Annotated in this window: 52 protein-coding genes (2 of these 52 running past the window's edge); 9 read left to right on the forward strand and 43 right to left on the reverse strand. The window is 60.1% G+C overall.

All coding sequences use genetic code 11. The features are described from left to right. Window positions 1-1192: the 5' portion of a class I adenylate-forming enzyme family protein gene (locus AC1DUY_RS16390; protein WP_441231904.1), read on the reverse strand. The gene continues 362 nt to the left of window position 1, outside the view; the window shows 1192 of its 1554 coding nt (coding positions 1-1192); it begins with the start codon at window positions 1190-1192; the stop codon falls past the left edge of the window. Between the two features lie 61 nt (window positions 1193-1253). Continuing rightward, complete coding sequence (locus AC1DUY_RS16395) at window positions 1254-1928, reverse strand: 2-hydroxychromene-2-carboxylate isomerase (protein WP_439079878.1); 675 nt, start codon at window positions 1926-1928, stop codon at window positions 1254-1256. Window positions 1929-2072: 144 nt separating this feature from the next. Between AC1DUY_RS16395 and AC1DUY_RS16400 the strand changes: the two genes are divergently transcribed. Further along, window positions 2073-2612, forward strand: coding sequence for a winged helix-turn-helix transcriptional regulator (locus AC1DUY_RS16400; RefSeq protein WP_478115600.1), 540 nt, complete (start codon window positions 2073-2075; stop codon window positions 2610-2612). A gap of 45 nt (window positions 2613-2657) precedes the next feature. Here the strand turns inward: AC1DUY_RS16400 and AC1DUY_RS16405 are convergent, their stop codons facing one another. The 6 genes from AC1DUY_RS16405 to AC1DUY_RS16430 form a co-directional block, all read right to left on the reverse strand. Beyond that, window positions 2658-3857, reverse strand: coding sequence for an ABC transporter substrate-binding protein (locus tag AC1DUY_RS16405; protein WP_374725680.1), 1200 nt, complete (start codon window positions 3855-3857; stop codon window positions 2658-2660). A gap of 539 nt (window positions 3858-4396) precedes the next feature. Then, window positions 4397-5380, reverse strand: a complete 984-nt coding sequence (locus AC1DUY_RS16410) for a Bug family tripartite tricarboxylate transporter substrate binding protein (RefSeq protein WP_439057594.1) — start codon at window positions 5378-5380, stop codon at window positions 4397-4399. Between the two features lie 159 nt (window positions 5381-5539). Then, window positions 5540-6184, reverse strand: coding sequence for a glutathione S-transferase family protein (locus AC1DUY_RS16415; RefSeq protein WP_176454722.1), 645 nt, complete (start codon window positions 6182-6184; stop codon window positions 5540-5542). Beyond that, complete coding sequence (locus tag AC1DUY_RS16420) at window positions 6184-6924, reverse strand: SDR family NAD(P)-dependent oxidoreductase (RefSeq protein ID WP_309946835.1); 741 nt, start codon at window positions 6922-6924, stop codon at window positions 6184-6186. The genes AC1DUY_RS16415 and AC1DUY_RS16420 overlap by 1 nt, the downstream gene beginning before the upstream one ends. A gap of 1 nt (window position 6925) precedes the next feature. After that, on the reverse strand, window positions 6926-8134 hold the full coding sequence (locus AC1DUY_RS16425) for a CaiB/BaiF CoA transferase family protein (protein WP_309946837.1): 1209 nt from the start codon (window positions 8132-8134) through the stop codon (window positions 6926-6928). 126 nt (window positions 8135-8260) lie between these two features. Beyond that, the gene (locus tag AC1DUY_RS16430) at window positions 8261-9127 is read right to left on the reverse strand and encodes a helix-turn-helix domain-containing protein (protein ID WP_175368236.1); all 867 of its coding nucleotides are present in this window, start codon (window positions 9125-9127) and stop codon (window positions 8261-8263) included. Between the two features lie 295 nt (window positions 9128-9422). On the opposite strand from AC1DUY_RS16430, the gene AC1DUY_RS16435 reads away from it, so the two are divergent. Next, window positions 9423-10241: an enoyl-CoA hydratase-related protein gene (locus AC1DUY_RS16435; protein ID WP_441232337.1), complete on the forward strand. Its 819-nt coding sequence runs from the start codon at window positions 9423-9425 to the stop codon at window positions 10239-10241. 619 nt (window positions 10242-10860) lie between these two features. Here the strand turns inward: AC1DUY_RS16435 and AC1DUY_RS16440 are convergent. Next, entirely contained in the window at window positions 10861-12072 is a 1212-nt protein-coding gene (locus AC1DUY_RS16440; protein ID WP_120288896.1) for an MFS transporter, read from the reverse strand. Window positions 12073-12173: 101 nt separating this feature from the next. Here AC1DUY_RS16440 and AC1DUY_RS16445 point away from each other — a divergent pair, with 101 nt between their 5' ends. Next, a complete protein-coding gene (locus AC1DUY_RS16445; RefSeq protein WP_478115605.1) occupies window positions 12174-13064 on the forward strand; it encodes a LysR family transcriptional regulator in 891 nt (296 codons plus the stop codon). A gap of 309 nt (window positions 13065-13373) precedes the next feature. On the opposite strand, the gene AC1DUY_RS16450 is transcribed toward AC1DUY_RS16445, so the two are convergent. The 12 genes from AC1DUY_RS16450 to AC1DUY_RS16505 all read right to left on the reverse strand — a co-directional run bounded on the left by AC1DUY_RS16450 (window position 13374) and on the right by AC1DUY_RS16505 (window position 25816). After that, entirely contained in the window at window positions 13374-14747 is a 1374-nt protein-coding gene (locus AC1DUY_RS16450; RefSeq protein ID WP_120289253.1) for an amidase, read from the reverse strand. Then, entirely contained in the window at window positions 14744-15844 is a 1101-nt protein-coding gene (atzD, locus tag AC1DUY_RS16455; RefSeq protein WP_120288894.1) for a cyanuric acid amidohydrolase, read from the reverse strand. The genes AC1DUY_RS16450 and atzD overlap by 4 nt, the downstream gene beginning before the upstream one ends. Window positions 15845-15871: 27 nt before the next feature. Further along, on the reverse strand, window positions 15872-16795 hold the full coding sequence (locus tag AC1DUY_RS16460; RefSeq protein WP_120288893.1) for an ABC transporter permease: 924 nt from the start codon (window positions 16793-16795) through the stop codon (window positions 15872-15874). Between the two features lie 2 nt (window positions 16796-16797). Next, entirely contained in the window at window positions 16798-17904 is a 1107-nt protein-coding gene (locus AC1DUY_RS16465; RefSeq protein WP_478115608.1) for an ABC transporter permease, read from the reverse strand. After that, a complete protein-coding gene (locus AC1DUY_RS16470; protein WP_439057591.1) occupies window positions 17901-19415 on the reverse strand; it encodes an ABC transporter ATP-binding protein in 1515 nt (504 codons plus the stop codon). The genes AC1DUY_RS16465 and AC1DUY_RS16470 overlap by 4 nt, the downstream gene beginning before the upstream one ends. Window positions 19416-19438: 23 nt before the next feature. Beyond that, window positions 19439-20476: a BMP family protein gene (locus AC1DUY_RS16475; protein ID WP_231077706.1), complete on the reverse strand. Its 1038-nt coding sequence runs from the start codon at window positions 20474-20476 to the stop codon at window positions 19439-19441. Between the two features lie 151 nt (window positions 20477-20627). Further along, window positions 20628-21422 (reverse strand): IclR family transcriptional regulator, encoded by a 795-nt coding sequence (locus AC1DUY_RS16480; RefSeq protein ID WP_120288889.1) that lies wholly within the window; start codon window positions 21420-21422, stop codon window positions 20628-20630. Between the two features lie 75 nt (window positions 21423-21497). Beyond that, complete coding sequence (locus AC1DUY_RS16485) at window positions 21498-23024, reverse strand: NAD(P)-binding domain-containing protein (protein ID WP_158596779.1); 1527 nt, start codon at window positions 23022-23024, stop codon at window positions 21498-21500. Window positions 23025-23073: 49 nt separating this feature from the next. Beyond that, window positions 23074-23835: an ABC transporter permease gene (locus AC1DUY_RS16490; RefSeq protein ID WP_120288887.1), complete on the reverse strand. Its 762-nt coding sequence runs from the start codon at window positions 23833-23835 to the stop codon at window positions 23074-23076. Continuing rightward, on the reverse strand, window positions 23832-24677 hold the full coding sequence (locus AC1DUY_RS16495; protein ID WP_210269251.1) for an ABC transporter ATP-binding protein: 846 nt from the start codon (window positions 24675-24677) through the stop codon (window positions 23832-23834). The genes AC1DUY_RS16490 and AC1DUY_RS16495 overlap by 4 nt, the downstream gene beginning before the upstream one ends. Continuing rightward, on the reverse strand, window positions 24677-25639 hold the full coding sequence (locus tag AC1DUY_RS16500; protein WP_309946849.1) for an ABC transporter substrate-binding protein: 963 nt from the start codon (window positions 25637-25639) through the stop codon (window positions 24677-24679). The genes AC1DUY_RS16495 and AC1DUY_RS16500 overlap by 1 nt, the downstream gene beginning before the upstream one ends. Before the next feature lie 9 nt (window positions 25640-25648). Further along, window positions 25649-25816 carry a hypothetical protein gene (locus AC1DUY_RS16505; RefSeq protein WP_478115613.1) on the reverse strand — a complete coding sequence of 56 codons (168 nt, stop codon included), beginning with the start codon at window positions 25814-25816 and terminating at the stop codon, window positions 25649-25651. Window positions 25817-26176: 360 nt separating this feature from the next. Between AC1DUY_RS16505 and AC1DUY_RS16510 the strand changes: the two genes are divergently transcribed. Continuing rightward, a complete protein-coding gene (locus AC1DUY_RS16510) occupies window positions 26177-27136 on the forward strand; it encodes a polysaccharide deacetylase family protein (protein WP_231077708.1) in 960 nt (319 codons plus the stop codon). Beyond that, window positions 27133-28026, forward strand: coding sequence for a polysaccharide deacetylase family protein (locus AC1DUY_RS16515; protein WP_478115615.1), 894 nt, complete (start codon window positions 27133-27135; stop codon window positions 28024-28026). The genes AC1DUY_RS16510 and AC1DUY_RS16515 overlap by 4 nt, the downstream gene beginning before the upstream one ends. A gap of 192 nt (window positions 28027-28218) precedes the next feature. Here AC1DUY_RS16515 and ggt read toward each other — a convergent pair whose 3' ends face one another. Further along, a complete protein-coding gene (gene ggt / locus AC1DUY_RS16520; RefSeq protein ID WP_478115617.1) occupies window positions 28219-29796 on the reverse strand; it encodes a gamma-glutamyltransferase in 1578 nt (525 codons plus the stop codon). A gap of 54 nt (window positions 29797-29850) precedes the next feature. Between ggt and AC1DUY_RS16525 the strand changes: the two genes are divergently transcribed. Then, window positions 29851-29973 (forward strand): hypothetical protein, encoded by a 123-nt coding sequence (locus AC1DUY_RS16525; RefSeq protein WP_276509745.1) that lies wholly within the window; start codon window positions 29851-29853, stop codon window positions 29971-29973. A 138-nt stretch (window positions 29974-30111) separates the two neighbouring features. Here AC1DUY_RS16525 and AC1DUY_RS16530 read toward each other — a convergent pair whose 3' ends face one another. Genes AC1DUY_RS16530 through AC1DUY_RS16555 form a run of 6 tightly spaced genes read right to left on the reverse strand, consistent with a single transcriptional unit; the run spans window position 30112 to window position 38445 of the window. Continuing rightward, window positions 30112-32121, reverse strand: coding sequence for a primary-amine oxidase (locus tag AC1DUY_RS16530; protein WP_175368224.1), 2010 nt, complete (start codon window positions 32119-32121; stop codon window positions 30112-30114). A 42-nt stretch (window positions 32122-32163) separates the two neighbouring features. Beyond that, window positions 32164-33774, reverse strand: a complete 1611-nt coding sequence (locus tag AC1DUY_RS16535; RefSeq protein WP_120288881.1) for an ABC transporter ATP-binding protein — start codon at window positions 33772-33774, stop codon at window positions 32164-32166. Then, on the reverse strand, window positions 33771-34658 hold the full coding sequence (locus AC1DUY_RS16540) for an ABC transporter permease (protein WP_175368223.1): 888 nt from the start codon (window positions 34656-34658) through the stop codon (window positions 33771-33773). The genes AC1DUY_RS16535 and AC1DUY_RS16540 overlap by 4 nt, the downstream gene beginning before the upstream one ends. Beyond that, window positions 34655-35605 carry an ABC transporter permease gene (locus tag AC1DUY_RS16545; RefSeq protein WP_175368222.1) on the reverse strand — a complete coding sequence of 317 codons (951 nt, stop codon included), beginning with the start codon at window positions 35603-35605 and terminating at the stop codon, window positions 34655-34657. The genes AC1DUY_RS16540 and AC1DUY_RS16545 overlap by 4 nt, the downstream gene beginning before the upstream one ends. 2 nt (window positions 35606-35607) lie before the next feature. Next, window positions 35608-37200 (reverse strand): ABC transporter substrate-binding protein, encoded by a 1593-nt coding sequence (locus AC1DUY_RS16550; protein WP_175368221.1) that lies wholly within the window; start codon window positions 37198-37200, stop codon window positions 35608-35610. 51 nt (window positions 37201-37251) lie between these two features. Beyond that, entirely contained in the window at window positions 37252-38445 is a 1194-nt protein-coding gene (locus AC1DUY_RS16555; RefSeq protein ID WP_120289247.1) for a serine hydrolase domain-containing protein, read from the reverse strand. Between the two features lie 209 nt (window positions 38446-38654). Between AC1DUY_RS16555 and AC1DUY_RS16560 the strand changes: the two genes are divergently transcribed. After that, window positions 38655-39647, forward strand: coding sequence for a helix-turn-helix domain-containing protein (locus AC1DUY_RS16560; RefSeq protein WP_120288878.1), 993 nt, complete (start codon window positions 38655-38657; stop codon window positions 39645-39647). A 943-nt stretch (window positions 39648-40590) separates the two neighbouring features. On the opposite strand, the gene AC1DUY_RS16565 is transcribed toward AC1DUY_RS16560, so the two are convergent. From AC1DUY_RS16565 to AC1DUY_RS16600, 8 genes are read right to left on the reverse strand one after another with little or no spacing between them, the layout of a single operon-like run. After that, on the reverse strand, window positions 40591-41508 hold the full coding sequence (locus AC1DUY_RS16565) for a dihydrodipicolinate synthase family protein (RefSeq protein ID WP_231077711.1): 918 nt from the start codon (window positions 41506-41508) through the stop codon (window positions 40591-40593). A gap of 11 nt (window positions 41509-41519) precedes the next feature. After that, window positions 41520-42305 carry an SDR family oxidoreductase gene (locus AC1DUY_RS16570; protein ID WP_478115623.1) on the reverse strand — a complete coding sequence of 262 codons (786 nt, stop codon included), beginning with the start codon at window positions 42303-42305 and terminating at the stop codon, window positions 41520-41522. Between the two features lie 46 nt (window positions 42306-42351). Then, entirely contained in the window at window positions 42352-43035 is a 684-nt protein-coding gene (locus AC1DUY_RS16575; RefSeq protein ID WP_093760894.1) for a GntR family transcriptional regulator, read from the reverse strand. Next, a complete protein-coding gene (locus tag AC1DUY_RS16580; protein ID WP_120288875.1) occupies window positions 43032-44051 on the reverse strand; it encodes a Gfo/Idh/MocA family protein in 1020 nt (339 codons plus the stop codon). The genes AC1DUY_RS16575 and AC1DUY_RS16580 overlap by 4 nt, the downstream gene beginning before the upstream one ends. Beyond that, window positions 44048-45184, reverse strand: a complete 1137-nt coding sequence (locus AC1DUY_RS16585) for an ABC transporter ATP-binding protein (protein ID WP_175368218.1) — start codon at window positions 45182-45184, stop codon at window positions 44048-44050. The genes AC1DUY_RS16580 and AC1DUY_RS16585 overlap by 4 nt, the downstream gene beginning before the upstream one ends. Before the next feature lie 9 nt (window positions 45185-45193). Continuing rightward, window positions 45194-46036: a carbohydrate ABC transporter permease gene (locus tag AC1DUY_RS16590; RefSeq protein WP_439060444.1), complete on the reverse strand. Its 843-nt coding sequence runs from the start codon at window positions 46034-46036 to the stop codon at window positions 45194-45196. 11 nt (window positions 46037-46047) lie between these two features. Further along, complete coding sequence (locus AC1DUY_RS16595; protein ID WP_093760900.1) at window positions 46048-46998, reverse strand: carbohydrate ABC transporter permease; 951 nt, start codon at window positions 46996-46998, stop codon at window positions 46048-46050. 9 nt (window positions 46999-47007) lie between these two features. After that, complete coding sequence (locus tag AC1DUY_RS16600; RefSeq protein WP_093760902.1) at window positions 47008-48291, reverse strand: ABC transporter substrate-binding protein; 1284 nt, start codon at window positions 48289-48291, stop codon at window positions 47008-47010. A gap of 194 nt (window positions 48292-48485) precedes the next feature. On the opposite strand from AC1DUY_RS16600, the gene AC1DUY_RS16605 reads away from it, so the two are divergent. Beyond that, window positions 48486-50186, forward strand: a complete 1701-nt coding sequence (locus AC1DUY_RS16605) for an IlvD/Edd family dehydratase (RefSeq protein ID WP_231077712.1) — start codon at window positions 48486-48488, stop codon at window positions 50184-50186. Between the two features lie 310 nt (window positions 50187-50496). Here the strand turns inward: AC1DUY_RS16605 and AC1DUY_RS16610 are convergent, their stop codons facing one another. The 7 genes from AC1DUY_RS16610 to AC1DUY_RS16640 form a co-directional block, all read right to left on the reverse strand. Next, the gene (locus AC1DUY_RS16610; protein ID WP_231077713.1) at window positions 50497-51939 is read right to left on the reverse strand and encodes an NAD-dependent succinate-semialdehyde dehydrogenase; all 1443 of its coding nucleotides are present in this window, start codon (window positions 51937-51939) and stop codon (window positions 50497-50499) included. A 54-nt stretch (window positions 51940-51993) separates the two neighbouring features. Continuing rightward, window positions 51994-52578 (reverse strand): ATP-binding cassette domain-containing protein, encoded by a 585-nt coding sequence (locus tag AC1DUY_RS16615; RefSeq protein WP_441252456.1) that lies wholly within the window; start codon window positions 52576-52578, stop codon window positions 51994-51996. 29 nt (window positions 52579-52607) lie between these two features. Beyond that, on the reverse strand, window positions 52608-53396 hold the full coding sequence (locus AC1DUY_RS16620; RefSeq protein ID WP_439075627.1) for an ABC transporter ATP-binding protein: 789 nt from the start codon (window positions 53394-53396) through the stop codon (window positions 52608-52610). Next, window positions 53309-54052, reverse strand: a complete 744-nt coding sequence (locus tag AC1DUY_RS16625) for an ABC transporter ATP-binding protein (RefSeq protein ID WP_175368214.1) — start codon at window positions 54050-54052, stop codon at window positions 53309-53311. Before AC1DUY_RS16625 ends, AC1DUY_RS16620 begins: the two co-directional genes overlap by 88 nt. 3 nt (window positions 54053-54055) lie before the next feature. Next, window positions 54056-55069 (reverse strand): branched-chain amino acid ABC transporter permease, encoded by a 1014-nt coding sequence (locus AC1DUY_RS16630; protein ID WP_089263801.1) that lies wholly within the window; start codon window positions 55067-55069, stop codon window positions 54056-54058. A gap of 1 nt (window position 55070) precedes the next feature. Next, window positions 55071-55997 (reverse strand): branched-chain amino acid ABC transporter permease, encoded by a 927-nt coding sequence (locus tag AC1DUY_RS16635; RefSeq protein WP_175368212.1) that lies wholly within the window; start codon window positions 55995-55997, stop codon window positions 55071-55073. A 69-nt stretch (window positions 55998-56066) separates the two neighbouring features. Continuing rightward, window positions 56067-57362 carry an ABC transporter substrate-binding protein gene (locus AC1DUY_RS16640; protein WP_120288867.1) on the reverse strand — a complete coding sequence of 432 codons (1296 nt, stop codon included), beginning with the start codon at window positions 57360-57362 and terminating at the stop codon, window positions 56067-56069. Between the two features lie 135 nt (window positions 57363-57497). Here AC1DUY_RS16640 and AC1DUY_RS16645 point away from each other — a divergent pair, with 135 nt between their 5' ends. Continuing rightward, window positions 57498-57671 carry the beginning of a MurR/RpiR family transcriptional regulator gene (locus tag AC1DUY_RS16645; protein ID WP_439057579.1) on the forward strand. Its footprint extends 669 nt past the window's final position, so 174 of the gene's 843 nt are visible here — the first part of the coding sequence; it begins with the start codon at window positions 57498-57500; the stop codon falls past the right edge of the window.

Raw genomic sequence — 57671 nt, forward strand, 5'->3', positions numbered from 1 at the left:
TGAACCAGCCATCCGGATCGATCGCCTTCGCGGTCAGATCCGGCGCCCGATAATAGCCGCGCATCACATTCCGCCCGCGGACATGGAGCTCGCCGACCTCGCCGGCAGTCTTGTGCGATCCGTCGAGACCCACAATCCTGGCCTCGACACCAGGCAGCAGCGGGCCAACCGCCTGATCGTCGCGCGGCGCATCAATGCGCACGCCGGATAATCCGGGTGAGCACTCGGTGATGCCATAGCCGTTCAACAGTGAGAGCCCGAGTTCGCGCTCGACGCGCGACTTCAGGTCCAGGTCGAGCGGCGCACCTGCGACCGCAATAAGACGCAACGAGCCTCGATCGAGCTTGCTCAAACCGGTAACCGATTTGTATTCCAGCAATCGCTGATAGGTCGCCGGCACGCCATTCAGGATCGTGATGCCTTCGTCCGAGATCGCCTTTGCCAGTGCGGCCGGATCATACTTGCTTGCCAACCGGACGGGCGCACCCGTCATCAAGGTCATCACCAGCAACGAAATGCCGACGATGTGCGAGATCGGGAGAACGATGTACTGCTTGTCGTCTGGCGTCATGCGACGGATGTCGGCCGTGGTCTTGGCGCTGAACAGCAGATTCTCGTGCGTCAGCATCACGCCTTTGGGCGTGCCGGTCGTACCCGACGTATAAATGAGAACGGCCACCTGATCTTTCGGGCTGTCCTCCACTCGCTCGGGTGACGTGCCCTCGTTGAGAGCGGTAACGGCCACCTCCGATAGCGGGCCGATCCGATGCGTTTGGGCTTCATACCGCGCGGCATGGCTCGCAGCTTCCTTGGACACGCCGACCGTCAGAAGCACACGGCGTGCGCCGCTGTGATCCCTGATCTGATCCAGCTCACGAGCGGACAGCCGTGGATTGACGACGATCGCCCAGACATTGAGGCGACTTGCCGCGAGCAGCAGACCTGCGAGCGGAATGCTGTTTTCGCTGACGATCATCAGGCGGTCGCCGGGCCTGATGCCGAGCTTGGTGAGGTCAAAGGCAATATCCGCGACGGCCTTATGCAACTGACCATAGGTCATGCTGTCCCCGTCGTCGATCAACGCTATCCGATCGGGTGTTTCGACAGCATGGCAATCAATGACCTGGTCGATGCGGCGCGGCAACGCGGAAAGTATGCGCGCTGCCTCATCGGTTTCCACCGTCTTCAACATCTTCGTCCTCCCGGGAAAAGAGCCGCTTGGTCGCAGCTTCTGGATTGTATGGTCAGGTAACCTAGGCCGTCCTCGTTTTCAGGAAAGAAGCCTGCTCAACGATCGCCTCTTCCACATCCCTGAGACTGTCCTTGCCGAAGAATATCTCGTTGCCGACGAAGAACGTCGGCGACCCGAACGACCCGCGAGCAACCGCGTCATTCGTGTCCTTGATGAGTTTCTGCTTGACGTCGTCCTGCTGCGCCCGCGCGATCAACCTGTCGATGTCGATGCCGGAGGACTTGAAGGCCGCGGCGAAGACTTCGGGGTCGTCCATCTTCTTCGGCTCTTCCCACATATGGTGGTAGGCCGCCCTAAAATACGGATCGAACACACCTTCGAACTTAGCCGCGACAGCGCCGCGCATGAGCATAAGCGTGTTGACCGGGAAGAACGGATTGCTGTTGAACTTGGTGATACCGTGGCGCCGGATGAAGCGCTCGGACTCCAGCCTCTGATATTCAGGCTTGTTCTTGATGCCGCGCAACGACTCCGCAGGCGACATATTACCGGTAGCTTTGTAAATCCCGCCCAGCAGGACCGGAATATATTGAAATTTGACCTTGGTGCGTTGCTCGATACCCGGGAGTGCGGCTTCGGCGAGATAGGCGTTCGGGCTGCCGAAATCGAAATGGAATTCCGGCTGTGATCGATCGGTCAACGGCGCCTCCCCTTTTATCTTGATGGGCACGATCAAATGTCCGCCCCGACCGAACGCTAGAGTTCTATTTTAGAACTGTCAACGGCGAAACCTGCTTTGAAACCGGAACGACGACAACGGTATTGTTTTGAGGTCCATGCCAAAATAGAATGCGCGGAATGGGAATGCCGGAGACGTGGGATGAAATGGGATTCGCTTGAGGAAGAGCCGTGTTCGCTGGCCCGCACCGTCTCGGTGATTGGCGACCGCTGGACGCTTATGATTTTGCGTGAATGCTTCCTGCGCAAGCGTCGCTTCGACGCCTTCCAGACATCGCTGGGAATTACACGGCACCTGCTCGCCGACCGCCTCAAGAAGCTGGTTCGATTCGGTGTGCTCCGGCGCATTCCCTATATGGATGCACCCAAGCGATACGAGTATATTTTGACCCAGAAGGGACTGGACCTTTACCCGATCATCATGTCGGTCGTTCATTGGGGTAACATCCACATGGTCGACTCGCGGGGGCGACCGATGCTTCACGAGCACAAGTCATGCGGCAAGCACTTCGATCCGCTCATGATCTGCTCGGAATGCGGCGAGCCGGTGCTTGCGAAGGAAGTCCACGTCCATCCGGGGCCTGGCGCTCGCGAAACGGCAATGCCGAGGACGCAGATTGCCAAGACACAGGTTAAGGTGCAGGCGCCGAAAGCCACCGCTTCCAGGGCAAAACGCGCCTGAGGCCAAGTCCGGACGAAGAACAAGCCGGACTTGGCGACGACTGCGTTACTCCGAGCTCGCGTCCAGAAGACCGCCGAACTGGTCCCAGGAATTCCCGTTCCAGCGCTGCAGCTGAAGCTGGGTATAGGCCATGCTATTCTGCGGTCCGGTATTGATAGTAATTCCCGGCATCAACGTCGGCAGGGACAGGCCCCGAATATTGCGTGCCTGCTTCACGATATTCTCGCGGGAATAATCGCCAGCGCATTGTTTCAGAACCTGCTCCAGGATCTGGCCCTGCTCCGTGCCATACACATAGTTCGCATCGCCAATGTCGGCACCGGGCAGATATTTCGCGAAGTGGGCTTTGTACCACTGGACCCCGGGATCATCCGCCCATTTGCTGTCGCTCGGATCCTTTGCGATGGTCGCCGCGACGATACCGATCGCCTTGTCGGGTCCTGCAGGCACGATTGTCGACGAGACCGAGCTTGAGACGTAGTTGATCAGGAACAGCGGCTTCCAGCCTATTTCGGACGCTTTCTTGATCGCCTGCGCGGCGAATTTCGGCGTGCCGGCAACCAGGAACGCTGCCGCGCCCGAGGCTTTCAGATTCACCACATGGGAGTCGATGGTGGGCTCACTCAGTTCATATGCGGATGCCACGACCTTCTTGTCGAAAGCGTCCTTGAAATACGCCTTAAACGCCGCGAGGAAGTCCTTGCCGAGATCGTCGTTCTGATACAATAGCGCGATCTTCGCATCCGGCAGCACCTTCGAGATATATTTGGCGTAGATCTTTCCCTCGGTGTCGTAGCTGGGCAGGCCCGTCGTCGTCATCGGGAATTCTTTGAAGTTCGTGAACTTGTTGACGCCGCTCACCACGAACAGGTGCGGGACCTTCTTCGCGTTGACGTATTTGATCGTCGCTCCAATTCCAGGCGTGCCCTGCGGGCCGAACAGGAACGCAACTTCGTCGCTCTCAACCAGCTTGCGCGTTTGTTCGACCGTTTTCGGCGGGCTATAGGCGTCGTCATAGGTAACGAGATTGATCTTCTTGCCGCCGATGCCGCCGCGATCGTTGATCGAGTTGACATAGGCAATGAGCCCCTTGCCGGTATTGCTCAAGGGCGACGCAGGTCCGCTGAACGGAAAGGTCGCACCGATTTTGATTTCGGTATCCGTGACGCCGACTGTCTCGGCTCGCGCCTGCAGTCCGAACAGCGTCGCTGCCATTGCAACGCCAACAAACATTCTTCTCATCATTGTCCGCTCCCTCCAGTGCCGCAAGCTTGACTGCCTGCCATTTAAAATTCTCGAATGAAGAGCTCTCGCCAACGTCGCCGAGCGAAACAGCCCTGCACATGACCCATCGGTGACAGCGACATGCGCCCGGATCGGCCATCCCCGGGGTGCCGTAGCTCGTCAGGGCAGAGGCCGGCCAAGCCCGGCGCTGCTGCGTCGTTCAAACCCGGCAGCCCTCGAAATGAGTTTGGCTATCGATCGATGGGCCGATGACGCGCGATCCCACCGCACCGATCACCGTGCCACGTGGCGCCGCGCGCGGCATGCACCGCCATTGGGATCGCAAACCATCAACGCTGTCGTGATCCGGCGCATCATATCCTCCCCTGGCTCGCCGCAATGATCACGGCGGCGTGCAATCATTCGATCGCAATTATTAGTCCATAATCTTGGTGATCAAGGTCAGTTCTTTTAAAGAACTTGTCAATCGCCAAATTGTCGCCGCGCAAGTGGAAGCTGACGCGACGCCGCCCGTCGATGAGACGGGGCTGGATCGGACGCTAGGTTTTCCGATCTGCGATTGCCTGCTTTGCAAGGTCGACCCAGATCGGCGCTTCCCGCTCATAGAGTTCGCGTGTCGCCTGCATCGACATCGGTCCTTCATCGATCCCGAAGGTCGCGAACATGGTCCTGACCTTTTCGGTCTGCGCCGCCTGCATGATGAGATCCGACAGGCGTTCGGCAATGGCCGTTGGCGTACCGGTGGGCACCGCACAGCATTGATAGGTCAGCAGTCCGAAGAGCGGCGAATCCGCCCCCTGCTCGGCAAACGTCCTGACTTCCGGGAAGGTCGTGAGCCGCTTCCGTGGCACGGCGACGACTGCACCCGCCCCGCTCTGTAGGACGGGCTGCGCGCCAACGATCGTACCGATACCGCCGTCGACCGTCTGTGCCAGCATGTCGGTGAACATCGGCGCCTCGCCGCGATAGTGGATCGGCTCGATGTTCAGGCCATATTGCTTGTTGAGCGCGAGGATCGTGAGGTGCGGAGGTGAGCCGACCCCGAACGTTCCGAGCGTCATGCGCCCCGTCGCGCGCGCATGGCGAACGACGCCGTCGAGGTCGGTGATGCCCAGCTGCTTGCGCGTGATGAGCGGCAGTCCACCCGTCGGCATCGCCGAAACCAGCTGAAAATCCTTATCCGTGTCGTAGGCAAGATCCTTTACCAGCACGCGGTTCACGGTCATCGCGCCAGACGTATTGAACAGGATGGTATAGCCGTCCGGCGCTGCCCGCTTGACCTCGGCCCCGGCAATCGAACCGAGCGCGCCGGTCTTGTTCTCGACGATCACCGGCACGCCGGTCTGGCTTCCGATGAACTCGGCATACATCCGCGCATAGACGTCGGTCTGTCCGCCCGGGGCGAAGCCGACGACGATCCTGATCGGTCGCTGCGGCCAGGTGTCCGCCGCCGATCGTGCGATCGACGGGAATGCAACGGTGGACGCCGTTGCGGCCAAGAAAGACCGGCGCGTTATTTTCATTCTTCATCCTCCCTCTGATAGGCGTCGTCATTTTTCCGTCCGCGTCATTGAGGCCTGTTCGGCTGCGGATCGTCGTCTTGAGGCCGGGCGCAATTTCGCTTACGCGCGGCCAGCGTCGCCGGTGTTACGCTGCAACGCCGCCCGGTCTTGTCGGAGCGATCAGCCCGGCTTGTTGGCCGCCGAGGCATCCCGATAGGCGGGGCGATTCAGCACACGGTCGAGATAAGGCGTCGCGCTGTCGCAGATCGCCACCTGATAATCGATGGCCCAGGTCAGACACGTGGTCAGCAGGATGTCTGCGGTGGTGAACTGTTCGCCCAGGAGATATTCCCGCCCGTCGGACAGCGCGGCATCGACGTGCTTCAACTGCTTCCGGAAATACTCCGCAGCCTGGGCGACAACGCCCGGTGCATCACCATAGATGTGAGACAGTCCCTTGATCTGCCCATGCCGCCTCATAACGTACAGGCTCGTGGAATCCAGTTCGGTGACGATGAAGAAACACCATTCGAGCCACTTCGCGTAAGTCTCGGAGTCTTTCGGAATGAGGGAGGCGGCCTGGTCGGGATAGGTCTTGGCTAGATAGGCGATGATCGCAGCGCTCTCGCCGATGACGAGCGTGTGGTCCTGCAACAGCGGCACCTTTTGCCGGGGATTGAGGGCCGTATATTCGGGCGTTTCGGTCTCCCCCGTCCGCGGCAGGATCGGCTTTCGGGTATAGGGGAGCTTCAATTCATGAAGCGCCCAGTGAGGTCGGATGGTCCGGCTGGTGCCAACGCCCCACAACACGAGTTCCGGGTTCATCACCATTTCTCCGCAGCCGGCCGAAGATCGAGTTCATGCGTCCATCCGTCTCGCTTCTGCGCATGGGCGAACCAATAGGCTTCCGCAATCGACGCCGTCGTGGTGAGGCTGTCGGGCTGGCGGGCTGCAGGATCCAGGCCCCGGCTCCTCATCCGTTCATGGATCGCCTCGCTGTCGACGCCGGCATCGATCAGCAGGTGCACGACGTGGATGTTCTTCGGTCCGAGCTCTCGCGCCATGGCCTGCGCGACGGCCCGCAGACCGAATTTCGCTGCCGAGAAAGCGGCAAAGCCGCTGCCGCCGCGCATGCTGGCCGTCGCGCCGGTGAACAGCATCGTGCCGGCGCCGCGCGGCACCATATGCTTCGCTGCCTCACGTCCCACCAAGAAGCCGGCATAGCAGGCTAGTTCCCAGGCCTTGAAGAACAGCTTCCCGGTCGTTTCGAGCAGTGGCTTCTGCACATTGGATCCGGCATTGAACAGACACACCGCGATGGCGCCCATCTCATCTTCGACCGTCTGGAACAGCCGCTGCACTTCTTCCTCGTTGCGCGCGTCGATCGATCTGGCGTGGACGTCGTGGCCCTGTGCGCGCAGCTCCTCGACCAGGCCCGCAGACTTTTCAGCATCGCGCCGCGCGATACAGATCGCGTATCCCCCCTGTGCGAATCGCCGCGCGACGGCCGCGCCAATTGCATCCCCCGCTCCCACCAGGAGCGCCACCTGCTTCTTGTCAGTCATGTCAACGTCCCTCGCCTTCAATTCGGACGACCTTCGACAGGGTCATTTCCGTGATTGCCGCATCGTCGAATCCAAGATCACGCAGGATCTCCCGACTATGCTCGCCAATGCGTGGTGCCGGCCCGCCTATGGCCGCCGGGCGCTCTTCGAACCGGGCCGCAGGTTTCGGCTGACGGACGCGGCCGACGGACGGCTGCTCGAACTCTTCGATGATGCCGCGCGCCACCACCTGCTCGTTGGCGACGATCTCGCTACGGCGCAGCACCGGTGCACATGGCACGTCCGCGGTGTCCAGCCTGGTAAGCCATTCGGCCGTGGTCCGGGTGGCGATGTATTCCTGCATCTTGTTGATGCGCGCGGTGGCATTGACCGAGCGCCCCGCAGGCGTCGCGAACCTCTCGTCCTTGACGAGCTCGGGGTCGTCGGTGGCGCCGCAGAAGCCCTGCCACTCGGAATCCGAGATCGTGCCCGCGGTGATATAGCCGTCCACAGTCTTGAAGATCAGATCGGGGCGATCATTAGGATCCGGCGACGAGGCCTCCGCGCCGACGACGGTGTGTTGCATCATGCCTTCAGGCCACAGGAACGACAGCATGGCGTCCAGCATCGCGACCCGAATGTGATCGCCGCGTCCAGTCTTCTCGCGCGCATAGAGCGCCGAGGACACGGCCTGTGCCGTCAGCACTGCCGTCGTCTTGTCCGCGACGATGGTCCGTATCATCTGAGGTCGGTTGGTGCCGGCCTGCGACTGGATGTCGGCGAAACCCGATAGCCCCTGGACGATCGGATCGTAGACGCGTTTCTTGGCGTACGGCCCGGTTTCACCGACCCCGCTGATCGAAACGTAGATGAGGCGCGGATATTGCGCCCGGAGTTCGTCGGCTCCCAACCCGAGACGCTCCATCGTACCCGGGCGAAAGTTCTGCACGAGGACATCGGACTGAGCGATGAGCTTCTTGACAATCCGCGCACCGGCTTCGCTTTTGATATCGAGCGAGATCGAGCGCTTGCCTCGGTTCGACGAGATGAACAGCGCCGAGAACTGCCCGGCCTTGTCGATGGCTGCCCGGCTGCGGCGCGTGATGTCACCGCCCAGCGGCTCGATCTTGATGACCTCAGCGCCTTGGTCCGCCAAGAACATGGTTGCAAATGGACCCGACACGACGCTGGTCAGATCAAGTACGCGAACTCCCAAAAGAGGCCCTGGCATGCGTTCCATTCCCACTGCATTCGGCGCACGACGCACCGTTGAGTGGATCTGTTAGAAGAACGCGGGCGACCAGGCTTGCCAGATAGTGCCGGATCTACGTGAAAGCGACATTGCTTTCCGACTTTGCTAATGCCGCACCGCGGCGCGAAAGCCCGACGGACAAAGACCAGTGTGCTGTTTGAATTTCGTCGTGAAATGTTGCGAATGGCTGAAGCCAACTGCAAGGCCAATTTCCGTCAGCGAACACTTCTCACTAGTAATAAGGTATTTGGCGCGCTCAATGCGCCGACCGATGACATACTGATGCGGGGTATCACCGGTACTTTCGGAAAATGCCCTAATGAAATGTCGAGTGCTCAATCCGACCAGCGAAGCCATCTCCATCAATCCGATCGACCGACCGAGGTTTTCCTCGACGAACTCGGAGATCCTTTTAAGATTGCACTGGGTGAGACCGCCTCGGTTGCCAAGCGGCGTCTTGGTGCCGCTCATCCGCTTTAGAACAGCGAGTGTCTGGATTGCCCAGCCCTCTGCCATCATCGCATAGACATCGTCGTCATGATGCGGCTCGCTGCACAGTTCTTCCAGTCCGAAGGCGATTGCGGGGTTATCGAACCCCAGTCTCGGCGCTGCCGCAAAGCTTGGAAGTCGTTCCGATATGAACGTCTGGTCGAAGAACACGACTGTATAATCCGACTTTGCCGATGTGACGGTGAATTCGCCATCGATCTCCAAGCCAGCCGGATAGACGGCCAAGTTGCCGGCAAGTTGCTGGTCGAACGACTGACCATCCATCTTGCCGCGCAGCTTCCGCGCACCCCTCCTATAGAAGAAGAGCGCTAGTTCTGGCTGCTTGAAATGCCATTGAACCTGCTTCGACACGTCCCTGCGGAAGCTTTCAATCCGGATTACGGGCGTGCGGACGACGGTGTTAGACAGCACGCGACCGCCGACGATCCTGATGAATTCTCCATTCTCGGATACATTGCTCATGCGACTGTCTCCCCTGCGCGTCGATGCACAACTCGCTCGGCAACCGCAACGCCTGGATGGCTCGAGATGAGGATGCTGTTTCCACGCGACCGGGCACAACATCGCTCCGTCGGAAGTCCATCGGACTTCGCGGACAGACCGCGCATCTATTTCCTCCCGACGGTCATTCAGCCGTCTTTGACAATCGGCTCAAGCGGAGACGATCCTGCCTTGCAGCCTCTTGCCCGAAGATTATAGTTCTATTTTAGAACTGTCAATTTTCGAACAGTGCACGACGGGGGGACTCTTCATGACGATCTTGACGCCAGTTTCGGTCGAAACGGGAACGGACGAATTGCTTTGTCATATCGACCGTCGGGTCGCCGTGATCACGCTCAATCGCCCGGCGGCCCGCAATGCGCTGTCGGACAAACTCACACCCGCCCTGCGCCGGATGATCGCATACTGCTCGACCGACAATGGCATACGCGCGGTGCTGATCACCGGCGCCGGCGAGGCTTTCTGCGCGGGTGGCGATGTGAAAGGCATGGGCGACCGCAGCAGCACAGACGAACTAACCTTTGGTCAGAAAGTAACGCGCCTGATCGAACGTCAACGCACTTTGACCGGCGCGCTGTTCGAGATGCGGAAGCCGACGGTCGCGGCCCTTCCCGGTGCGGCTGCAGGCGCAGGCCTCTCGCTCGCATTGGCCTGCGATATCCGCATCGCAGCGGAGCAAGCATTCGTCAGTACGGCCTATGCCAGAATCGGGCTGAGCGGCGACTACGGCATCGCCTGGCTACTCACGCGAGCGGTGGGAGCCGCCCGCGCAAGAGAACTGATGTTGTTGTCCGACAGAGTCGATGCACAACGCTGCGAAACTATGGGATTATTCAATCGGATCGTGGCCGCCGACAGGCTTGCCGAAGAGGCGTTCATGATCGCGTTGAGATTGGCGAATGGACCCGCTGAGGCCTACGGTGCCATGAAAGACAACCTGGACGAGGTGCAACACCTCGGCTTCGCCGCATCTTTAGACAAGGAGGCCGAGCGGCTGGTCCGCTCCGCGCAGACCGAGGAGCATCGCGAAGCCGTCAGAGCGTTCGTCGAGAAGCGTCCAGCGGTGTTTCGGTGAGCGCAGATGGCAGACAATACGCGTTGCCTGAGATGCCGTTTCCAGATGTCTTTAGATCGACACTGCAAGTACGACGACGGGGTCGAGGTGAGAGTCTACCTATGCAAGATCTGCACGTATATTCACGTCGAGACCGTAAAACTCGACGACGCTCATAACTGGCACGGCGTGCACTACGTCATTTGACGCCGACCACTTTTCGTTCACCTGTTCACCGCTCTTCCACATCTAACTGTACACCACCGCGAGTTCGACACTGATACCGAGGATCTGCGACGATGTAGACCTACACCAGAGCCGCGACCGACGTCGCGAGCAATGAAGTATGGGTCCAGCTTACAATCGCCAAGAATTAATCGCACGGCAGGCTATCGCTAGTTGAAACCAACGTGTTGATGCTGTGCGGCCATCCGAGCGGCAACGATGCTACGAGGGAGATTTCGTGGGTCAACGATGTCCGCTTTGCGCCATGAACTGCCCTCGCTCGGTTTTCAAGGATCTTGGCACCCTGGCGGGAGTCACTGCGGTATCTCAGCGATGGCATAACAATGCGCAGGTCAGACATGTTAAATCCCGACCTGATGCGACAGGTCGGGAGCCGTTTTCAAGGCTGCGCCATTCATCCCGTTTGCCGCGGTCGCATTTGTCGCGTGCGGACATAGACGTGGACACCGGCCGCAAATAGCGCGAGCGCAGCACCGAACATGCTCACGGCAATCCAGCCTCCCTCGTTCCAGGCGATCGTCGCACCGGCCGATCCCAGCGATCCGCCGAGAAACATGCCAGTCATGAAAATCGTGTTGATTCTTCCGCGCGCCTGAGGATGAAGCCCGAAGACCACGTGCTGATTGGAGATCAATGCACTCGTCACGCCGAAATCGAGAACGACGACGCCGACGATCAGCCCAAACAGGCTGCTCCAGAAGCCGAAGATGAACCACGAGGCGACCGTGATCGCGATTCCGACACCGGCGACCACGTGCGGACCGCGACGATCTGCAAGCCGACCGGCCATCGGGGCCGCAAAGACGCCGACGGCACCGACAATCCCGAAGAGACCCGCGACATCCGCGCCGAGCGCGAGATGTGGCTCGCGCAGGTGCAGGGCGAGGATGGTCCAGAAGACCGTGAACGACGCGAACAGAGCGGCTTGCACAATGGTCGCCGAACGAAGCGTTGGCTCGGAACTCCACAGCTTGACCATGGACTTCATGGCGTCGCCATACGGCATCGCCACGTAGGGATTGTTACGAGGAAGAGCGGTCGCCATCGTAGTTCCGGCAACGATGGCCAGAGGAGCCCCCAACCAGAACATGTCGCGCCATCCTGCATGGCTTGCGACGAAGCCTGCCAATGTGCGGCTGAACAACAACCCGCACAACAATCCTGACATGATCGTGCCGACGGTCTGGCCGCGCCGCTCAGGCGACGCCAGAGAGGCCGCAAACGGAATTATCTGCTGCGCGACGGTCGACGTCATTCCGACCACCAGGGACGCCGCGACCAGGGCCCAGGCGGTCGGCGCCAGGGCGGCGAGTGCGAGCGCAACGGCCAGCAAGCCAAATTGCACGATGATGAGTCGTCGCCGATCCATCATGTCGCCCAGCGGCACGAGGAGAAACAGCCCGGCGGCATAGCCGATCTGGGTGGCCGTCGGGATTAGCTCCGCAGCGCTCTGGCCGGGGAATGCGGCCTGAATCACCCCGAGCATCGGCTGATTGTAGTAGATGTTGGCCACCGCGATGCCGGTCGCGGTGGCCATGACGAAGGCCAGAGGGCGCCCGAACGGTCGAGCGACGGTCTCGACGGAGGGCGTTGCAAGTTCGGACATCGGAAACCCTTTTGAATGCGTTGCTGAGCCACAACTAGCGTTGCATCGATTTCCGCGGTAGTGTCCCCAATCGATAAGCCGTCATATCGGATTAAGATACAATGGACACCGACGCCGTCGCCGTACTGGTCGATGCAGCCTTGGCGGGAAGTCTTGCGGGGGCCGCTCGCCGACTGCAAATCTCTCCCATGGTGGCGACACGCCGGCTGGCCGCTCTCGAAAAGGATCTCGGCGTCCGGCTGTTTCACCGGACGACGCGTTCGATGTCGCTAACACCGGAGGGCGAAGCGTTCCTGCCCTACGCGCAGGCGCTCGTCGAAGGCGAACTCGCTGCACGCGCCAATCTTCGGGCCGCCAGGGAAGGCGTCTCCGGAACGCTGCGGGTAAACACCTCGACGGCCTTCGGACGAAAGCTCATCGCCCCCATCGTTCCGCGCTTGCTAAAGACCCACCCTTCACTTCGGATCGATCTGGAGCTGACCGACGACGTCGTGGACATCACGGGGACAGGAATGGACCTGGCGATCCGATTTACGGAGCCCAGAGAGAATAGCCTGGTGGCCCGCCCAATCGGAATCAGCCCCCGCGTGTTTGTGGCGGCGCCCAGCTACATCGAAGCATTCGGACGGCCTCGCACCGCCGCGGATTTGAAGCACCACGCATGCCTGTCGCTGTCCGCGATGAACCGCTGGCCGCTCCGGATCGATGGCCGCGAGCGGCAGGTGGCCCTCAACGTGCGCCTGACCGCCACCGCCGACGCCCTGCACGATGCCTGTGTGCACGGCGCAGGGATCACGCTTCTTTCTCATTGGAACGTCCGCGAGAACTTGCGGGACGGCACGCTCGTTCGCCTCGAACTCGACGACGCCAGCGCGGGCGATCACACCATCTGGGTCGTCTACCCGAGCGCAAAACTCGTGCTGCCGAAGGTCCGCATGTTCATCGCAGAACTCGAAAGTATACTTGGGGTGGAATACGCGGGACGGCGGTAGAGATCCGCAGAGTGCTACATCCGCATGCAACCCTTATCCGCCAGTATGGTCTGCATAACTGCACATTTGATCCAATGATGAGCTTAGCTCACGCAGAATCTTTTACGCGTGTGTCCGCTTTGCGCCAAAAGCAGACAAGCGTTACTTGCGCCAACGAACGCACGCGCCGGAGGGTGTCATCAAAGAGTTCGACGCTTGACTGCCGTGCCGTTTTTTGTTCACTCCAACAACATGATGAATCAACCCGCGCACGCCGGTGCGTGACTGTCGACGCATCGCGTCCATAGCTTCAAATTTGCGGATCGCAGCTCAGCTTATGTTCTGGATATCCGCCACTATATCGGATGATAAGATCGCCGCGACACGAAACACGAGTGCGTCAGCGCCACACGCACCGCAGAGCTGTATGCCGATCGGCATCCCGTCATCTGCTGGATCGCCGGGGATAGAGATGGCCGGAAGGCCCAGGGCATTGGCGAACGCCGTGAAAACGGCATGCCCGCGAGGTCCCACCGGTCGCCCGTCAATCATAGCAGGATGCGACAAGCCGATCGGCCAGGGCTGTGCAGCTGCCGTCGGCAACAACAGAACATCAAAGCGCGCGAACAATGCGATGAATTCATGCTCCACATCGGCGACCGTCTGAAGCAGGTTCAAGTAATCCCGCGCCGTATGCAGACGACCGCGCTCCGACATCGCGGCGACACCGGCACCGACGTCGCCATCCCGATCAGGATACCGATCTAGTAGCCAAGCGACGCCGGTTTCGCTGAGCGTCGGCCAGATCGCGCCGATTGGTTCAGCCAGAACGAAATGGTCAAGTCGCTCCACGTGATGACCTTGTTCGGCAAAAGCTTTAGCAGCCGCTGCGACACTACGGGCGATAGTCGGATCGACCGGCGCATCGGAGAATGTCGGGATGTAAGCAATGCGCAACGGTCTCGAAGTGGCTTCCGGAGCGATCGACTCAGTACCCGCGATGATATCAAGCATGATCTTTACATCGCGGAGGCTCCGGCCGATCGGTCCGGCAACTTCGAAATCGTGCAGGATCGCAGGCAACCCATGCGCGCGTGGCACCAACCCGCGTGACGGCTTGAAGCCGACGAGCCCGGTGTGACCTGCAGGACGCCGGATCGAACCGCCGCCATCGGTGCACAGAGCCAGCGGCCCAATACCCGCAGCGACAGCTCCAACTGCACCACCACTCGAACCACCTGGTGTCAGGTCGGGATTCCACGGATTGCGCGTCGCGCCGAACAGCGCGTTGTCAGTGATCCCCTGCACGGTGAATTCCGGCACGTTTGTTTTCCCGAGAATAATTGCGCCGGCGTCGCGCAGTCTTGCGACAGGTGTTTCGTCGCGCGTCGGGACGTGATCGGCAAAGAGCCGGCTGCCCCAGGTCGTCCGTAGCCCGGCGACATGGATGTTGTCCTTGATGGTAATCGGAACACCATCGAGGGCACTTTTGGATGCACCGGCGCGCCACCGCGCCGTGCTTTGTGCCGCCGCGATCCTGGCACCGTCGCGATCCAGCGTCACGACGGCGTTGATGCGCGGATTGACCTCGTCGTGGCGGGCGAGGATAGACTCCACTGCGTCACTCGGTGTTGCGATCCGCGCCGCAAAAGCCTGATTCAGCTGAGCTGCGGTCAGTGTCCAGAGCGGAGCGGTGCTGCTCATATCCGGACGATCGCCGCGATCGGCGCTTCGCCCGGTGCGCATTGATGCTCTGTTCCGCCCGACACGAAGATTGCGGTATCAGATGTCACTGATGCGATGACAGCGCCCAAGGCGGCGCGCGCGTGCCGCTCATAGTTGATGTCGGCATCCGACAGCATGGTGTTGCGATGGCCCCTGATCTTGCCCGTCGGGCTGGCCTCTGCTTTCGCGAAGATCGCCGCAATCCGGGATGTCTCATCCTCCGTCGGCTCTGCCGACAGCGACAGCCCCGCACTGGCCAGCGCGCGGCGAACGCCGCTGGCGTCGATCGCGTCTTTCAGGATTGCATGGCCCATGCGGCACGGGCTGGTTGCCTGACTTGAATTGCCAAACAGCAGAATCTCGCAGCTGATGAGCTCGCCGCCTGCCGATGTGGAAGCAACTGCCGAATAAACATCGAGATCGCCAGCGATCCGTGTTGTGTCGAACGTCTCCTGCGTGATCTCGCCGAGACCCAGGGCTACCCCCAGCGCCATCGCACCGCGCGCAAATGCCTTCGAGCCGTTCGGATCGCGCGTCGCGGTGGCGACGCCGCGCCGGTCCGCATCCGCGATGCCGGCCGGAGTCAAAAGCGGCCCCTTCACCTGGACGTAGTGCACATCATCAAGGTTGTTAATGCCGGCCTCCACCAAAGCCTCCCGAACGGCATCGGCGACAGCAGATGCATGCCGCTTGGTCCCGATCTCCTCCGGCGCGATCGTACCTGTCATGGTGATGCCGATCGCCAACCGCTTGGTGCCGTCCGGCGTGCCCTGTGCCGGCGTTCTTGTCAGGATGGTCGCGTGAGGCGACAGCACGCCCTCGGTGCCACCGGACCAAACGAATGCGATGCGCTTGCCTACGTCCTCAGGCGAAATAGCAAGGTTCTTGGCGAGCAGCAATTGATAGGACAGCGTGGCGAAACCGCGGGTAAAATCATTGGCGCCGCCATTGCCTTCTGTTTTTCCGATCAATGCGACGATCGTCGCAGGATCGATCGTGCCGGCATCGATCAGCGCAGCTAGCCCCGAAACGTCACTCGGGGAAGCCATATCGACCTTGTGAACGTTGATATGCATAGGAACTCCATCGGATCAGCGTGTGTATTAATGTCGGATGAAGGGAACACCGATCGCCGCCGGTAGGCGGGCGGATCGACTCACGCCAGCGAGCAATGCGAGCGCGAGGCAATAAGGCATCATCTGCATCACGTAGGAACTGACCGGCAAGCCCCAGCTTTGGGCGCGCAGTTCCAGCGCGGACACGAAGCCGAAGATCAGACATCCAGCGATGGCACCGACCGGTGTCCAGCGGCCGACCATGATGGCAGCAAGCGCTATGAAACCGCGACCGTTCGTCATGCCGTCCGTGAAGCTGCCGACCTCCTGAAGAGCAAGCACGGCCCCGCCCAGCCCTGCCAAAGCGCCCCCCGCGACGATAGCGATCATGCGGATGCGGATCGGATCATAACCGGCCGCGAATGCGGCTTCCGGATTTTCACCAACCGCCCGCAATGTCAGCCCTGCCCGCGTCTTGGTCAGAAACAGTGTCAACGGAACAACGAGTAGGAACGCCAGATAGACAATCGCAGACTGTCGAAACAGGACAGGTCCCATGACTGGAATCTCCGAGAGCCAGGGCAACGGCCATGTGCCCGGGGGCGTCAGTCGGATTACGGGAGCACGTCCGCCGAACAGTCCGCGCAGCAAGAAACTGGACAAGCCCAGAACCAGCACGTTTACAGCGAGGCCTGTCACCATCTGGTCGGCGCGGCAGCGCGCCGTTGCGAAAGCGAGCAGGCTTCCCGTCGCTGCACCGCCCAGTGCGGCAAGGGCAAAACCGAGGGCGACGTTGCCGAACACAAATGCCGAGATCGCGCCTGTGAATGCTCCGGCAAGCATCATGCCCTCGATGCCGACGGCGAATGTGCCGGCCTTTTCGCTCAACAACCCGCCCAGAGCGGCAAACAATAGCGGTGTCGAAATCCGGATGGTGGCAGCGGCGAGATCCGCAATCATCATGAGATCCATGGTCACACCTTGCTTCGCTCGCCGCGCAATCCGAGCGCGCACAGCACGAACACCATCGTCAGTCCCTGAATGACGAAGACAAGCGATGACGGCACGCCGACCTCACGCTGCATGGCGAGCGCACCCGCTTCCAGAAATCCAATGAACAATCCGGCGGGCAGAACGGCCAGGGGATTGAGCGAGGCCAGCAATGCTACGCCCACGGCGTTGAAACCGAGTCCTGCCGAGAATCCCTCGATCAATCGATAATGCACACCGAGCACTTCGACACCGCCGGCCAATCCCGCCAAGCCGCCGGCGGTCAGCATCACGCGCATGGTCTGCCGGATACTGGAAATACCGACATAACGTGCGGCATCCCGGCTGGCTCCCATGATCCGCAGGCGAAAACCAAATGTCGTGCGCCAGAACAGGATATGACAAGCAACGGTCGCGATCACTGCCAAAACGATGCCGATATGCAGATCAGTACCGGCCACCAGCTTCGGCAACCAGATGGCCCGCGGCAGCAACGGTGACTGCGGAAATCCGGCTCCCGGTTCGCCCAGTTTCCCATGCAACATTTCGCTGACAAGAAGGACGCCGACGAAATTCAGCAACAGCGTGCATAGAACCTCATGAACGCCGCGCTTGAGGCTGACGAAGGCGGCAAGCCCAGACCACGCAGCGCCGCATACAACACCCGCAAGCAGCGCAAGCGGCATCAGCAATAGGCCGGGCAACGCCAGGCCGCTCAGCGCGACCGCCGTAGCGCCGATACCGCCGACCGCGATCTGCCCTTCGGCGCCGATATTGATGACATTGGCGCGAAAGCACAGTGCAACGCCAAGACCGGCGAGAATATACGGCGTACTCTTGTTGAAGCCGAATGCGATGCGGTCGATCGAGCCGAATGCTCCCTTTAATAGCGCGGCATAGGCAAGCAGCGGATTTTTGCCGGAGATCAGGATCAGCACCGCAGTTACGAGCAGCGCCAGCGCCACCGCCAGGGTCGCGCGTGTCGCCGTACCTGCCAGCAAACGCCGCAGTACGCTGGCAGCTTTCATGAACGTGACCTTCCGCGGTGGAGGCTCATTGTTCACCGTGTCGATATTAGAGAGGATGGTCATGCCGCGGCGCCATGGATCAAGCTGTCGTCCCCTGCCATCATCAGTCCGATCTGCGTCAGGTCTACAGTGTCGCGGTCGATCGGGATTGACAGCCGCCCCCCCTGCATCACCGCGATGCGGTCGCCGAGCGTCATCACTTCTTCCAGAGACGATGAGATATAGATGATTGCGCCGCCAGCGGCCCGCAGCGCCAAGATCTGCTCGATAACGAAATGTGTGGCGCCGGGATCCAGCCCCCAGACCGGCTGGTGCGCGATCATGACTGCAGGATGTCGGCCGATCTCCCGCGCCAGCACGATCTTCTGCTGATTGCCGCCCGACAACGTCCGCGCGGCGATGTCAGGGCCCGAGGCCTTGATCGCGAAACGCTGTGACATCTCCCGGGCGCGTTCCGCAAAGTAGCTACGTGCCAGGTATCCACCCCGGGACAGCGGCGGCTTGTCGAAATCGCGCAACGCCAGATTGTCGGAGACGCTCATTCCGGTGACCAGCGACATCGTGGCTCGATCGACGGGAATATAGGCCATCCCCAATTCTGTCCGCTCGCCGACGCTTGCCAGCGTGATATCGTGACCGTCGAGGTCGATACCGCCTGCCGTCGGAAGCCGCAGGCCCGCCAGACATTCAGCCAGTTCAGTCTGTCCGTTGCCGTCGATCCCTGCGATCGCGAGAATTTCTCCGGCACGCAACGAGAATGAAATCGGAGCCAGACGTTCCACTCCACGCTCGGTTAGCGCCATCTGTCCGACATGCAAAACGTTGCGGCCCGCGGCGGTAGCTTCGCGCGCGATGGGTGGCGGCATGTCCCGACCCACCATCATCCGTGCCAGACCGGCGCGTGTTGCACCTTCCACCCGGCATGTTCCAGCAACTGCACCATCGCGCAGCACTACGACTTCACTGCAGATCGCGATCACTTCGTCGAGCTTGTGCGAGATGAAGACGATGGCCCGACCCTGGTCACGCAACCGAGCCATGATGCCCAATAGTCCTTCGACTTCCGGCGGGCTGAGGTTGGACGTCGGCTCATCCAGGATCAGCAGATCCGCGCCGCGCAGAATCGCCTTGACGATCTCGACGCGTTGCCGCCGGCCGTGCGGCAGGTCGCCGATCATCGCGTCGGGGTCGATGTCGAGCCCGTAAGTCGCACTCTCCTGCCTGATACGGCTGGCCGTCTCGCGCGGCGACAGCCATGGACTCGAGTCAGGAGCACCGAGCATGACGTTTTCAGTCACGCTCATCGCTTCCACCAGCGTGAAGTGCTGATGGATCATGCCGAGGCCAGCAGCCATCGCCTGCGCGGGGCCATGCCCAGAGAGCGGCTTGTCCTTGAAGCGGATCGTCCCGGCATCTGCGCTGACGACACCGAACAGCAGCTTCATCAATGTACTTTTGCCGGAGCCGTTCTCGCCGAGTAGCCCAACGATCTGGCCCGCCGCGACATCGAGATCAATGCCGCGGTTGGCCTGCACAGTGCCATAGGCTTTCTTGATGCCGCGCATCTCAAGCATGGGCATCAATCCATAGCCAAGGGTCAGATTCCTCCGTGCGCGTCTTCGCGGTTGACAGCGATCTTGAGCGACCCGTCCTTGAACTTTCCTTTCAACGCGTCCAGTTCGTTAGCCACGCTCGCAGGCACGGCGGGATTCAACGGCTGTGTCGCATTGTAGGCAAGCTCGGCACCAGTGCTGCCGGGCGTGTTCAGGCCGTAGAGCACGTATTTTCCACCGACTCCGCCGGACTTAGCCTGCTCCTGCGCCGTCTGCGAATACATGTCGGACCATTTTTCGACGATGTTGGTCAGCACGGCATCTGGTGCGATCTCGCTGTGACCGAACGAACGTCCGTTGGCGTAAACTCCCTTTTCCTTGGCGGCCTGAATGATGCCGGTCTGGCCCGCATTCAACTTTCCGCTGATGAAGTCGGCTCCGCCTGCGATCAGCGACAATGCAGCCTCTTTGGCTTCGGCCGCGTCTTCCATGCTTTTGATGTAGATGACCTTAACCTCGATGTCGGGGCGCACGCTCTTGGCACCCTTGCGGAAACCGCCGACTTGCGCGACCACGTTCGGCAACCCTTCGAGGCTGTTCACCGAACCGATCTTGCCGGTCTTGCTCATGCGCGCGGCCAGCACGCCCATCATGAAGCCGAACTGCGTGTTGTCGTAGTCTATTGAGGTCACGTTAGTCCCGGCGCCGGCTGAGCCCGAACCGACAATGAACAGCGTCTTCGGGAAATCGGGACCGATACGCTCCATCGCCGATAGGAACCGGCCGGTGTGACCGACCACAACCTTGTAATCCTTGCGCGCATAATCGCGCAGCGCCTCGACCATGTCGGCGACCTGCACGTTTTCGGTATAGGCTACGTCCCAGCCGACAGCCTTGAGCTTCTCGGCACCCTGGTAGCCCTGCGCGTTCCAGCTCTGGTCGTTGATGCTGCCAGGCAGCAGGAAAGCAGCCTTTTCGGCCGCACCAGCCGGTCCGGCAAAGATGGCGGCACACAATCCAAACAGGCCAACAAACGCAGTGCGCGAACGGCTTGTCGGCGAATCCTTGGTCAGAACACTCATGGCAGCTCCTTGCACAGGCGGTACATGACCTCACCAAGCAAGACTGGCACCACAACTGGCCCGCGCGATCGTCAATGCAATCCTATTCCACGTGGTGAGATGGCCGACCGAAGATCGCCAGCCTTCTCCAAGGCCTCGGCCCGCTACGGGCCTAGCGTACCGCCGGCCGACCGCTCCAGGCCGTCGTGATATCTCCAGCCAGGGAGGCGATCATGCTTCCCAGTTGAGCAACTTGCTGAAGTTTGAGGCGTTCGATAGGGGCCGCCATCGACAGCGCCGCAACGGGCCGGCGATACTCATCGGAAATCGCCGCAGCCAGGCATCGTAGCCCTAACGTGTTTTCCTGGTTGTCGACGGCATAACCGTCGCGCCGGATCGACTCGAATTCCTGCCGCAGAGCATTCTGCGAGAGCAGCGTATGCGGCGTGAGCGGGACGAGCGTATTCTGCTCCAGGCACGACTGAACCTCGCGCTCGGGCATCATGGAGAGCAGCGCCTTGCCGATACTGGATCCATGAGCCGGGATCCTAACGCGCGCCTCTGGAACGTAGCTACGGCGCGTTCGCGGCTCGACTCGATAGAGAAAGGTCACGTGACCGTCTTCCAGCAATCCGAGATTGATGGTCTCGCCGCACAGGACCGACGCCTGCTGCATGAAAGGCTGCGCTAGTGCGACAATATCGCGTGACGCGGCGTAGTTGGCGCCTACATTGAGCGCCGAACGCCCAATCATCCAACGGCCCGTTCGCCGTTCAAAACGAACGAAACCACGTTCCTGTAACGTTGTCAGAAGACGATGCCCCGTCGAGGGCGATAGCGATAGCTGCCGAGCGACGTCAGCAAGCGTGGCACCATCATGGCTGCCCGCAACCGCTTGCAGGATCGCCAGTGCACGATCGACCGAGCGAACGCCTGATGTCTGTCCAGTTTCGGGGTCTTGCGCCACGGGTCTCTCCGGTTGATGTCCGGCGTTTACGCGCCGACGCTACCATACCAGAAGTCAAGCCTGCACGATAAGTCCTCAGGTATCCAATGCGGCCAGGTCGCGCGTCTGCCAGCTCTGCAGGCCTTCGAGATAGAGCGCACTGTCCTGCTTGAAGAAATAGCTCTCCACACAGCCGGCCAGCCGGGCCATCCCGAAGCGAATACCGGACAGGCCGATCGTCTGCGTGCCCATCGACAACTGCGCGCCACGTGAGAAATTGAACACTTGGTCATGCCAGCTCCGCATACCGCCCGGCTTCGGGCAGAACGTGAAATCCGGGTTCAGCCAGGGCGCGAGTTCGAGGCCATTGCCAGGCAGGTCTGCTGGCGGCGTGTACATATCGCGCCACAGCGCTATATCGTCGAGTTGATCTTTCAGCGCCGGGACGGCGGACAGATCAAGACGGTAGCCTGTGCCGAGGATCAGGAAATCCGCCTCGTAGGTGCCGCTGGTCGCCGCAACCGTTAGACGATTGCCCTCGTGAGCAATGCTGGTCCAGCTTTCACCGGGATGAATGGCAAGGTTGTCCATCGACTGCGCCCGCTTCAGCGTGGCGATTGGCGGTCCGCTCTTGATCGTGCCGAACGTCTTGGCGAACCGCCATTTCGCCGCCGGCGGCAATTCGACATAATGTGCCAGATAGCCGTTGAATTCACCCCAGGTACCCGGATTGACCGACACCAGCTCTTTCACGCGATGGAACACGTGCACGTCGGCGCCGGCCTCCGCGGCCATGATGGCATTGTCGTATGCAGAGGCGCCGCCGCCGAGCGCCAGAACTTTCTTCCCTTTCAGAGCGGCAAAGTCGATGTCGTCCTGGGTATGCGCATAGAGCGCGCGCGGAATGTCGTCGCCGATCAAACTGGGCAGATTGCGAATTCCATTTCCCTCGATACCCGTGGCCAGCACCAGCGCGCGGGTGAACAAAGTATAGCTCCCCGCCGGTCCCGTAACCTGCGCGGCGATAAGTCCAGACCCGTCGCGGCTGAAACCTTCGAAGCGCGTCTCGTTGCGTACCGGAAGTTCAGCGACCTCACGAAACCACGAAAGATACGCATGCCACGCAGCGGTCGGCACCTTATAGAGCGCCTGCCAGCTGCCGTAGCCGTGCTGCACTTCATACCAGGCCCGAAATGACAGCGAGGGAATGCCGGCCTCAAGACCACCATTGTCCTTGTGGGTTCGCAGCGTCGGCATGCGGGCATATGTACCCCACGGGCCTTCCCTGCCCTTCTGCTCGGCCTCGACGATGAGGATGTTATCGATGTGCGAGCGCTTGAGCACATGAGCAACGCCAAAACCAGCCTGCCCGCCGCCGACCACCAGCACGTCCAGTGCCTGCGTGCCATCCGGGCTGGTGCGCGGCAGACACCAATGCTTGGATGGATAGCGGGCAATATTCATTTCGCGGCGCGCATGGGCGGCCAGCTCACTTATCGTCTTTGGCAGTTGCACCTTGCCGTCCGCAAAGGCGCTTTCGTCGGCATACGGCACCTCGGGCATCCAGCCAGCTACGTCGACGGCCTCCGAATGCTGCGGCGACGTAAACCTATCGTCTTTCACATATTTATTCATAGAAACTCCAAGGCGCCGCGGTCGCGAGATTGACGCATTATCGACCAGCCCAATGGACGAACCGGCGTTCTGTTATGAAGAAAAATAGATTCAGCGTATAACCCAGCAGCCCGGAACAGAAAATCGCCGCATACATCCCCGGCATATTGAACAGCTGCTGCTCCTCGAAGATCCGCAAACCAAGTCCATCGATCGCACCGAGCAGCATCTCCGACGTGATCATCAGCACGAGCGCGAGGGTCGCTCCCATGCGCAGGCCGATGAAAGTTTGCGGCAACGATTCAAGCAGCACTACCAGCATCCGCTGCAACGGCGGCGCACCCATGATCTTCGCAGCAAGCACGCGTGTCTTGCGCGCGTTCATGACGCCATAAGCAACATTAAAAATGATCGCGAGCGATGCGCCGAAAGCGGAGATATAGACTTTTGTGATCTCACCGACGCCGAACAACAGGAGAAACAGCGGAAAGACGGCCGATGCCGGCGTCGAACGAAAAAAATCGATAATGAACTCGACGGAGCGGTAGACGTTTTCCGACGCCCCAAGAATGACGCCGACCGGAACGCCTATCACCGTCGCCAGCGCAATGCCCATACAAGCGCGCTCGACCGTCTTGCCGAAATCGAAGGCCAGCCGGCCCTGTTCGAACAGTCCGGTGTAAACAGCCGAGAACGTCTTGCCCGGCGACGGAAGCAGCACAGGGTCGACGATCTTGAGCGCGACGATGGCCTGCCATATGCCAATGAGGATCACGACTCCAATAAACGGACGCAGCCGATCAAGGGTCTTGCTCTTCATTTTCTGACCTGCTGCTGGAAGATTTCGAGGCAATGCCCCTTAACGCGGTTGAACTCTGGATCCGCCAGTGTCAGCGCATTGCGCGGGCGCGGCACATCCACTATCGGAAAATCGACGACCTTGGCCGGCGCGCGAGACAGCAGCAGGATGCGGTCGGCGAGATAGACGGCCTCGTCGAGATCATGGGAAACGATAATCGTCGTCGTTCCGGTTTCCTGGAACATGCGCTGCATCTGGTCGCGCATGAACAAAGTCATCTCATAGTCGAGGGCGGAGAATGGCTCGTCGAGAAAGAGAATCTCTGGATCGACCACGAGCGCGCGCAAAATCGAGACAAGCTGTTGCTGTCCGCCGGACATCTGATACGGGTACTGTTTCAGATTGATGCGAACATCGAATTTCTTCACTAGCGCATCGACGCGTCTGTTGCGCTCCGCCTTCGGTACTTTCATGAAGCGCAGGGGATAGGCGATGTTGTCCCACGCGCTGATCCACGGGAACAGGGCGTCACGGTAGTTCTGGAAGACATAGCCGAACCGGATCTCATCGATGGTCTGGCCGTCGAACAGAATCTGTCCTTCGTCCACCGGGATCAGGCCGGCAATCATGTTCATCAATGTTGATTTTCCGCAACCGTTTGGGCCGAAGATCGAAACGAACTGCCCGCGCGGCAGATCGAGATCGAACTTCTCATAGATCGTGCGGTCATCGAAACGCTTGGTAAGCCCCCGCACGGTCACGTGCGGGCGCCGGAACTTTGACGGGCGGGTATCGACCGGCGCATCGGGATTGCCCGCGACGGACATCGGTTTCAAAATGGAAGTGCGAGCGTCCGCGCTCATCAGAACTTCACGATGTAACGCCGGACATCGACGGCGCCGGGGATCACACCGATTTTTACCGAGAAATCGATATACTTCTGGAAATTCTCGATATCCGCCTGACTGACATCCGAAATTTTCGAGAACAACACCAACGGCACGTCGTTGACGATCTCGGGTGCAGTCGGCGTGTATTTCAGAAGAGTCTGGCGCGCCTCGGTCGGCTTCTGCTTGATGAAATCGAGCGCCTCGTCCCACGCAGCGACATAGCGCTTTGCGACCTCCGGCCGATCCGCCAGGAACTTCTGCGATAGTGCACCGCCCGCCATATAGGCCTTGGCCTTGCGGTTACCGAGCACGATATCGGCAACGACGCCCGCCTCGACCGTGTAGGCGACATCCTTGGCCCTCATCATGGTGGCATTGGGCTCGAGGGTGAAGGCGCCATCATACTGGCCGGAGGTCAGCACGTTGATGTGCTGGGAGGTGTCGAGCTGATCGAGCTTGTAGTCGCCCTCTTTCAGACCTGCCGCCTGCAGAGCCGCCTTGGCGATTGTCACATTGCCGATGCCCGGCGCCGCGACCAGCTTCTTGCCCTTGAAATCCGCAAGCGACTTGATGTCCACACCCTTGCGGGCAACGAACTGCTCCATGCGGTAGTCGTCGCTTTGTGCGTTCAACGAAATATAGGTGATCGATCCCGGCTTGACGAAGTTGCCTGCCATGCCCTCAACCGCCAGCATGACTGCAGCGGCGTCGATCTGGTTCGCAATCAGCGAGCTTTGCAGATTCGAATTGAGCGGAATCTTAGCGCCTTCGATGTCGATGCCGTGTTTGGCGAAAATACCGGTCTCGACGCCGACGAAATATGGAAGCGCCGTGGTGCCAGTTCCATATCCAACGATGACCTTGTCCGCCGCGAAGGAGGGCGCTGCAAAGCCGGTCGCCGCAAGCAGAGTGGCCAGAAGTATGATTCTTCTCATGTCCGTTCCTTAGTTGTCCCAAGTTCCGACAATCGAATTGATATTGCCACGCAGGTGGAATTCGACCTTCTCGGCGGCGATCTGCCCGGCGAAAACGCGAGGGCGCAAAATAGTCAGGCCGGTGGATTCGCTCATGCGCGCAGAGGTTGTCGACAACCCGTTGGTGAACGTGGCCATGGCAGCTCCTTGCAAAGGCGGTAATCACCACAAAGCAAGACTGACACCACAATCGGATCGCCCTGTATTCACGACGATCTTATTCCACCTGATGAGATGGCTGACCAAAGATCGCGAGTTCTTGCCGGCCGCGTGCTCCCCCAGGAACCCAATCAGCGACCGGCTGGCCTACCGAGACCGTTGTGATATCCCGGCCCAGACGGCGACCATGCTATCCAATTGAGCGACTTGCCGAAGTTTAAGGCGCTCCGTTTCCGCGCGATGGCGCCTCCATCCAGCTTGGCGCCCAATGCGCCGACCGGCAGAGCAAGACCGCATAGCCAGCCTTCCTCGGCACACAATGATTGTGCGATCAATACAATGGCTGAACACATCGCCCCTCGCCAAGGAAGTCCGCTGATGAACGCACGTATTGCCTATATCCCCATCACCAAGCGTCCAGACCTGCGCTGGCCCGGCGGCAAACGGATGGCGTGCTGGATCGTCCCGAATGTCGAGCACTACCAATATCTAGGGGACGTCGGCCAAAAAGTTGATCCGTATCCGCGCCTGCCACATCCCGACATGATGGTCTACACGGACGTCGACTACGGCAACCGGATCGGCTTCTGGCGCATGCTGGACGTGTTCGATCGCTACCAACTGCCGATCACCTGCTCGCTAAATCTTGCTGTGTACGAGATGTTTCCTGAAATCCGCGAGGCCGGCGAGGCCCGCGGATGGGAAGTCATGAGCCATGGCATCTACAACAGCCGTCACCACTGGGGCCTAAGCCGCGACGATGAGAGAGCGGTGATCCAGAACTCGATCGACCGGCACAAGGCCCTGACCAGACGCGACATGCGCGGCTTCTTCGCGCCTTTTGCCGCATCGACCGAACATACCGAGGACCTCTGCGCGGAACTCGGCCTGAGCTACTACGTCGACTACGGCTTCGACGATCAGCCGACGCCACTGCGTGTTCCGAACGGGAAACTGCTCGCCATCCCTTATTCGTTTGATGTCAATGACGGCATGAACTTCCGCGGCAATGTGGAGGCAAAGGCCTTCGCCCGGAATACGATCGCTTATTTCGACCAGCTCTACAGCGACAGCGCCCATGGCGGCGGGCGGGTCGCCTGCATTCCGATCCATCCATTTTTCCTCGGACAGCCGCACCGCGCCAAATATCTCGACGAGATTCTGGCCCATGTTAGCCCGCATGACGATGTTTGGTTCGCAACGGGGAGCCAGATTGCAGACTGGTATTACGAACATCACCATCCGCTGATCGAACCGCTGTTGCGCGAGGCCGGGTTCTTCGAGGAGAGCCGTCAATGATTCCCTGCAAACCGAACGTCCTGGACCAAGACATTTACCCACACTCGCCGCTGCCGGGGCGCAAGCCATGGAAGCCGCATGGCGCGGCTCGCATTGCCTTCGTCATTTATTTGTACTTCGAGCAATTCGAGGCGATGCCGCCGCAAGAGGCGATCTTCGACCGGCGCTATATTCAGGGCTTTGCACGGCATGCTCCGCATTTGCGCGCCAACGCAGCCTTCGAGTATGGCAACAGGGTCGGGATCTTCCGGGTCCTTGATCTTCTTGACCGGCACGGCCTGCGCGCGAGCGTGGCGGCCAACAACGCGGCGGTCACTGCCTATCCTTATCTGGTCGATCAATTCCTACAGCGCGGCTTCGAATTCCTGGCACACGGCGACTATGCGTCGCGGATGATCACGTCCGCAATGCCATTGGCGCAACAGCGGCAGATCGTGGCGCGATCACAGGACACACTTGAGAGAGCGACAGGGCAGCGGCCTAAAGGCTGGCTATCGCAAGACTACGGGCAATCCCGCGAACTTCCGTCGATTCTGGCAGAGACGGGCTTTGATTATCTTTGCGACTATGGAAATGACGAACAACCCTACGCGACCACGACAACGCCTCCGCTTATCTCCGTTCCTAACCAGTCGGAATGGAACGACGTGGAGATGCTCGTCCATCGCAAGGTGACCAGTGAAGACTATGCGCTTGCGGTGATGGATGCGTTCGACGGCCTTTATGCTGAAGGCGCCGCATCGACCAAGTTCTTCGGTCTCCACATCCATCCGTGGATATCAGCCCAGCCGGCGCGGTTTCGCCATCTAAGTGAGATTGTTGAGCATATCGCCAGCCACACTGAAATTTGGCACGCGACCACGGGAGAAATCGTCTCCAGAGTCAAGTGAGATTAGACTACTCCAATGTGGGGACGATCATTCTGTTACAAGCGCAATCAACCTGCTGTTCAGAATGCCATTTTTGCATCCCTATAAGGTGCTTTCGCGGATTGGGCGTAGTTCGTCACCGCCCCTATCCGGAGGTTCGGAATCCAGTGTTGAGCAACGTCCGCTTTGCGCCAAAAGCGGTCTGTCACGGGACTAAAATCCGAGCGCAAGGCCGTCCTTCCGATGGTCCGATGCGCCAAGCAGGACGCCGCGGTCGCGGTCGATCTGGATCGCCTGACAACCTCCAATTCCGGCATCCGCCCACCTGATGCGATGCCCGCGTGCGGAAAGCTCGTTTTTCATCGCCTCCGGAATTGTGGTTTCCAGCTCCAGCATGCCGTCGAAAGCAAATGAGCGCGGCGCTTCCGCCGCTGCCTGGATATCCATTCCATGATCGAGCATATTGCAGAGGAAGTTTGCGTGACCACAGGCCTGATAATGGCCGCCCATCACGCCGAACGGCATCACCGCACGGCCGCTCTTCATCAACATCCCCGGGATGATTGTATGCATCGGACGCTTGCGCGGTCCCAGCGAATTCGGGTGGCCAGGCGTGGCGCGAAAACTCCAGCCGCGATTGTGTAGCAGCACACCCGACTTCCGCGCATAAATTCCGCTGCCGAACGGATAGAATAGCGAGTTGATCAGCGATACCGCGTTGAGGTCGCGGTCCACGACCGTGACATAAACCGTGTCGCGATGCTCAATGTCGTCCCAGCTTTCCACCGTGGAAGCTTTCGCCATGTCGATTTTTGCGCGGATGGCGGCGATGTAATCATCGGACAGAAAGTGCGATGCATCGACCGCATCCGTTACCGGATCGCAGAAATATGCATCGCGGGCACGATACGCCGCCTTGGTTGCCTCGGCCAGCAGATAAATGCGATCTGCCTCGGACAGATCACCCATGCTGTAGCCGGCCAAGGTGCGCAGGATCATCAGCGCGGCAAGACCCTGCCCGTTCGGCGGACACTCCATCACGTCGTGATCACGGTACGACGCCGAGATCGGCGTGACATATTCGCTGCGCTGGGCGGCAAAATCTCCGGCTTCATGCACACCGCCGAGCGAACGCAACGTCGCGACGATGTCGTCGGCAACCTCGCCCTCGTAGAAGCCGGCACGGCCTTCGCGCGCTATGCGCCGGAATGTGGTTGCCAGCGCAGGTTGGGCCCGCTTGTCGCCGACTGTCGGCGCCTCACCGTGCGGCAGAAACTGTGCTGCGGTGTCCGGAAGGCTCTCGACCCGGCTACGGAACGCTGCCCAGTCGGCGGCAACACGCGGCGTAATGCGAAAACCGTTCTCGGCTGCGTCAATGGCCGCCGCAAAAACCTCGGAAAGCGGCCTGCTGCCGTAGTCGGCGCTCAGCCTGCACCAGGCGTCGATCGAGCCGGGGACGGTCACCGCCTCGGGTGAGGTTGGCGGAATATCGCGGCCGCCCGCGTCAGCATATCGGCTGGCATCGGTCTTGGCCGGTGTGCGGCCAGAGCCATTGAGCGCAACGGGAGCGCCACCCTTCGGCGAATACAGTGCGAAGCAGTCGCCGCCAATTCCGGTCATCTGCGGCTCGACAACGCCTTGAACCGCAACGGCCGCCAGCGCCGCGTCAATGGCATTGCCGCCGGCCTTCAGCATTTCGACCGCCGCAAGCGTCGCCTGCGGATGCGAGGTTGCTGCCATGCCGCGTTCGGCGACGGCTACGGAACGGGCGACAGCCATGAAGTCACGCATGATGTTTCCTCATCAATAGATGGCTCGGATCAGCGAACCAACGTGGCGCGATCGATGGCCGAGCAGATCGGCCCAAGCGGATGGCTCACGATGCCTGAGATGCCGACCGTCAACAGGCCCAACGTAACCGCGAACGCCAAGCCGGCGGCGATTGTGATCTGCCTGGCCGCGGCATGACCTGTTGTAATATGACTGCGATGCACCGTGCAGTGACCGCGACCGAGATGATTTCGGCGGAGCATCGACAAGCCGGGAAGCGCTGCAAGCAGCGCCAGCAAACAGCAGATCATCGCCCCGGCCTCTCGATCATGACGATCAGGATTTGCCGCAGCATGACGAAGCCGTCGCAGCACCTGCAGTGTCCGCACTCAGCACGCTGCGTCCGTTGCGCTCCGGAGCAATGTCATTGGCCGGATTTGCAGCAAAGAAACCGTTCGGCTTCAGCATGAAGCCCGCATATTCCACTGGCATCACGGGAAAGTCCTCGGGCTTGCAGACATGGGTGTGGCCAAACGAGTGCCACAGCACGATGTCAGTGTTCTCGATATTACGGTTCTGCTCGATGTAATGCGGCAGGCCGTCCCCGCCAGCATGCACGTTCGGATAGTCGCCGCTGGCATATTTCTCCGCGGGATCGTAGGGCGTGACCCAGACATGCTTGGTGGCGAAGCCGCCGCGCTTGCGTACGAAGCTGCCTTCTTGCGCCAGCATCACCGGGCTCGGCGTTACGATCAGCTTGTAGCCGACGGGATTGCCGACGCTGTTCTTGCTGTTCGGATTGGTGACCTTCCAGTAACGCCCGCTTTGCCCGTCGGCGATGGCCGCTGCATCGCGTTCGCGCGACAGCGTCTTGCTCTTGAGATCGAAAGCATTGCCATAAGGGTTGTCCGTGCCCCATGGGCGCTGCGCGAATTCATGTTCAGTGACGGTGTTGCCGCCGCCATCGAGATCCATATGTATGCGCACATTGAAAAAATGCTGATGCGTGGGGCCGCCGAGATTGTCATCGACCATGCCGCCCCACGCATATTTCTCGCCGGGCATCACCGCCGCAGTCTGGATGATACCGGTGAGCTTGGCCTCAAGCTGAATGGTGCCGTCCTGGTAGAGATACCAGTAAAAGCCGTAGTCATAATTTCCGACGGTGGCGAAGAAGCTGATCACTAGGCGCCGCGAGCGACGCACCTCGAACAACCCGTTGCGGAATTCGTAGTGCTTCCAGAGGATGCCGTAATCCTCTTCGTGCATGCAGACCGCATTCTTCATCTCAAATGGCTGGCCCTGCTCGTCGGCCGCCGGGATATTGAAATAGTGGATGTTGCCGAGGCAGTCGCAGCCAAGCTCCAGCGCATTGGCGAGCATGCCGAGGCCATATTCGCCGGCATCGAAGGCCGACTTCCAATAGTGATTGGCGGTCGGGTCGGCGTAAGGCACCACCATTTCGGTGACGCTCGCGCGATGGATGATAGAACGCTTGCGATCTCCGTCCTGATAAGACAGCTGATGCAGCACCAATCCTTCGCGCGGCGTGAAGCCGACGCGAAAGCTCCACTTCTGCCAGTCTACCTTCCAGCCGTCGACCTTGAAGCTCGGCCCTTCCGGCTGCTCAATGTTCAAAGGCTTGATGTCGGTACGCGGATTAGTGTTTTCATGAGCGCCGTAGTTGCGCTTTTTCTTCGGGATCGGAATGACCTTGTCGTCATCCAGCAGATCGACCACCTTCTGATGGACGAGATCGACGACAGCGACGACACCTTCCACTGGATGTGCATAGGCGTTATCCTTGAGATCGTCGCGGAAGAATGTCACCGCGCGCAGGATGCGGCGCCCCCGTTCGAAGTCCCTATCGAAGAACCCCGACGAAAACGGATCGACCTGCGCCATTTCCATGTCCTTGTCAGACATTCCGCGGCGGCGCATGGCAGTGCGCCAGCCCTCATCTGCCTTGACGATTTGCTCGCACAGCATGAATTCGGCGATCATCACCGGCGGCTGGCCATAGGGCGCATCGGCATTGGGCAGCAGCTTGGTGTCAACGATGCGAGCCGCCGTCAAATCGACAATGAACTCCGTCGCAGCGCCAGTCTCGGATTCCAGCGCCACCACAAAAGCCAGTCGCGGCAACGGCGCACCTGTCGCATGACTGCGTAACTCGGCCTTGCTTGGCTCTTCCAGCCGTACGATCGGGAAGCGGCACCGCGGCGTGACCTTACCATTCGCCTTGACGAGATCGCAGGCGGCGCCGATCTCCTCCAGCGTCAACGGATCGAGCGGATGGATGGCGGCGACCACGGCATCGTTCTGGATTTTCTGCATCACCGTCATGACGACACTCCTGAAGGCGCATCGCGCCGGTAGGTTGGAAGATTATTGAAGACGCTCGCGGCCGGGCGCAGCAGCGAACAGCGCGCGGGTATAGGTATGTTGCGGATTGGCAAAGATCTCCGCGGTCGGACCGCTCTCGACGATCTCGCCGGATTTCATCACCATGATGCGATCGCAAAGTTCGCCGGCAACGCGCAGGTCATGGGTGATGAACAGCATCGCCAGGCCAAGCCGGCTGCGCAGGTCAGCAAACAGCTTCAACACCTGCGCCTGAACGGTGACGTCGAGCGCCGACACCGCTTCGTCGGCGATCAGTATCTGCGGCTCCGAGGCCAGGGCACGCGCAATGCAAATGCGCTGGCGCTGGCCGCCGGAGAATTCGTGTGGGAAGCGATGCATCACCTGCGGATCCATCCCGACCAGTTCGAGCAGCGCCGACACCTTTTCGCGTGCGACCTGCGGAGAGGCACCGAAATTCACCACGCCCTCGATCATCGACTGTCCGACCGACAGGCGTGGATTGAGCGAGCGATAAGGGTCTTGGAAGACGACTTGAATGTAGCGTCGGTGTGGCCTTAGCGTCTCATTGGAGACAGCGGCGATATCCGTGCCGAGCAGATTGATCTCGCCGGATGTCGGCTTCATCAGCCGTGCTACGCAGCGCGCCAGCGTCGATTTGCCGGAACCGGACTCGCCGACTACCCCGAGAATCTCGCCGCGGCCGAGCGTGAAGGCGGCATCGCGGACCGCATGGGTGACACGACCACGCCCGAATAAGCCACGATGACCATAGGTCATCTTCAGACCCTTCACCGCGAGCACATCGGGCGCCAGCTCGCGCGCGGACGTCGGGATAGTGATGCCCTTCGGCACGGAGTCGATCAGCAAGCGCGTATAGGCCTGGGCGGGATGCCCGAGCACCGCGTCGGCGCCGCCACTCTCGACCACCGCGCCCTTTTGCATCACCACCACCTGATCGGCGATGTCGGCAACCACGCCAAAATCATGCGTGATGAAGAGCACACCGATATTCTTGCGCTTCACCAGATCCTTGATGAGCATAAGGATCTGCTTCTGTGTGGTCACGTCGAGTGCCGTGGTGGGCTCGTCCGCGATCAGCAGCACCGGCTCCAGCAGCATCGCCATGGCGATCATCACACGCTGGCGCTGGCCGCCTGACAGCTGGTGCGGATAGGCATGCATCATCTGCGGTGCATTGGGCAGCAGCATGTCTTCCAGCGCCGCCAGCACGCGTCTATTGACCTCGGCTTTGCTCGGCCGAACGTCCGAGTGCCATTCGATGAGCTCGGCGAGCTGCTCGCGGACGGTCATTACCGGATTGAGCGCCGTCATCGGCTCCTGGAAGATCATGCCGATGCGGCTGCCGCGCAGCGCGCGCATGCGCTCTGTTGATGCGCCAAGCAATTCCTCGCCTAGCAGCTTAATCGAGCCTCCCACCGGTCTCAGCCCGTCAGGCAACAGCCCCATGACGCTGAAGGCCGTGACCGATTTGCCGGAGCCGGACTCGCCAACGACGCAGACAATGCCGCCCGATGGCACCGTGATATCGATATCTTTGACGATACGACGACCATCGGCCTCGCCGCTCAGGCCGACTTTCAAGCCGCGGATGTCGAGCAATTCTTCGCTCATTTCGGGCCTCCCACCGATCGGGCCAGCCGCGGATCGAGCATGTCACGCAAACCGTCGCCGAGCCGGTTGATGCCAAGCACCGTCAGCGCGATGCAGATGCCGGGAAACAACATCAGTCCCGGCCGCACCTGAAAATAAAGCCGCGCATCGGACATCATGTTGCCCCAGCTTGGAATCTCGTCGGGCATGCCGATGCCGAGGAACGACAGCGACGCCTCGATCAGGATTGCGGATGAGGCGATATAAGTCGCCTGCACGATCAGCGGCGCCATGATGTTCGGGACGATATGCCGAGCCATCAGCACCGGCAGCCGCGTGCCCATGCTGACTGCCGCCTCGACATAGGCCTCCTCGCGCACCGTGAGCACCACACTGCGCACCATGCGGGCAACGCGCGGGATTTCGGGGATCGCGATGGCAATGCAGATGGTGGTGATGGACGGTCCGAGACCGCCGATCAGCGCGATCGCCAGCAGGATGGCCGGAATCGCCATCATCCCGTCCATCATGCGCATCAGCACATTGTCGATCCAGCGCACCATGCCGGCGATCAGGCCAAGCAAGCTACCCAATGCGACGGCGATGAAGGCCACCGAGCCGCCGACGACCAGCGAGACGCGGCTGCCATAGACCAGCCGGCTCCAGATATCGCGACCGAGATTATCGGTACCGAGCCAATTGACCGCACTGGGCGGACGCAACCGCAAGCGCGGCTTGATGGCCGCTGGATCCACCGTCCATAGCCAGCTGGCAAAGATCGAGATCAACGCCAACAGCACGAGGATGCAGAGGCCGAACAGCACTGTCCTGTTGCGCAGCAGTCGGCCGGCGAAAGCGCGAATATTGATCGATGAGGTGGGTGCAGAGACCGTGATCGCGCTCATTGCTGGCTGATCCTTGGGTCGAAGAAGGAATAGCTGAGATCGACCAGCAGATTGATCGCCACATAGGCGCTGCCGAATACGACGATCACGCCCTGGATCACCGGATAGTCACGCGCCAGCACCGAATCCACGACGAGACGTCCGAGGCCCGGCAGATTGAACACGCTTTCGGTCACCACGACGCCACCGATCAGCAACGCGATGCCGATGCCGACGATGGAGACGATCGGCACCGCCGCATTGCGCAGCGCATGCTTGAACACCACGATCCGCTCCGGCAAGCCCTTGGCCCGCGCGGTACGGACAAAATCCTCCGACAGAACTTCGAGCATGCTCGTGCGCGCCACGCGCGCGATCAGCGCGATATAGACGAGGCTCAGCGTCAGCGTCGGCAATGTAAGGTGCCAGAGAAACAGACCGAGCCCATCACTCAGCGGCACATAACCCTGCACCGGAAACAGCCCGAACTGCATCGAGAGAAGATAGATCCAGAAATAACCGATGGCGAAGGTCGGTACCGCAAAGCCCGTCACCGAGGTCCACATGGCGAAGCGATCGAGCCAGCCGCCGCGCCGCCATGCGGCGAGCACGCCGATTGGCACACCGACCACCACCGAGAACACGATCGTGGTGATCGACACGGCCACCGTCGGGCCAACGCGTTGGGCGATCAGCGCCGTGACAGGCTGGCCGGACACGATCGAGGTGCCGAGATCGCCATGCAACATGCGCCATAGCCAGTTCAGGAACTGCATCGCCAGCGGCTGATCAAGTCCGAGACGCGCTCGGATGGCAGCGATGGCCGCGGGATCGGCATTATCGCCGGCGAGCTGCGCCACCGGATCGCCCGAGGCGAAGCGCAGCAGCATGAATGCGATCAACGCCACCACCCCCAGGACGGGAATGACGGAGACCGATCGCTTCAGGAGGACGCCGGCGACTGCCATGCTCAGGCCGTCTTCTCGACGTTCCAGAACAGCGGCGCCGGTGCGGTGACGATGTTCTTGAGCGCCTTGCTGTGCGACACCGGCTGCTTGAACTGGCCACCGGGAATATGGGTCATCACATCATAAGCCCGCTTCTGGATCGCTTCGGCTACCGTCTTCTGGGCAGCGGCATCTGTCTCCAGCGCGAACTTGTTGCGCAGGCTTTCGATCTCCGTATCCTCCGGCCAGCCAAAGAAGCCGCCGGTCTTGCCGCGGGTGTCGAGCACTGTGCTGGCCAGTGGATTCATCAACTCGGTGGTCGTGGTGACCCAGTGGGTCATCGACCAGCCGCCATTCGCTGTCGAATCCTGCTTGACGCGGCGCGCCAGCAGCGAGCCCCAATCCATCGTCTGCACCTCGACATTCATGCCGATGGCACGCAGTTTTTGTGCAGTGACCGTGCTGGAGCCAGACAGCAGCGGCGAGTCGGTGCCCTGCAGCATCACCGCCTTCTCGCCCTTGTAGCCGCCCTTCTTGAGCAGATCCTTGGCGCGAGCGATATCAGGCTTGGTGTTCCAGCCGACTTCGCTGGCCAGCGGCGTGGTGACGCCGAACATCGCTGCGGAGGCCTGATAGTAGTCGGGATTGCCTACCTGTGCGTCGAGCCAGTCGGCCTGGTCGCTCGCATACATGACGGCCTGGCGGATTTCCTGCTTGTTGAACGGCTCGCTGAGCCAGTTCATGCGCACCACCGACATGAAGCCGAGCGGATTGTAATCGGCCACGGTGACGTCCTTGGCCGCGATCAGCGACGGCAGCATGTCGTGCGGCGCGGCTTCGAGGAAGTCGATCTCCTTGTTGATCAGCGCATTCGCCGCGGTCTGGAAGTCCGGCATGCTGATCCACTCGTAACGGTCGATCTTCACAATCTTGCCGCCGGCGAGGCCGTCCGACGGCTCGTCGCGCGAGACATAGTCCGCATTACGCTCATAGACCGCGCGGCTGCCCGGACGGAATTCGGAGGTAACGAAGCGGAATGGGCCGGAGCCGACAAATTCGGTGACCGGCTGTTCCGGCGGCTGCGCGGCAAGGCGCGCCGGCATGATGAAAGGCATGATGCTCGACGGCTTGGCGAGCGTCTGTAGCACCTGGCCATAGGGCGATTTCAACACAAGCTGGAACGTGCGCTCGTCCACTGGCTTGAGTTCGGCGACGAAGGTCATCATTCGCGCGCCCATGGTGTCGCGCTTGGCCCAACGTTGCAGCGAGGGGATGACGTCGGCGGACGTCACCGGCGCGCCATCGTGGAATTTCAGCCCGGAGCGCAGCTTGAATGTATAGGTCAGCTTGTCGGCCGACACCTCATAGGTATCGACCATCTGCGGACGGATCTGGAATTTGGAGTCGGTGGAGAACAGCGTGTCATAGATGTTCAGGCCGTGATTGCGCCCGGTCCAGGCCGTGTTGATGACCGGATCGGTGGCACGCAAAGGCGCATGCATCACTGCACGGATAACCTTGCCAGACTGCGCACGCGCGATGCGCGGCATCATCCCGGCAGCAAGCCCTGCGGCACCTGCCTTGAGCAACGAGCGTCGGCTGAAATCATTGAACATGACGATCTCCGGGGCAATGGGAATTGAAATCGAAAGGACGATGTCGGACAACTACGCGGTCAGATGCGCACCGATGGCTCGGAAGGCAGCAAGCCAGCGATGATCGATCGCGATATCCATCGGACTGGGCTGGGCGGCGACCTTCACGATCACGGCGTCAGTCGATGGATCGACATGGATCCACTGACCGTGAATACCCACCGCCGCGAGATCGTTGCGCGCGGGATCAATCGTGTACCAGCAGGCACGGTAGCGGCCGTCTGGAAACACGAATGCCAGATCGCCGTCTTTCCAGGCCTGCTTGTCGCCGTTGGCATGGATGTCGTCGATCCACGCCCCCGGCACCACCTGCGTGCCATTGGCGATACCCCGCTGACGGATCATTTCACCGAACCGTGCGAGATCGCGCAACGTGGCGCAGATGCCCCCGGCCGAGCGTGACGCGCCATGGGTGTCGAGGGTGATATAGGCATCGTCCGCAGCCCCCATCGGCGCCCAGATATAGTCCGAGAGAATCTGCGCATAGGGCTTGCCGCAGGCCTTTTCATAGACCCAGCCGAGTACGTCCGTATTGGTCGAGACGTAATGAAAGACCTTGCCATGCGACCCGCCATTCGGCCGCAGCGTGGCGAGGAAGCTGCGCTGGTCGCCTTGCGCCGTTCCGTCCGGCAGCACGTCCCAGCCATTGCATAGCCGATACTTGACCACGTCGCCTTCGGGATCGTCGTAGTCCTCGTCGAACTTGATCGCCACGGTCATATCGAGCAGGTCGCGGACCGTGCAGCCGCCATAGACCGATGACGCGACTTCCGGGACATAATGCGTGACCGGCTTGTCGGGATCGAGCAGGCTGCGCTCGACCAGCACGCCGCCGAGCGTGCCACAGATCGACTTGCTCACCGAGCAGACCAGATGCGGCGTGTGCGGGGTCATGCCCTCGCCGTACCACTCGGTTACGATCTCGCCGCGATGCAGCACGACGAGGCCATCGGCATAGGTCTGGGCCAACGTCTCTGCGAGCGTTGTTGAGACGCCCTCGCCATAGGTGAATGCAAGGGCGCCGAGATCTCGAAATGCCGTCTTGAGCGGCCTTGGCGCCGCACCGCGCCGTATATCGGCGGTCGGCAACACCTGGCGGACATTGCGAAAACTCCACTGGCTGTAGGGATATTTGCGCCAGTTGAACCGGGTCACGAGCGCCTCAGCGGCGGGCGGAGCACCTTTCATGACATCGCTTGGCTTCATCGCATCCTCGCAGAACATGTCCGTCGCCCGGCATCAGCATTGATCCGGACGAGCGATCATCGGCGAGCATGCGAATTGACCGTTATCAAAAATCAGCAATTCTTGAGCGCCCCGCGGCTCACAGCGAGATGGCACGTCGCTTGCAAAACGGTCTTTCGAAAGATCAATCTATGTCTGGCACCGCCTGAATGGCTGTCCGGAGGGCCTGCATGTCGCTAAACGCCTCGGATCATTGGCTGTTTGCTGCGTCGAGCAACGATGTCGATGCACATTGCGCCAATCTCGGGCGCTGGCGGCTTGACTATGATCAGATCAGCGCCGGCGCGTTTCGCGGCAGTTTTGTCGAGGTGCGGCTGCCAGGTATCCAGGTCTTCCGCGAAACCACCAGCCAGCGTGTTCGCCAGTATGGACACCTCGGGGTCGATAGTTTCGGCATTGCCCTGCCCTGGCGCGCTGGCGACATCAACTTCAATGGCGCCTGCATGTCGTCCGGCAATGTGATCGCGTGCTTTGATGCCGAAGTCGATATGTGCACCCCGCCCGAATTCGAACTGCGCGGGGTTGTGATGAATGCTCAGCTGCTTGAGGACACGCTGCAGGATATGCAGATCGAGCTGCCTGAGGGCATCTGGCACCAGCTGCGGGAATTGCGCACCGATCCCGTCGCTGCGCAACGTCTTCGCCAATTGCTGGAATACGTCCAGGAGATCACCGACGACAATCCGGCAATCCTCGACAATCCCGCAGCACGGCAGCAGCTCGAGGATAACCTGCTGACCGAGGTGATCGATCTATTACCGAACCTCGAGCCATGCGATGACCTCCGTAGTGGCGGCACCCGCAAGCGTCTCGTTGATCGGGCCTGCTCCCTCATGCTGTCCACGCCCGAACAGCCGATGACCATCCTCGACATCTGCAAGGGCGTCGGCGCCAGCCGTCGCAAGCTGAACTACTGTTTCCAGGACGTACTCGGCAGCAACCCCATCCACTATCTACGCGCCGTCCGCCTCAATCGCGTGCGCCGCGAGCTCAAGCACTGTGTAGACGAGCGGATCGGCGTCTATGATATCGCGGTGAAGTGGGGCTTCTGGCACTTCAGCCAGTTCTCGCAGGACTACAAGCGACACTTCACCGAACTTCCGTCCGAAACTCTGCGGCGCGCGCGTGCGGATGCAAATCTGGAACTAACTCGTAACAACTAGACCGATGTCCGCTTTGCGCCGAAAGCTGCCATTTGGCTATTCTGGAACGACTATGTCCTGGGTTCACGCACGCGAAACGCAACAGACTGCCTATCCAAGACGGCGACGCCAACGTTCGATCGATTCGACTGTAGTCCCGCAACGATGCAATCTCATCGTCGTATGCGTCGCCCTGGTCCGGGCATTCCCAATAAAAGGTTCTAGCAAGTCCTGTAGCTAGCCCTCGCATGAAGAGCAGCTTTTGTCTTCCCTGATCCATTTTCATTATTGCCTGCAATTCGAAATGAATTCCCTGTTCGATGGCACAGGGAATTCGACGATTTTCCCCCTTTAATCCGCTGAATGGATGGGTCGAAAATGAACACCGGTGTCGAAAATCGCAAATTCCCTGTAAAATACCCTGTTTGTAGGGAATTGACACGGAGACAGGTGCGAACGGCACTCCCGCCCCAGCCAAGCAGTCCGGCCAAACGGCCGATAGCCCCCAATTTGTCGAGAAAGGCCCGTATTGGGCGGCTTTTCAGGCGAGCGGGAAAGTCTCCGGGTGGCAAAATCGGCCCCATAACCCGCCCAATTCCCAAAAATCTCCGGCTAACACCGCAGAAACTCCCGTTTTCGGGAGACTGCGCGCGGAGACTTGGTTCGATCTTCGCTGGATGGCCGGCCCAGAGTGGGCTTCTCGCCAGTCTTCAAACGCAATGGGCCGATTTTGGGGTTTTCCGCCGCGCACTGCGCGGCGGATGAGCGCAACAGGTTTCTTGGGCGTAGCTACTCCATCCGAAAGTGGCGTTCATTTGCTCTACTATTTCCGGCAGGAGAACAATCTCCAGAAAGGCATTTCTGAAGGCGCAGATCGCGGAATTTCTAGAGGGGCAAGGCTGACGACTGCCTCTGTCCGCTTTGCGCCGTGTTGAAAAACTCCGCCTTTGAGGCTTGCCACCGACTACCTCACAGCCCGCTCCAAACGCGACAGCATGTAGTCGACCTCCTCGCGCGCCTTCACCGAGAGAACCGAGCCGGGCTTGCGCTGGGCATCCGATGCCAGGAACCCACGCTTCATCATCACATATTTCCGCACGGCGAGGCCAACGCCCTGCTGCTGTTCGTATCGCAAGAGCGGCAAGTGCGCATCGAACAGATCATGCGCCTCGTCGCGCTTGCCGGCCTTCTGCAGCTTGACCAGCTCGACCAACATGTCCGGAAAGGCGTAGCCAGTCATTGCGCCGTCTGCACCACGCTCCATTTCGAAGTCGAGGAACAGTCCGCCATTACCGGTCAGAATCGAGATCGGTCGCAACGACCCTTCGGCCTGGAACGCACGCAGCGTCGATATCTTTTCAAGACCGGGCCAGTCTTCATGCTTGAGCATAATGCAGGAAGGATTCTCCTGCACGATCTGACGGATGACTTTCGGCGTCATCTGTACCGACAGTGTCAAAGGATAGTCCTGGATCACGAACGGAATGTCGGATCCGATCGCTTCGATCGCCTGACGGTAATAGCCGGTGATTTGATCGTCGGTACGCAGGCTCGGCACAGGAGCAATCATCACACCCGCCGCGCCATTCTCCATCACGGTTCGCGACAGCGCGCGCATCGCTGCGAAACCGGACGCCGAAACGCCGACGATCACCGGCAGTTTTCCGAAGCCCTTCACGAAATGCTTAGCAATCGCGATCGATTCCTCGGGCTCGAGCTTCGGCGCCTCGCCCATGATGCCAAGCACCGTGACGCCGGTTGAGCCAACCTTGAGGTATCCGTCGATCAATGTGCCGAGCGAGGCCTCATCAAGACGACCATCGGGATGAAACGGGGTGGGGGCGATTGGGAAGACGCCAGAGGCGGTTGCGTCGAGAGCCATGATTTGATCCTTCAGATGCTAGTAATGAGACCACCATCGACGCGGATGACCGAGCCGTTGACGTAAGATGCGCGGGTGCTGGCGAGAAAGGCGACCACATCAGCATATTCTTGTGGCTCACCATAACGGCCGGCAGGAATACTGGCGGTGCTCTCCGCAGACACGTCCTCGACGGAGCGACTTTCACGCTTTGCCTTCTGCTCGTCCAGGAAACGGATGCGACTGGTGGCAACCCGGCCTGGAAGCACGATATTGGCTGTGATGCCGTCACGCCCAGCTTCGCGGGCCAGCGTCTTCGACCAGCCCACGAGCGACAATCGCAGTGCATTCGAAATGCCGAGATTGGGAATCGGCGACACCACGCCAGACGATGTCGATGTCACGATACGTCCCCATTTGCGGGCGCGCATGCCGGGTAATACGCGATCGGTCAGCGTGATGACCGACAGCACCATCTGCTCGAAGCTCCTGCTCCACAGTTCCGGGTCCTGCCCGGCAGCAGGCGTCGGCGGCGGCCCACCGGTATTGTTGACAAGGATGTCGATGGGGCCGAACGCTGCCTCGATGGCACTGACGCGCGCATCCATCGCGGCACGATCAGCCAGATCGAAAGCGGCGGCCATCGCGTCGCCTCCACCCTGCTTGATCTCCGCGACGACACGATCGAGCGCGGCCGCGTCGATGTCGGCAAGCGCGACACGCACGCCTTCACTCGCCAGCGTCTTCGCGATAGCGCTTCCAAGGCCGCCGCCGGCGCCAAGCACCAGCGCGACCTTGCCCTGAAGTCCGAGATCCATGTCCTGTCCTTTGTCGAGATGCGGAATCGATATGCGTGTTGGCCTGTCAGTCCGGCCCTAGATTTGGGCCGGGCACGGCCACGCGTTGCAGGTAATCGGCCTTGCTGGAGTGCATGTGCTCGACGCAGAGCTGCGACAGCGCCCAATTGTCGTTGCCACGCAGCAGTGAAATCATCATATCGTGCTGCTGGATCGACACCTGCAGCCCGTTGTGATCGGCAAGGTTCTTGGCACGCATGGGCAGTGTCAGGCCCATGTAATCCTGCAGCGATCGCACCAGATACGGGTTTCCGCACGCCGCAAACAGAGCGATGTGGAACGCGTCATTGGTGTCGTGAATGCCGCGCAAATCGCCGCGCTCGGCATACCGCACATATTCTGCTTGAATGGCTTCGAGCTCCATGATCAGCGACGCCTTGGCTGGCAACGGGATCATCAGTGCGGCCTGGCGCGTGAGCATCTCGCGCACTTCATAGATCTGCTTCACCTCGGCCGTCGAATAGGAACGCACCGTCGCGCCCACATTCTTCTCCCTCTGGACGATGCCGGTATGCTCGAGATGCACCAGCGCCTGGCGCACGAAGTGCCGCGAGGCGCCATAGCGTTCCATCAGGTTGTCTTCGATCAGCCGCGCGCCGGGCGGTAATCGGCCAAAGATGATATCCTCTTCGACACGTCGGATGATCTCGGCCTGTTCATCGGCGCGTGACGCAATTTTGGTGACGGTCATCTGGCATTGCCTCGAGATGCTTCGCGCCCTGACAACCGGTAGCAATCCTCGACAAGGCGCAGGGTTTGCAGATTGTCCGCGGGAGAGGTCTCGAAAGGCGCGCTGCTTTGCAGCGCATCGATGAAATGCGCGATGGTCGCATCGTAGGAACCCTGATAGGTCGCAGCTAGATCGTAGGCGCGGATCTCGCTTTGCGCGCCCGTCAGCTTCAGCTGCGTACCTTCGAGCCGAATTGAGCCAATCGTGCCAAGGATTTCGAGTTGATCGGCCTGCGATATCGGCGCGCCATGAGCTGCAAAGCTCGCGAACAACGACACACCGGCGCCGCCGCGGGATCGCATCTGGATCACGGCACCGTCTTCACCCGCAATATCCGGACATGTTTGGGTCAGCGCCGCCGCGATCACATCCAGCGGGCCTAGCAGCATGCGCAAAGTATCGAGATGGTGAATTAGCACTTCAGCCACCAGCATGCGGGACTCGCCGCGCATGAACGGCTGGCGCTCGATCGCAGGATATTGGCCGTTTGCATCGGGAATCGTGCCCGATGTCAGCAGCGTCAGACGGGCAGCTGTCACCGCCCCGATACGACCGTCCCTGATCCAGGATGCGGCATCGCGATAGTATGCACGAAAGCGCCAGTTCTCATGCACCATCAACCGGATGCGACCCTCGACATCACGCGCCAACGCCTCGGCTTCTGCGAGTGTCGGGGCGAGCGGCTTCTGGCAAAGCACCGGCAGACCACGATCGGCGACGAGGCGTACCAAAGGCGCATGGAAGGCACGCGGCGCAGCAATATCGACCGCATCGAGTTCACATGCCGCCAGCATGTCTTCCGCGCGCGAAAAGCATTGCCCGATACCGAACTGCCGGGCGCGCGCAGCAGCATTCTCCGACGAGGGATCGGCGATCGCGACGACCGCGGCACGCCCCGCGAGCTTCTGCCATGCCAGCAGATGATATTGCGTGACCCACCCCGCACCAATCAATCCGATCCGCAACGGCTTGCTCATTGCCCGATATCCCGACGCTTCTCGCCGATGACGGCCCGGCCCGTCGTTGCGTCAAACACGAAGACCGCATTGACCGGGAAATACAGATCGACGGTCTCGTCGATGGCGACAGGCACATGACGCGGCAATCGCGCCGTCCACTCCACGTCGGGTTCGATTTCGACCAACAGCAAGGTTTCCGCGCCCAACGGCTCCACCGCGATCGTACGCCCCCGCACATGGCCCGCAGGCTCGCTGCCCAACGCCGCCTTGTTGATATGCAAATCCTCGGCGCGCACGCCGATTGTCACTTTTTGGTCTACCAGCTTTCCCAATAACTGAGGCGACCAGCGCGTCAGCGCCGTCTCAAGGCTCTGGCTTCGTGCCACAGAGCTTTCATTGGCCGAAGCGACAACCGCCGTCGCCAGATTCATCGGTGGCGATCCCAAGAATCGGGCGACGAACGTGTCCGCCGGCTCCCAATAGACGTCGAGCGGCGCGCCGATCTGAGCAACGCGACCGGCATTCATGACGCAGATCCGCGTTCCCATGGTCATGGCCTCGACCTGGTCGTGGGTCACATAGATCATCGTCGATCCCAGCCGCTTGTGCTGCTTGATGATCTCGCTGCGGGTGTTGACGCGTAACGCAGCGTCGAGGTTGGACAGCGGTTCGTCGAATAGGAACACCATCGGCTCGCGCACCATGGCGCGCCCGAGTGCGACACGCTGGCGCTGGCCGCCGGACAGCGCGCTGGGCTTGCGCGTCAGCAGCGGCGTCAGACCAAGAATATTCGCCGCATCCTGCACCCGGCGTTCGATCTCGGCAGCGGCGAAATTGCGCCGGCGCAGGCCGAAGGCGAGATTGTCCGCAACGCTCATATGCGGATAGAGCGCATAGGACTGAAACACCATCGCGATGTCGCGATCCTTGGCCGGCACCTGATTGACTACGCGATCGCCAATCGAGAGCTTGCCGGAGCTGATCTCTTCCAGGCCCGCGATCATGCGCAGTGTCGTCGACTTGCCGCAGCCTGAGGGCCCGAGCAGAACCATGAATTCGCCGTCGCCGATATGAAGATCGACCTTGTCAACGACTACCGGACCTGTCGGCCCATATTGTTTGGAGAGTTTGTCGAGGGTGACAACGGCCATGGCTGCCTCTTATTTGATTGCGCCGGCAGTCATGCCGCGAATGAGTTTCTCTGAGAAGAAAACGTAGACGATGATCACCGGAATGACGGAGATCATGACGCCGGTGGCGATCATGCCGATGTCCTGGAAATGATCGCCCATGAAGGCGCGAATGCCGACCGGCAGCGTGCGCTTATCAGGATCGGTGATCAGCACGACGGCAAACAGAAACTCGTTCCAGAGCTGGATAAAGTTCAGGATCAGCGTAGTGGCAATCGCCGGCATGCCGATGGGCAGCACGATGCGCCGGAAAATTTCGAGATCGCCGTAGCCATCGATCTTGGCGGCGTCGAACAGATCCTGCGGAATGCGCGCAAAGAACCCTTCCAGAAGATAGATTGTCAGCGGCAGCTGCAGCGACACATAGACCAGCGTCAGCCCGAGCAGGCTGTTGTAAAGATTGTAGTCGACCAGGATCTGATACAGCGAGACCAACGTAATCTGCGGCGGGAAAATGATCGACGAGAACAGGATGCCGTAGACCAGCCGATTGCCGCGGAAACGATAGCGCGCCAACGCATGCGCTGCTGCGGCGCCAAGCAGCGTCACGACGGCGACGGCGCCCACCACGACAATCGTGGAATTCCAGAAATAGGTCGCAAAATCGGAATCGACCCAGGCGATCCGGAACTGCTCCCAGTGGAACACTTTGGGCCACGCATAGTGGTCGGCGCTGATCTCGGCGGTGGTGCGCACCGACATCGTGGCGAGCCACAGGAACGGTCCCAGCGTGTAGATAGTGTAGAGGCCCAGCACGAGAGCAAGCGCTCCGCGGCTGAAGAAACGCGGCAAAGGTGCGCGTTCCGCAAGCATGGCAGCCACGATCAGTACTCCAGACGTTCGCGGGTCGCCAGAAGGCGATTGAGGATGATGACAGCGGCGCAGACCACCACGAACCACACCGACGCGATGGCGGAAGGATATCCGAGATCAAAGGTGTTCCAGTTGAAAGCACGCTTGTAGACGTAGGTAGATACGGTTTCGGTCGCCCATAGCGGGCCGCCCTGGGTCATGATCCAGACCAGATCGAAGATCTTCATCTTGCCGATGAAGGCAAGAATATAAAGGTTCAGCAAGGTCGGCCGCAGCATCGGCACAATGACGTAGCGCAGCTTGGCGCCCCAGCCGCAATTGTCGAGTTCGGAGGCTTCTAGTACCTCGCGCGGCAACGAATGAATCGCCGCGAGACAGACCACCATGTTGAAGCCTGCCCATTTCCAGGCATGGGTCACGATGAGTGCGCCGAGCGCTAAATTTGGATCACCGAGCCAGGACGACGCCAGTGCCCCAAGCCCGACGGCGCGCAGCATGGCGTTGAGGATTCCCCAGTCGTAGTTGAATATCCACATCCAGAGGATCGCGACGACGACGTAGGATAGAAGGACCGGAGTGAACCACGCGACCCGCAGGAAGCGCGCGGCAGGAACGCCCGCATATAGCGCCAGTGCGAGCAGCAGGCCTGTCACAACATCGAGCACGGGCGCGATGAACGACCAGATGAATGTGTTCCGCACCGACACCCAGAACGTCTCGTCGGACATCAGCGCGCGATAGTTATCCAGGCCGACGAAGGTCGCATCGAGACCTTCAATGGTGAAGAAGCTGTCATAGAAGGTTCGAAACGCCGGATAGGCGGTCAGTCCGATATACACCGCCAAAGCCGGCGCCAGAAAGACGGCCAGCACCCACCAGCTCGCCCGGCGCGGATCGGCCAGCGAGGGGGCTGCGTGCTGAGCCCCCTCCTCGGCAGCGGATGGAATGCTGATCGATGTCATTGTTAGTACTCAGCTCTTGAAGCAGGCGCTGTCCATCTTCTCCGCGGCTTCCTGAACGCTCAGAAGGCCAGCCGGAAAAGCGTTGTTCATGACCTGGGTGTAGGTCTCCGCACACTTGGCGCGGTAATACAGCAGAGGCGTGCCGAAGAAGTATTTGACGTTCTTGTTGCGTGCGTTGAGCTCCGCAAAGTAGTCCTTGCGCGGGCTGTTGATCTTGGCCGGGTCGGATTTCAGACCGGTCTGCAGCGAGACCTGCTCCATCCACTTGGTGCCATTCTCGACGGTGGCCATGGATTTCATCAGCGCACCGGCGCAATCCTTGTTCTTGCTCTTTGAATACATCACGAAGCTGCCGGCGACGGCGAGCGTCTTGCAGTCCTGACAAGCGCCCTTGTCCATTGCCGGGAATTGCATGATGCCGAGCGGGAAATTGGCCGGCATGCCACCACCTTCCGGTGGCGCAAAGGCGCGACCCGTGAACCAGCTCGGATCCGGGAAGGTCAGCGCGCCCGGCGTGTTGTAGAAATAGAAGTGGGACTCACCGAGCTTCAGCGTGGAAAAACTCTTCGGATAGGCACCGGCATCGACCAGCCCCTTCATCCAGGTCATGACTTCAACGACGCGCGGATCCTTGAACGACAGCCCACCATTGAGCAGCTTGCCATAGTCCTCGATACCGAGCTTACGCAGCAGCGACTCGAACAGAAGCAAGCCACCCGGGAACGGACGATCGCCGACGCCCTGCGACACCGGGGTGATGCCGGCGGCAACGCCCTTCTTCACCAGATCGGTGAACTGCTCCTGCGTTAGCTGGAACGACGCCGGTACATCCACGCCGACCTTCTTGACCGCGTCCTTATTGTAGTAGAGCTCGACCGTATAGGCCTCGACCGGCAGGCCGTAGACTTTGCCCTTCGATGTCCAGGCTGGTTTCGACCAGTCCTCGTATTGCGCCAGATCGACATAGCTATCCAGCGGTTCGAGGAAGCCTCCGGCGAGAAATTCCGGCTGATCCGGCTCCATGTAGAAGATGTCGGGCGCCTGCCCGGTCCGCACCGCTGATTTGGCCTGGGTGTAGAGATCCGCTTTCGGGATGAAGCTGAGCTTGACCGAACACTGCTTGTTCGCAGCCTCAAAGTCCTTCACCCGCGTCGTCACCCAATCCTTCTTGGCGGGCTCGTCGGGCCAGTTGCTCCACATCGTGATCTGCGTGGCCTGCGCAAAAGCGGGAGCAGCGCTCGCGATGGTGGCCGCCGCGACAACCGCAGCCAGTCCAATTCTCCGTGCCGTCATGGTGATCTCCTCCGGATGTCTGTTTTTTATTGGGCCGGACCCTGGAACAGGTCCAGGTATATTGTCAATAATAAATATCCAATTCCGAGGTATTAGCGATTATATCCGCTGTATCGAATAGGATTATTGACAATTCCAACGACGCCGGCGATGTAACGAAGAAAATCGGCTTTGGTGGCCGCAGGGGAAACGACATGTCCAAAGGGCTTCGCAAAGGGCTGACAAACTATGGCGACGCGGGATTTGCGCTATTTCTGCGCAAGGCGTTCATCAAGGCGATGGGCTATTCCGACGATGCGCTGGAGCGCCCGATCGTTGGAATCACCAACACCTACAGCGACTACAATCCGTGCCACGGTAACGTCCCTGCCATCATCGAGGCTGTGAAGCGCGGCGTGATGCTGGCCGGCGCGATGCCCATGGTGTTCCCGACCATCTCGATCCACGAAAGTTTTGCGCACCCCACCTCGATGTTCCTGCGCAACCTGATGGCCATGGACACCGAGGAGATGATCCGCGCGCAGCCGATGGACGCCATCGTGGTCATCGGCGGCTGTGACAAGACGCTGCCGGCCCAGATCATGGCCGCGGCATCCGTCAATCTGCCGACGGTGGTGATCCCTGTCGGCCCCATGGTCGTCGGTCATCACAAGGGTGAGGTGCTCGGCGCCTGTACCGATTGTCGCCGCCTCTGGAGCGCGCACCGCGCCGGCGAGATCGACGCCGAGGAAATCGAGATAGTCAACGAACGCCTCGCGCCATCCGTCGGGACCTGCATGGTGATGGGTACCGCCAGCACGATGGCCTGCGTCACGGAAGTACTGGGCCTGTCGCTGCCGATGAGCGCGACCATCCCTGCCCCGCACGCCGAACGTTTCCGTCTCGCCGAAGCAAGCGGCAAGCGCGCCGCCAAAATGGCGGTAAGCGGCGGACCACGTCCCTCGGAATTGCTGACACCTGCAGCTTTCCGTAATGCCACCGTTGTCATGCAAGCGATCGGCGGCTCCACCAACGGCATCATTCATCTCACCGCGATCGCCAACCGAACGCCCTATGGTTACGATCTCGACATGCTCGACGAGATCGGTCGCATTGCGCCTGTGCTGATCGATCTGAAACCCTCGGGCGCTCACTACATGGAACATTTCCATCACGCTGGTGGCATGCCCAGGTTGCTTGCAGAACTTGGTGACCTTATTGATGGCAGCGCGCCGACCATCGCAGACAAGACGCTGGGCGAGATTGCGGCCGAAGCTGAGATCGTCCCCGGTCAGGACGTCATCCGGCCGCGCAGCAATCCGATCAAGGCCGAAGGCTCCATGGCCGTGCTGTACGGCAACCTCGCACCAGGCGGCGCGATCATCAAGCGCTCGGCCGCGACGCCCCGGCTGCTGCAGCACACCGGCCGCGCCGTGGTGTTTACTTCTGTCGAGGACATGGCACTACGGATCGACGATCCCGATCTCGACGTAACGGCCGACGACGTTCTGGTATTGCTGAACACCGGCCCCAAAGGCGCTCCCGGCATGCCGGAAGCGGGCTATCTACCGATCCCCAAAAAGCTCGGCCGACAAGGCGTGAAGGACATGGTGCGCATTTCAGATGCCCGCATGAGTGGCACTGCATTCGGCACAATCGTGCTGCATATCACGCCCGAATCCGCGGTGGGCGGCCCGCTCGGACTGGTCCGCAACGGTGATCAGATCAGGCTTGACGTCGATGGGCGGTCCATCAACCTCCTGGTCGATGAATCCGAACTCGACGGGCGCCGCGCAGCACAGTCAAAGGTTCATGCAGTCCTGCCTGAACGTGGCTACGCTCGCCTGTTTCAGCAGACAGTAACGCAAGCCGATAAGGGCTGCGACTTCGATTTCATGATCGCGAAAAAGACGTAAGACTTTACCTCGCGATCACGCATCGCCTGCAATCCGCCTTTACAAACGGATACTATCAAAGATTGCGTTGGCCCACTCCCGTGAGCTCTGAGAATGTCCGCTCATCTTGAGAAGAATGACTTCAACCGTCCGTTCATAATGCGCCGTAAGCAAGCTATCCATCCCAGGCTCGTATCAATGTCCGCTTTGCGCCATAAGCGGTCAAAAGCGATCTACAAAGGGAACTGTCGACGCGTCGATACTTTCCCCTACACCCGCATCCAGAACGAAGAATTGCGTCCACGGTTTCATGAGAGACTAGCTGCCAAACTCAACCGAGATGGCTCACGAATTTTGTACTCAAGTAAGCATTAAGCCCCTCAATACCTCCCTCGTGCCCGTAACCTGACTCTTTTACGCCACCAAATGGCGTTTCCGGAAGCGCGATACCAAAATGATTGATAGATACCATTCCGTGGTCGAGTCCATCGGACACCTTGGTTGCAGTCTTCGCATCCTTGGTAAAGGCATAGCTCGCAAGACCGAACGGCAGACTATTGGCGCGCTCCAGCACTTCATCGGCATCCTTGAAACGTAGCATCACCGCGATCGGGCCAAATGGCTCCTCGTGCATAATTCGCGCATGAGCGGGGACATTCGTCAGTACAGTCGGCTCGAAGAAGTTGCCCGCATTGCCAATGCGCTTGCCACCCGTTTCGACTTTAGCACCCTTCTCCTGGGCATCGAGCAGAGTGGTTTCCATCGCATTGACCCGCCGCGGATTAGCAAGCGGTCCCATTTTGCTGTTGGGATCAAACCCGTCTCCGACTGCGATACCGCGCGCAAGGTCCGTGAATTTGGCAACAAACTTGTCGTAGGACCTCTCCTGAACAAAGAACCGCGTTGGCGAAACACAGACCTGGCCCGCGTTGCGATATTTCATGCCGGCCAGAAGTGTAGCAATGCCATCGGTCTCGACATCGTCAAAAACTAGCACGGGCGCGTGGCCGCCAAGCTCCATGGTCGAGCGCTTCATATGCTGTCCGGCAAGCGAGGCCAGATGCTTGCCGACCGGGACAGATCCCGTGAACGATATCTTGCGGATCGCCGGTGAGCTGATGAGATATTCCGAGATCACGGCCGGAACGCCGTAAACCAGATTGATCACACCGGCGGGCACACCGGCCTCTTCGAAGCATTTTACGAACTCGATTGGCGAACCCGGCGTTTCCTCGGGGCATTTGATGATGATCGAGCAACCGGCGGCAAGCGCACCGGAGATTTTCCGAGCAGCCTGTAACACCGGAAAATTCCAGGGCGAGAAGCCCGCCACCGGACCGACAGGCTCCATCAGCACCATGTTGCGGACGCCGTCGGCGCGCGCCGGAATGATGCGGCCATAGGCGCGGCGACCTTCCTCGGCGAACCATTCGATGACGTCGGCCGAGCCCATGACTTCGAGCTTCGCCTCGGCCAGGAGCTTGCCTTGCTCAAAGGTGAGAATGGTGGCGATCTGCTCGACCCGCGCGCGCACCAGATCGGCAGCCTTGCGCAGGATCTTGCTGCGCTCGAAGGCGGAGACGCGTCGCCAGGTATTGAAGCCGGATTGAGCAGCCGCGATCGCCTTGTCGAGATCGGCCTTTGACGCATGCCCGAGTTTGCCGATGGGCGTATTCGTGGATGGATTCATCACGTCCTGGTAATCGCCCGAAGTTGGCTGGACCCATGCGCCATTGATATAGTGCGGGAGCGTATCGAGATATTGTCGCTGCATGGATTGAATCCTGTTCCAGATTTCGGTTTGTCGTGAATTGAGTTGCGAGTCTATTCAGGGGGCCAGCACACCAAGATATTGGCGGACATCGGGCTGGCTGGTGAGGTCATCAAAATGAGCATAGTTAGTGACCGCTCCGCCGCTGACGAACAGGAAACGCTCGCAGATCTCCTTGAGGATCGTCAGCTGAAACGTCGCCGTCGGATGCAGGCAGATGAAAACGAGCCGCTTCTCAGTGCGCAGCTTGCGGAAAAAATCCAGCATGAATCCGATATAGCCATCCTGGGTATTGAACTGCGGTTCATCGAACAGATGAACGAGCGGATAGGCGCTTGCAGCCTGCTCCATCGTGAAGGACGGTCTCGTCTTTCTGAACTGACGGACTTGATAGGATTGATGGTAATGAATGGCCAGACGATCACGCTGAAGATAGCGAACCCTCTGCATGTCCTGACCGGCAACCATCACGCGCCCTTCCGACGGCACGTTCGATCCCGCGATCATCTCGAATAGCGTCGTCTTGCCGGCGCCGTTTGGCCCCATGACGCCCACGATCTCGGGCTGCATGAAAGCACGATCCACGTGCAGTTGAAATGCGGGCTCCCGGTCGAGCAAGCCGCGGCGATAGATCTTGATCACGCCTTCCAGCGCAAGTAGCGGCGTATCGCTCATGACAGCCCTCCTAGAAGCTTGCGCTTGAGGCTGAGATCTGCAGTCAGTGCCGCCGCGTCCCCCGCCCAGGCAACATGCCCCTGCGAAAGCACAACAACCCGATCGGCAACGCTCAATGCGACATCGGCATTCTGTTCGACCACGATACTGGCAATGCCCGCCTGCCTGAGGCGCCGGATGACAGCCATCACGTCATCGACGATTTTCGGTGCAAGGCCCTGGCTTGGCTCGTCGAACAGCACGAGGCCGGGTGAACCGAGCAACGCGCGGGCAATGGCCACCATCTGCATCTCGCCGCCGGACAAAGTCTCGGCCTCGCGCGTCATCAGATATTTGAGCGGTGTGAAAATCTCGGTGACTTCTCCGAGAGACCATCCTCGAAAGTTCGTGCGCTTTTCGCCTAACGACAGATTTTTCGCGACGGTGAGTGTCGGACAGAGGCGACGGTCGTCCGGCACCCAGCCAATTCCGGCGCATGCTATATGATGCGTCGCGCTTGCTGCGATCGACTTTCCCTGAAAACGGATGTCACCCCGGCGCGCGCGCGTGAGACCGAGGATGGAGCGGAGCACCGTGGTTTTGCCAGCGCCGTTAGCGCCGAGCAGGGCAAGCACCTCGCCTGCGCGTACGGACAACGAGACCGAAAACAGCGCCTGCGTCTCGCCGTAGAAAGAATCGATACTGGATACATCGAGCATCAGTTGAGCCGCCCCAGGTTGGAAGCCTCGACCCATGGGTTCGTCTTGAGTGCGGCCGGCGCGCCGCGCGCGATCACCTGCCCCCAATGAATGACGGATATCTCATCGGCCAGCGAGAAGAGGAATTCCATGTCATGTTCGATGACAACGATGGTCAGGTCGCCTTTGAGCTGAAGGATGAGATCGGTAAGTCGCGCGCGCCCGTCGCTACCCAGACCCGCAGTCGGTTCATCGAGAAAAAGCAGCTTTGGACGACAGGCCAGCGCGACGCCGATTTCGAGCGCGCGGCGTGCGCCATAGGAGAGCGACTTGGCTTCATCGTTGGCGCGTCCTGCAAGACCCACCTTTTCGAGAATGCTGTGAGCTTCGTCGACCAGCGCGGTATCGGCATATGCCTGAGCAATCATGTCATGCCCACGCCGGCGCGTGCCCGGAAGCGCAATGGCTATGTTCTCGAATACCGTGAACTCGTCGAACAGGTTCATCAGCTGGAACGACCGTGCGATGCCGAGGCGTGCGATATCCTGGGGACTTTTCCCGGTGATATCGTCTCCCTGCCACAATACCTGCCCGCGATTGGGCTTGTAGCGGCCAGTCAGCACATTGAAACAGGTCGTCTTGCCGGCGCCGTTCGGCCCCATGATGCCGGACAATTGGCCGGCTTCAAATGCAAGCGAGACGCTCTCGAGCACGACGCGATCGCCGAATCGCAGATGCAGGTCTTTGGCTTCAAACAGGGGCATGGCTCACCTCGCCTGCGATTGCGGAGCGGCGGCAGGGCGCGGAACGATTTTGTCTCGTCCGTTCATGACGCCGGCAAACATGCCGGCGATCCCCTCCGGCTTGAAAAGCACCAAGACAACAAACGACAGGCCGAACCATAGCATCCATCCGGTGGTGAATGATCCGATGACGTCGCGTGCAAGGAAGAAGGCCACGGCACCAATGACGGGGCCCCAGAACGAGACAAGCCCGCCACCCACCAATGTCATCATGACGACGTAGCCGGAATAGTGCAGACTCATCACGTCCGGGAAGGCGGACGTCTGTGCCATCGCGAACAATCCGCCCGCGAGTCCCGATAAGGTCGTGGATACAACCAGGACCGCCGCCTTGTAGCGCCAGACGTCGTAGCCGACGAAACGAGCACGTGTTTCGTTCTGCTTTATGGCCTTCACCACCCGCCCAAAGGGGGAATGCACGAGCCGCCACAGCAGGAACGAGACAACAGCAAAGACTGCCAGCACGAAGTAGTACAGCGCGATGTTGCTGCCAAGGTTGAACGTGGTGATGCCAAGCGAGGCGGGTAGCCTCTCAATCTTGAGCAAGCCATCTTCGCCGCCGGTTATCCGGTGCGCCTTGATCGCGATGAACCAGAAGATCTGCCCGAAAGCGATGGTCATCAATGCGTAATAGATGCCTCGCCTGTGCGAGATGAAGAGCGCCACAAAAGCGCCCGCTATTGCGGCCGCAAATGCAGCAACCGCAAGACAGACCCACAGGTTCGACGCGATGTTTGATTGCGCCAGACCGAATGCGTAGGCACCGATCCCGAAAAATGCGCCATGCCCGAACGACGGCAATCCCGCATGGCCCAGAACCAGATTGTAGGCCAGCGCATAGAGCGCAAAGATCAGGATCTCGACCCCGAGATATTGATAGAGGCCGACCCGCTCGATCCAGAAGGGAACGGTTGCAAACAGGATCCATGTAACGAGCATCGCAGGCGTGAAGCTGGGAACCGTACGGGCTGCTGCCATATCAAGCCTCCAACACGCTTTTCTTGCCGAACAGGCCCCGTGCGCGGAACGTCACGACGACAATTAACAACAGATACATGGACAGCATCGACCATTCGGAGGCATAGGCACCGGACAGCCCGACCACCATGCCGACCAGGAGCCCGCCCAACGCCGCCCCCCAGAAGCTCCCGACACCACCGAGCACGATGATGAGAAATGCCGGGACAACGGCATCGACTCCCATATGCGGCCGGATTCCCCAAAGCGGCGCCATGATCACACCGGCGAACGCCGCGAGCATCGTGCCAAGGACGAACACCCAAACCCGCAATCGCGTCAGATCGATGCCGAGCGCCTGGACGATTTCGCTGTCATGGGCGCCTGCCTTGACCATCGCACCGAAACGCGTGCGTTCGACGATGAACCAGACGGCTCCCATGGCCACGATCGCCATGCCGGCAGCCCAGAAGCGATAGGTCGACCAGATCAGATCGAGCATGATAAAGCCGCCGGACATGTCACGCGGTACCGGCATCATGTAGTCGCGCGTGCCCCAAACCACGCGGATCAACTCCTCCAGCACCATGGCAACACCAAAGGTGAGCAGAAGCCCATACAGCGGATCGCGCCCATAGGTGCGGCGCATCAATCGTTCAAGCACAAGGCCAAAGGGCGCAACCAGGATCGGGGCTACGACAACTGCTGTGGCAAACCGCAAGCCAAGCGGCACCCCCGCCCACGCGATCAGGACATCCGGCGGCAACGGCAGTTTCGCCCCACAAATAGCGTAGGCAAAGTACGCCCCGAGAGCGAACAACGAGCCATGGGCAAGGTTGATCTGCTCCATCAATCCGAGGATCAGCATAAAGCCAAGTGCAATCAGGGAGAAAAGCAAGCCGAGCGCTATACCGTTCAGCAAATGCGGAAGGAGATTGAGCAGCGACATAAGCGTTCATCTATTCCAATGAGCGAGCATGAGCGCCCGGAGAACGTTCCGGGCGCTCATGCGTAAGCTTTATGTGTCGAAGACTGGAACGTCGGCGAGCGCCTTCATCTTGCATTTCTCCAGTGAGGCTTCGTCCACCGCCGTTTCGGGCTTGGTCCAGCTGATGACCTCATACAGATCCGTCTTGTCGGCGGGTTTTGCGTTGCGGCGGGCAAGATAGATCGTCTGCTGCACTTGATGCGTCACAGGATCGATATACGCATCGAAATGCTGCATGCGGTCGGCAGCGAGCATCTTGTGCCCTTCCAACTGCTTGATCACAGCATGATTGCTGGTCGTACCGGCGCGCTCGATGGCGCGCAGCAATTCGCGTGTCGCGATGTAGCCGTTGTAGGAGACATTCCCCGGCACCGGAATGGGCGACTGCGGATAGGTTGTTTGCCACCGCTTGACGAAGTCAGCAACGCCGGGTAGCGGCAAAAGATGATACCAGTTGGTGCCAAAGACGCCGAACAGCGTATCCTCCGCACCCCAGATATCGGGCCAATCCTGCTGATTGTTAATCCAGGCTGTTTTCTCTTCCAGCTTCAACGCACTGATCTGCTGACGTAGCGCCTTCATATCATCGCCGCCAACGGCCATGGCGACCACATCAGGCTTGGCCTGCTGCACCTTGAGGAGATAGGAGGTGAAATCGCGGGTATTCTGCGGGATCAGCAGATTATCGATGATCTGTCCGCCGGCTTTCTCGACCTCGGCTTTGGTCGCGGCCGATGTCGTGTGCCCCCACACATAGTCGTTGGTCAGCAACAGCCACTTCTTGCCTATCTTCTGAACCGCGTTCTGGACGGCGGCCTTGGAAAAATTGGTGCCGTTCCCATCCCAGACAAATTTGATGCGCGAGCAGTTCTCACCTGCCTCACTCGGTGCCGACGAGTTGGTGTTGAAATAGACGGTGCCGTATTTATTCGCGACTTGCGTGATGGCATTGGCGACGCCCGAATGCACGGCGCCGATCAGAAAGCCGCACTGCTCCTGCGTAATGAAACGCTCCGCGATGCGTGTACCTGTCGCCGCATTGGTTTCGGTGTCGGCCGTCGTCCATTCAATCTTGCGACCGAGCACGCCGCCTTTTGCGTTGAATTCATCAATTGCGAGGCGAATGCCACGCATATCGTCCTGCCCGCTATTGCCGTATTGGCCGCTGGCATCACAGGTGAGCCCCAACTTGATTGGCTTCTTTTCTCCCTGCGCCAGAACACGTGTGTGTTGCCATGGACCGAAAAATGTCGCTGTGGCAGACAGCAAGCCGCCCTTCACGAGGGCACGCCGGGACAGCCCGGACGTATCGCTACGTCGCTTCATTGTTTCCTCCTGGAATCGGCGGCTCTTTTATTGATGTCCGCGCATTGTATGGATTTAGAATAAACATTCCACGAAGTATGTAAAGTAGAATATACAAGTCAGAGAAATCGATGACCGCAAATACGAGCCAACCGCATGCCCACTAAAGCCAGAGCCCCCCAGCACGGCACTTATGAAAACCTCCGTCATGAGATCGCACGCCAACATCCGGATTTTTCAGATCGCCTCCGGGTGATCGCTGAGTTTGCACTTGAGCATCCCACCGAGATGGCGCTCGGGACCGTCGCGGAAGTCGCACAGCGTGCGAAG

It is taken from the genome of Tardiphaga sp. P4_G1 (assembly GCF_056401215.1).

What these genes read in the sequence shown, in the direction of transcription:
- AC1DUY_RS16400 (WP_478115600.1), top strand. Translation starts at nt 2,073, where the DNA reads ATGAAATGGGATTCGCTTGAGGAAGAGCCGTGTTCGCTGGCCCGCACC.
- AC1DUY_RS16405 (WP_374725680.1), bottom strand. Translation starts at nt 3,857, where the DNA reads ATGATGAGAAGAATGTTTGTTGGCGTTGCAATGGCAGCGACGCTGTTC.
- AC1DUY_RS16410 (WP_439057594.1), bottom strand. Translation starts at nt 5,380, where the DNA reads ATGAAAATAACGCGCCGGTCTTTCTTGGCCGCAACGGCGTCCACCGTT.
- AC1DUY_RS16415 (WP_176454722.1), bottom strand. Translation starts at nt 6,184, where the DNA reads ATGAACCCGGAACTCGTGTTGTGGGGCGTTGGCACCAGCCGGACCATC.
- AC1DUY_RS16420 (WP_309946835.1), bottom strand. Translation starts at nt 6,924, where the DNA reads ATGACTGACAAGAAGCAGGTGGCGCTCCTGGTGGGAGCGGGGGATGCA.
- AC1DUY_RS16425 (WP_309946837.1), bottom strand. Translation starts at nt 8,134, where the DNA reads ATGCCAGGGCCTCTTTTGGGAGTTCGCGTACTTGATCTGACCAGCGTC.
- AC1DUY_RS16430 (WP_175368236.1), bottom strand. Translation starts at nt 9,127, where the DNA reads ATGAGCAATGTATCCGAGAATGGAGAATTCATCAGGATCGTCGGCGGT.
- AC1DUY_RS16440 (WP_120288896.1), bottom strand. Translation starts at nt 12,072, where the DNA reads ATGTCCGAACTTGCAACGCCCTCCGTCGAGACCGTCGCTCGACCGTTC.
- AC1DUY_RS16445 (WP_478115605.1), top strand. Translation starts at nt 12,174, where the DNA reads ATGGACACCGACGCCGTCGCCGTACTGGTCGATGCAGCCTTGGCGGGA.
- AC1DUY_RS16450 (WP_120289253.1), bottom strand. Translation starts at nt 14,747, where the DNA reads ATGAGCAGCACCGCTCCGCTCTGGACACTGACCGCAGCTCAGCTGAAT.
- atzD (WP_120288894.1), bottom strand. Translation starts at nt 15,844, where the DNA reads ATGCATATCAACGTTCACAAGGTCGATATGGCTTCCCCGAGTGACGTT.
- AC1DUY_RS16460 (WP_120288893.1), bottom strand. Translation starts at nt 16,795, where the DNA reads ATGGATCTCATGATGATTGCGGATCTCGCCGCTGCCACCATCCGGATT.
- AC1DUY_RS16465 (WP_478115608.1), bottom strand. Translation starts at nt 17,904, where the DNA reads ATGACCATCCTCTCTAATATCGACACGGTGAACAATGAGCCTCCACCG.
- AC1DUY_RS16470 (WP_439057591.1), bottom strand. Translation starts at nt 19,415, where the DNA reads ATGCTTGAGATGCGCGGCATCAAGAAAGCCTATGGCACTGTGCAGGCC.
- AC1DUY_RS16475 (WP_231077706.1), bottom strand. Translation starts at nt 20,476, where the DNA reads ATGAGTGTTCTGACCAAGGATTCGCCGACAAGCCGTTCGCGCACTGCG.
- AC1DUY_RS16490 (WP_120288887.1), bottom strand. Translation starts at nt 23,835, where the DNA reads ATGAAGAGCAAGACCCTTGATCGGCTGCGTCCGTTTATTGGAGTCGTG.
- AC1DUY_RS16495 (WP_210269251.1), bottom strand. Translation starts at nt 24,677, where the DNA reads ATGAGCGCGGACGCTCGCACTTCCATTTTGAAACCGATGTCCGTCGCG.
- AC1DUY_RS16500 (WP_309946849.1), bottom strand. Translation starts at nt 25,639, where the DNA reads ATGAGAAGAATCATACTTCTGGCCACTCTGCTTGCGGCGACCGGCTTT.
- AC1DUY_RS16505 (WP_478115613.1), bottom strand. Translation starts at nt 25,816, where the DNA reads ATGGCCACGTTCACCAACGGGTTGTCGACAACCTCTGCGCGCATGAGC.
- AC1DUY_RS16510 (WP_231077708.1), top strand. Translation starts at nt 26,177, where the DNA reads ATGGCTGAACACATCGCCCCTCGCCAAGGAAGTCCGCTGATGAACGCA.
- AC1DUY_RS16515 (WP_478115615.1), top strand. Translation starts at nt 27,133, where the DNA reads ATGATTCCCTGCAAACCGAACGTCCTGGACCAAGACATTTACCCACAC.
- ggt (WP_478115617.1), bottom strand. Translation starts at nt 29,796, where the DNA reads ATGCGTGACTTCATGGCTGTCGCCCGTTCCGTAGCCGTCGCCGAACGC.
- AC1DUY_RS16525 (WP_276509745.1), top strand. Translation starts at nt 29,851, where the DNA reads ATGGCCGAGCAGATCGGCCCAAGCGGATGGCTCACGATGCCTGAGATG.
- AC1DUY_RS16530 (WP_175368224.1), bottom strand. Translation starts at nt 32,121, where the DNA reads ATGACGGTGATGCAGAAAATCCAGAACGATGCCGTGGTCGCCGCCATC.
- AC1DUY_RS16535 (WP_120288881.1), bottom strand. Translation starts at nt 33,774, where the DNA reads ATGAGCGAAGAATTGCTCGACATCCGCGGCTTGAAAGTCGGCCTGAGC.
- AC1DUY_RS16540 (WP_175368223.1), bottom strand. Translation starts at nt 34,658, where the DNA reads ATGAGCGCGATCACGGTCTCTGCACCCACCTCATCGATCAATATTCGC.
- AC1DUY_RS16545 (WP_175368222.1), bottom strand. Translation starts at nt 35,605, where the DNA reads ATGGCAGTCGCCGGCGTCCTCCTGAAGCGATCGGTCTCCGTCATTCCC.
- AC1DUY_RS16550 (WP_175368221.1), bottom strand. Translation starts at nt 37,200, where the DNA reads ATGTTCAATGATTTCAGCCGACGCTCGTTGCTCAAGGCAGGTGCCGCA.
- AC1DUY_RS16555 (WP_120289247.1), bottom strand. Translation starts at nt 38,445, where the DNA reads ATGAAGCCAAGCGATGTCATGAAAGGTGCTCCGCCCGCCGCTGAGGCG.
- AC1DUY_RS16560 (WP_120288878.1), top strand. Translation starts at nt 38,655, where the DNA reads ATGTCGCTAAACGCCTCGGATCATTGGCTGTTTGCTGCGTCGAGCAAC.
- AC1DUY_RS16565 (WP_231077711.1), bottom strand. Translation starts at nt 41,508, where the DNA reads ATGGCTCTCGACGCAACCGCCTCTGGCGTCTTCCCAATCGCCCCCACC.
- AC1DUY_RS16570 (WP_478115623.1), bottom strand. Translation starts at nt 42,305, where the DNA reads ATGGATCTCGGACTTCAGGGCAAGGTCGCGCTGGTGCTTGGCGCCGGC.
- AC1DUY_RS16575 (WP_093760894.1), bottom strand. Translation starts at nt 43,035, where the DNA reads ATGACCGTCACCAAAATTGCGTCACGCGCCGATGAACAGGCCGAGATC.
- AC1DUY_RS16580 (WP_120288875.1), bottom strand. Translation starts at nt 44,051, where the DNA reads ATGAGCAAGCCGTTGCGGATCGGATTGATTGGTGCGGGGTGGGTCACG.
- AC1DUY_RS16585 (WP_175368218.1), bottom strand. Translation starts at nt 45,184, where the DNA reads ATGGCCGTTGTCACCCTCGACAAACTCTCCAAACAATATGGGCCGACA.
- AC1DUY_RS16590 (WP_439060444.1), bottom strand. Translation starts at nt 46,036, where the DNA reads ATGCTTGCGGAACGCGCACCTTTGCCGCGTTTCTTCAGCCGCGGAGCG.
- AC1DUY_RS16595 (WP_093760900.1), bottom strand. Translation starts at nt 46,998, where the DNA reads ATGACATCGATCAGCATTCCATCCGCTGCCGAGGAGGGGGCTCAGCAC.
- AC1DUY_RS16600 (WP_093760902.1), bottom strand. Translation starts at nt 48,291, where the DNA reads ATGACGGCACGGAGAATTGGACTGGCTGCGGTTGTCGCGGCGGCCACC.
- AC1DUY_RS16605 (WP_231077712.1), top strand. Translation starts at nt 48,486, where the DNA reads ATGTCCAAAGGGCTTCGCAAAGGGCTGACAAACTATGGCGACGCGGGA.
- AC1DUY_RS16610 (WP_231077713.1), bottom strand. Translation starts at nt 51,939, where the DNA reads ATGCAGCGACAATATCTCGATACGCTCCCGCACTATATCAATGGCGCA.
- AC1DUY_RS16625 (WP_175368214.1), bottom strand. Translation starts at nt 54,052, where the DNA reads ATGCCCCTGTTTGAAGCCAAAGACCTGCATCTGCGATTCGGCGATCGC.
- AC1DUY_RS16630 (WP_089263801.1), bottom strand. Translation starts at nt 55,069, where the DNA reads ATGGCAGCAGCCCGTACGGTTCCCAGCTTCACGCCTGCGATGCTCGTT.
- AC1DUY_RS16635 (WP_175368212.1), bottom strand. Translation starts at nt 55,997, where the DNA reads ATGTCGCTGCTCAATCTCCTTCCGCATTTGCTGAACGGTATAGCGCTC.
- AC1DUY_RS16640 (WP_120288867.1), bottom strand. Translation starts at nt 57,362, where the DNA reads ATGAAGCGACGTAGCGATACGTCCGGGCTGTCCCGGCGTGCCCTCGTG.